This window comes from Streptomyces mayonensis (assembly GCF_018982965.1).
Taxonomy (GTDB): Bacteria; Actinomycetota; Actinomycetes; order Streptomycetales; family Streptomycetaceae; genus Streptomyces; species Streptomyces mayonensis.
In genome coordinates this window covers 1-57,671 of sequence record NZ_JACBYP010000045.1, presented here as the reverse complement: position 1 = coordinate 57,671, position 57,671 = coordinate 1, and the positions used below count along the sequence as shown (strand labels likewise).

General features: G+C 74.2%; 46 protein-coding genes. 19 read left to right on the top strand and 27 right to left on the bottom strand.

Translation table 11 applies throughout. The features are described 5' to 3' along the window. Positions 1-27: 27 nt before the first annotated feature. Both HZS56_RS18890 and HZS56_RS18885 read left to right on the top strand, forming a co-directional pair. Positions 28-294 (top strand): hypothetical protein, encoded by a 267-nt coding sequence (locus HZS56_RS18890; RefSeq protein ID WP_216721881.1) that lies wholly within the window; start codon positions 28-30, stop codon positions 292-294. Positions 295-356: 62 nt separating this feature from the next. Further along, positions 357-1,955, top strand: coding sequence for a molybdopterin-dependent oxidoreductase (locus HZS56_RS18885; RefSeq protein ID WP_216721880.1), 1,599 nt, complete (start codon positions 357-359; stop codon positions 1,953-1,955). 85 nt (positions 1,956-2,040) lie between these two features. Here HZS56_RS18885 and HZS56_RS18880 read toward each other — a convergent pair whose 3' ends face one another. Next, on the bottom strand, positions 2,041-2,796 hold the full coding sequence (locus HZS56_RS18880) for an SDR family oxidoreductase (RefSeq protein ID WP_216721879.1): 756 nt from the start codon (positions 2,794-2,796) through the stop codon (positions 2,041-2,043). 261 nt (positions 2,797-3,057) lie between these two features. Between HZS56_RS18880 and HZS56_RS18875 the strand changes: the two genes are divergently transcribed. Genes HZS56_RS18875 through HZS56_RS18865 form a run of 3 tightly spaced genes read left to right on the top strand, consistent with a single transcriptional unit; the run spans position 3,058 to position 5,668 of the window. Then, positions 3,058-3,603 carry a hypothetical protein gene (locus HZS56_RS18875; protein WP_253914483.1) on the top strand — a complete coding sequence of 182 codons (546 nt, stop codon included), beginning with the start codon at positions 3,058-3,060 and terminating at the stop codon, positions 3,601-3,603. 53 nt (positions 3,604-3,656) lie between these two features. Then, positions 3,657-4,346 carry a response regulator transcription factor gene (locus tag HZS56_RS18870; protein WP_216721878.1) on the top strand — a complete coding sequence of 230 codons (690 nt, stop codon included), beginning with the start codon at positions 3,657-3,659 and terminating at the stop codon, positions 4,344-4,346. Continuing rightward, complete coding sequence (locus HZS56_RS18865; RefSeq protein ID WP_216721877.1) at positions 4,343-5,668, top strand: sensor histidine kinase; 1,326 nt, start codon at positions 4,343-4,345, stop codon at positions 5,666-5,668. Before HZS56_RS18870 ends, HZS56_RS18865 begins: the two co-directional genes overlap by 4 nt. 27 nt (positions 5,669-5,695) lie before the next feature. Here the strand turns inward: HZS56_RS18865 and HZS56_RS18860 are convergent, their stop codons facing one another. Next, positions 5,696-6,589, bottom strand: coding sequence for a CAP domain-containing protein (locus HZS56_RS18860; protein ID WP_216721876.1), 894 nt, complete (start codon positions 6,587-6,589; stop codon positions 5,696-5,698). Between the two features lie 255 nt (positions 6,590-6,844). On the opposite strand from HZS56_RS18860, the gene HZS56_RS18855 reads away from it, so the two are divergent. Further along, positions 6,845-10,219 (top strand): pyruvate carboxylase, encoded by a 3,375-nt coding sequence (locus tag HZS56_RS18855; protein WP_216721875.1) that lies wholly within the window; start codon positions 6,845-6,847, stop codon positions 10,217-10,219. Positions 10,220-10,466: 247 nt separating this feature from the next. Next, on the top strand, positions 10,467-10,868 hold the full coding sequence (locus tag HZS56_RS18850) for a hypothetical protein (protein WP_216721874.1): 402 nt from the start codon (positions 10,467-10,469) through the stop codon (positions 10,866-10,868). Positions 10,869-10,899: 31 nt separating this feature from the next. Here the strand turns inward: HZS56_RS18850 and HZS56_RS18845 are convergent, their stop codons facing one another. From HZS56_RS18845 to HZS56_RS18805, 9 genes are all read right to left on the bottom strand, one after another. Then, entirely contained in the window at positions 10,900-12,423 is a 1,524-nt protein-coding gene (locus HZS56_RS18845) for a CYTH and CHAD domain-containing protein (RefSeq protein WP_216721873.1), read from the bottom strand. 66 nt (positions 12,424-12,489) lie between these two features. Continuing rightward, positions 12,490-13,662 (bottom strand): M23 family metallopeptidase, encoded by a 1,173-nt coding sequence (locus HZS56_RS18840; protein ID WP_216721872.1) that lies wholly within the window; start codon positions 13,660-13,662, stop codon positions 12,490-12,492. Between the two features lie 135 nt (positions 13,663-13,797). Beyond that, positions 13,798-16,458 (bottom strand): SpoIIE family protein phosphatase, encoded by a 2,661-nt coding sequence (locus HZS56_RS18835; RefSeq protein WP_216721871.1) that lies wholly within the window; start codon positions 16,456-16,458, stop codon positions 13,798-13,800. Between the two features lie 229 nt (positions 16,459-16,687). Next, positions 16,688-18,013, bottom strand: coding sequence for an alpha-glucosidase/alpha-galactosidase (locus HZS56_RS18830; RefSeq protein ID WP_216721870.1), 1,326 nt, complete (start codon positions 18,011-18,013; stop codon positions 16,688-16,690). Continuing rightward, on the bottom strand, positions 18,010-18,966 hold the full coding sequence (locus HZS56_RS18825) for a carbohydrate kinase family protein (protein ID WP_216721869.1): 957 nt from the start codon (positions 18,964-18,966) through the stop codon (positions 18,010-18,012). Before HZS56_RS18825 ends, HZS56_RS18830 begins: the two co-directional genes overlap by 4 nt. Positions 18,967-19,013: 47 nt before the next feature. After that, complete coding sequence (locus HZS56_RS18820) at positions 19,014-19,904, bottom strand: carbohydrate ABC transporter permease (protein ID WP_216721868.1); 891 nt, start codon at positions 19,902-19,904, stop codon at positions 19,014-19,016. Beyond that, positions 19,901-20,851, bottom strand: coding sequence for a carbohydrate ABC transporter permease (locus HZS56_RS18815; RefSeq protein ID WP_216721867.1), 951 nt, complete (start codon positions 20,849-20,851; stop codon positions 19,901-19,903). The genes HZS56_RS18820 and HZS56_RS18815 overlap by 4 nt, the downstream gene beginning before the upstream one ends. Before the next feature lie 14 nt (positions 20,852-20,865). After that, positions 20,866-22,194 carry an ABC transporter substrate-binding protein gene (locus HZS56_RS18810; protein ID WP_216721866.1) on the bottom strand — a complete coding sequence of 443 codons (1,329 nt, stop codon included), beginning with the start codon at positions 22,192-22,194 and terminating at the stop codon, positions 20,866-20,868. 34 nt (positions 22,195-22,228) lie between these two features. After that, entirely contained in the window at positions 22,229-23,056 is an 828-nt protein-coding gene (locus tag HZS56_RS18805; RefSeq protein ID WP_216721865.1) for an endo alpha-1,4 polygalactosaminidase, read from the bottom strand. 371 nt (positions 23,057-23,427) lie between these two features. Here HZS56_RS18805 and HZS56_RS18800 point away from each other — a divergent pair, with 371 nt between their 5' ends. Beyond that, positions 23,428-23,649 (top strand): hypothetical protein, encoded by a 222-nt coding sequence (locus tag HZS56_RS18800; protein WP_216721864.1) that lies wholly within the window; start codon positions 23,428-23,430, stop codon positions 23,647-23,649. A gap of 357 nt (positions 23,650-24,006) precedes the next feature. On the opposite strand, the gene HZS56_RS18795 is transcribed toward HZS56_RS18800, so the two are convergent. The 3 genes from HZS56_RS18795 to HZS56_RS18785 form a co-directional block, all read right to left on the bottom strand. Further along, positions 24,007-25,095: a GNAT family N-acetyltransferase gene (locus HZS56_RS18795; RefSeq protein WP_216721863.1), complete on the bottom strand. Its 1,089-nt coding sequence runs from the start codon at positions 25,093-25,095 to the stop codon at positions 24,007-24,009. Positions 25,096-25,421: 326 nt separating this feature from the next. Continuing rightward, complete coding sequence (locus tag HZS56_RS18790) at positions 25,422-25,796, bottom strand: hypothetical protein (protein ID WP_216721862.1); 375 nt, start codon at positions 25,794-25,796, stop codon at positions 25,422-25,424. Between the two features lie 242 nt (positions 25,797-26,038). Next, entirely contained in the window at positions 26,039-26,803 is a 765-nt protein-coding gene (locus HZS56_RS18785; RefSeq protein ID WP_216721861.1) for a L,D-transpeptidase family protein, read from the bottom strand. A gap of 331 nt (positions 26,804-27,134) precedes the next feature. Here HZS56_RS18785 and HZS56_RS18780 point away from each other — a divergent pair, with 331 nt between their 5' ends. Continuing rightward, complete coding sequence (locus HZS56_RS18780) at positions 27,135-27,338, top strand: cold-shock protein (RefSeq protein WP_019330262.1); 204 nt, start codon at positions 27,135-27,137, stop codon at positions 27,336-27,338. Positions 27,339-27,444: 106 nt separating this feature from the next. On the opposite strand, the gene HZS56_RS18775 is transcribed toward HZS56_RS18780, so the two are convergent. From HZS56_RS18775 to HZS56_RS18765, 3 genes are all read right to left on the bottom strand, one after another. After that, entirely contained in the window at positions 27,445-28,278 is an 834-nt protein-coding gene (locus HZS56_RS18775) for an alpha/beta fold hydrolase (protein WP_216721860.1), read from the bottom strand. A 37-nt stretch (positions 28,279-28,315) separates the two neighbouring features. After that, entirely contained in the window at positions 28,316-29,131 is an 816-nt protein-coding gene (locus HZS56_RS18770; RefSeq protein WP_216721859.1) for an SAM-dependent methyltransferase, read from the bottom strand. 117 nt (positions 29,132-29,248) lie between these two features. After that, complete coding sequence (locus HZS56_RS18765; protein WP_308408099.1) at positions 29,249-32,032, bottom strand: helix-turn-helix transcriptional regulator; 2,784 nt, start codon at positions 32,030-32,032, stop codon at positions 29,249-29,251. A 139-nt stretch (positions 32,033-32,171) separates the two neighbouring features. On the opposite strand from HZS56_RS18765, the gene HZS56_RS18760 reads away from it, so the two are divergent. Then, the gene (locus HZS56_RS18760; RefSeq protein WP_216721857.1) at positions 32,172-33,086 is read left to right on the top strand and encodes an MBL fold metallo-hydrolase; all 915 of its coding nucleotides are present in this window, start codon (positions 32,172-32,174) and stop codon (positions 33,084-33,086) included. Between the two features lie 20 nt (positions 33,087-33,106). After that, positions 33,107-34,597: a carboxylesterase/lipase family protein gene (locus HZS56_RS18755; RefSeq protein WP_216721856.1), complete on the top strand. Its 1,491-nt coding sequence runs from the start codon at positions 33,107-33,109 to the stop codon at positions 34,595-34,597. Positions 34,598-34,633: 36 nt separating this feature from the next. Here HZS56_RS18755 and HZS56_RS18750 read toward each other — a convergent pair whose 3' ends face one another. The 5 genes from HZS56_RS18750 to HZS56_RS18730 form a co-directional block, all read right to left on the bottom strand. Further along, positions 34,634-35,212, bottom strand: coding sequence for a TetR/AcrR family transcriptional regulator (locus HZS56_RS18750; RefSeq protein WP_216721855.1), 579 nt, complete (start codon positions 35,210-35,212; stop codon positions 34,634-34,636). A 97-nt stretch (positions 35,213-35,309) separates the two neighbouring features. Further along, positions 35,310-36,071, bottom strand: coding sequence for a respiratory nitrate reductase subunit gamma (gene narI / locus HZS56_RS18745; protein ID WP_216721854.1), 762 nt, complete (start codon positions 36,069-36,071; stop codon positions 35,310-35,312). Further along, positions 36,068-36,871, bottom strand: coding sequence for a nitrate reductase molybdenum cofactor assembly chaperone (narJ, locus tag HZS56_RS18740; protein ID WP_216721853.1), 804 nt, complete (start codon positions 36,869-36,871; stop codon positions 36,068-36,070). The genes narI and narJ overlap by 4 nt, the downstream gene beginning before the upstream one ends. Further along, a complete protein-coding gene (narH, locus tag HZS56_RS18735) occupies positions 36,868-38,418 on the bottom strand; it encodes a nitrate reductase subunit beta (protein WP_216721852.1) in 1,551 nt (516 codons plus the stop codon). The genes narJ and narH overlap by 4 nt, the downstream gene beginning before the upstream one ends. Before the next feature lies 1 nt (position 38,419). Continuing rightward, a complete protein-coding gene (locus tag HZS56_RS18730; protein WP_216721851.1) occupies positions 38,420-42,118 on the bottom strand; it encodes a nitrate reductase subunit alpha in 3,699 nt (1,232 codons plus the stop codon). Between the two features lie 388 nt (positions 42,119-42,506). Between HZS56_RS18730 and HZS56_RS18725 the strand changes: the two genes are divergently transcribed. The 6 genes from HZS56_RS18725 (at position 42,507) to HZS56_RS18700 (ending at position 50,175) form a co-directional block, all read left to right on the top strand. Further along, positions 42,507-43,727: a TIGR04053 family radical SAM/SPASM domain-containing protein gene (locus HZS56_RS18725; RefSeq protein ID WP_216721850.1), complete on the top strand. Its 1,221-nt coding sequence runs from the start codon at positions 42,507-42,509 to the stop codon at positions 43,725-43,727. Position 43,728: 1 nt separating this feature from the next. Next, positions 43,729-46,467: a multicopper oxidase domain-containing protein gene (locus HZS56_RS38915; RefSeq protein ID WP_216721849.1), complete on the top strand. Its 2,739-nt coding sequence runs from the start codon at positions 43,729-43,731 to the stop codon at positions 46,465-46,467. Beyond that, positions 46,467-46,913 (top strand): hypothetical protein, encoded by a 447-nt coding sequence (locus HZS56_RS18715; protein ID WP_216721848.1) that lies wholly within the window; start codon positions 46,467-46,469, stop codon positions 46,911-46,913. The genes HZS56_RS38915 and HZS56_RS18715 overlap by 1 nt, the downstream gene beginning before the upstream one ends. 298 nt (positions 46,914-47,211) lie before the next feature. Beyond that, positions 47,212-48,276 carry an Acg family FMN-binding oxidoreductase gene (locus HZS56_RS18710; RefSeq protein ID WP_216721847.1) on the top strand — a complete coding sequence of 355 codons (1,065 nt, stop codon included), beginning with the start codon at positions 47,212-47,214 and terminating at the stop codon, positions 48,274-48,276. A gap of 87 nt (positions 48,277-48,363) precedes the next feature. Then, positions 48,364-49,614 (top strand): MFS transporter, encoded by a 1,251-nt coding sequence (locus HZS56_RS18705; protein ID WP_253914482.1) that lies wholly within the window; start codon positions 48,364-48,366, stop codon positions 49,612-49,614. A gap of 87 nt (positions 49,615-49,701) precedes the next feature. Then, complete coding sequence (locus HZS56_RS18700; RefSeq protein WP_216721846.1) at positions 49,702-50,175, top strand: hemerythrin domain-containing protein; 474 nt, start codon at positions 49,702-49,704, stop codon at positions 50,173-50,175. A gap of 97 nt (positions 50,176-50,272) precedes the next feature. On the opposite strand, the gene HZS56_RS18695 is transcribed toward HZS56_RS18700, so the two are convergent. Together HZS56_RS18695 and HZS56_RS18690 are read right to left on the bottom strand one after the other, a co-directional pair. Continuing rightward, positions 50,273-51,484 carry a globin domain-containing protein gene (locus HZS56_RS18695; protein ID WP_216721845.1) on the bottom strand — a complete coding sequence of 404 codons (1,212 nt, stop codon included), beginning with the start codon at positions 51,482-51,484 and terminating at the stop codon, positions 50,273-50,275. Between the two features lie 242 nt (positions 51,485-51,726). Continuing rightward, positions 51,727-52,191: a pyridoxamine 5'-phosphate oxidase family protein gene (locus HZS56_RS18690; RefSeq protein WP_216721844.1), complete on the bottom strand. Its 465-nt coding sequence runs from the start codon at positions 52,189-52,191 to the stop codon at positions 51,727-51,729. 264 nt (positions 52,192-52,455) lie between these two features. On the opposite strand from HZS56_RS18690, the gene HZS56_RS18685 reads away from it, so the two are divergent. Continuing rightward, the gene (locus HZS56_RS18685) at positions 52,456-53,154 is read left to right on the top strand and encodes a response regulator (RefSeq protein WP_216721843.1); all 699 of its coding nucleotides are present in this window, start codon (positions 52,456-52,458) and stop codon (positions 53,152-53,154) included. Positions 53,155-53,282: 128 nt separating this feature from the next. Then, the gene (locus HZS56_RS18680) at positions 53,283-55,007 is read left to right on the top strand and encodes a GAF domain-containing sensor histidine kinase (RefSeq protein ID WP_216721842.1); all 1,725 of its coding nucleotides are present in this window, start codon (positions 53,283-53,285) and stop codon (positions 55,005-55,007) included. Between the two features lie 21 nt (positions 55,008-55,028). Here HZS56_RS18680 and HZS56_RS18675 read toward each other — a convergent pair whose 3' ends face one another. The 3 genes from HZS56_RS18675 to HZS56_RS18665 all read right to left on the bottom strand — a co-directional run bounded on the left by HZS56_RS18675 (position 55,029) and on the right by HZS56_RS18665 (position 57,528). Next, on the bottom strand, positions 55,029-55,487 hold the full coding sequence (locus HZS56_RS18675) for a cyclic nucleotide-binding domain-containing protein (protein ID WP_216721841.1): 459 nt from the start codon (positions 55,485-55,487) through the stop codon (positions 55,029-55,031). A 207-nt stretch (positions 55,488-55,694) separates the two neighbouring features. Next, complete coding sequence (locus HZS56_RS18670; RefSeq protein WP_216721840.1) at positions 55,695-56,348, bottom strand: maleylpyruvate isomerase N-terminal domain-containing protein; 654 nt, start codon at positions 56,346-56,348, stop codon at positions 55,695-55,697. Positions 56,349-56,436: 88 nt separating this feature from the next. Next, entirely contained in the window at positions 56,437-57,528 is a 1,092-nt protein-coding gene (locus HZS56_RS18665; protein ID WP_216721839.1) for an AI-2E family transporter, read from the bottom strand. Positions 57,529-57,671 lie beyond the last annotated feature (143 nt).

Here is a 57,671-nt window from a genome sequence, read left to right as displayed (position 1 = left end):
TCAGTGGCGGGTGCGAAGCTGCACGTCATGGATGAGGTGGAGTTCATGCGGGGCAGGGTCTACGGCGCGGACCACGACGACCCGGGACCGCGAGCCGGGCGTGCCTACGCCCAGTTGGTGGGCGGCCCCCTGGACGGACTGCTGCTGGACGTCACGGACCTGGAGGCGCCCGAGCGCGACCGGGGTGTGTCCCTGGCGACGGAGATGGGCCGGTACGGGACGGGGGGCCGCGCCGCCTACGCGCCCAGACCGGGCGACGCCCGCCGCTTCGACTGGCGGGGCGACGTGCCCTGACCCTCGGGGCGTGGGCGGGCGCCGTCACCAATCCGGACGCCGCCCGGCCCCGGATTACCGACGTGAGCGACGAAGAAACGACCCCGCGCAAGACTCCGGCCCCGGCATGGGCGCGCCTCGCCCTGGGTGCGCTGAGCGGTCTCCTGGCGGGTGGCGCGGCGCTCGCCGTGGCGGAGCTCTCCGCCGCGGCGGTGCGTCCGCAGGCCGGCCCGGTCGTCGCGGTGGGCTCGGCCGCCATCGACCGTACGCCGCCCGCCGTGAAGGACTGGGCGATCCGCTCCTTCGGCACCAACGACAAGCTGGTCCTCCAACTCGGCATCCTCGCCGTCCTGACGCTGTTCGCCCTGGCCCTCGGCGTGCTCGCCGTCCGCCACCGGCGCACCGGCGCCGCGGGCGTCCTGGTCTTCGGCGTCGTCGGTGCCGCCGCCGCCCTGAGCAGGCCCGACTCCACGGGCGTCGCCGACGCCGTGCCCTCCGTCCTGGGCGCCGCGGCCGGCGCGGTGCTCCTGCACGTGCTGGCCGGCCTGCTGCCGCCACCGCGCCGGGAACCGGCGCAGGGCCGGGACGGCGGCTGGGACAGGCGCCGTTTCGTGATCGCGGCGACCGCCGCTGCCGCCGCGTCGGCCGGCGCCGGTGCCCTGGGCCGGACCCTGAACGGCGCGGGCGGCCGGGACGCGATCGCCTCCCGCAACGGCATCACCCTTCCGCCGCCCGCCTCGCCCGCCCCCGCGACACCCCGGCGGGCCCAGGTCCGGGTGGACGGAGTCAGCTCCTACACGACGGCCAACAGCGACTTCTACCGCGTCGACACCGCCCTGGTGGTCCCCAAGGTGGACGCCACCGGCTGGCAACTGCGCATCCACGGCCGGGGAGTCACCCGCGAGACGACCCTGACCTTCGACGACCTGCTGCGCCGGGAGCTGATCGAACGCACCATCACCCTCACCTGCGTGTCCAACGAGGTGGGCGGCCCGTACGTCGGCAACGCCCGCTGGATCGGCGTCCGGCTGGCCGACCTGCTGGCCGAGTGCGGCGTCCGGCCGCCCTCCGGGGGCGGCCCGGCCGACCAGCTGGTCGCCCGCTCCGTCGACGGCATGACCATCGGCACCCCCGTGGAGGACGTCATGGACGGACGCGACGCGATGCTCGCCGTCGGCATGAACGGCCGGCCCCTGCCGTTCGACCACGGGTTCCCCGTCCGCATGCTGGTGCCCGGCCTCTACGGCTACGTCTCGGCCTGCAAGTGGATCGAGGACATCGAGCTGACCACCTTCGACGCCTACGACCCGTACTGGGTCGAGCGGGACTGGGCCCGCGAGGCCCCGATCAAGACGCAGTCACGCATCGACACGCCGAAGCCGTTCGCCCGGCCGAAGGCGGGCACGGTGATGGTGGCCGGTGTCGCCTGGGCCCAGCACCGCGGCATCGACAAGGTCGAGGTCCGCGTCGACGACGGCCCCTGGGAGGAGGCCGTCCTCGCCGCCGAGGACACGCGCGACACCTGGCGCCAGTGGTCCTACGCCTGGCGGGCCGGAAAGGGCGGCCACACCCTCACCGTGCGCGCGACCGACCGCACCGGCGAGGTGCAGACCGAGAAGCGCACCCGCACCGTCCCGGACGGAGCGAGCGGATGGCACTCCGTCGTGGTGACGGTGGAGTGAGGCACCGTCAGGACGGACGCGGTGCGGCGGGGCACGGCCGGCCCGCACCGCGGACGCGGGAACCGTCACCACGCCGGTCCGCGGCTCACCCGCCCTGTCGCTGCCGTGCGGCCCAGTCGCCGAACCGGTTCGCGGCGAGGTGCGCGTCCGGTCCGGGCAGCAGGGTGGCGTCCTGGAGTTCGGCGCCGAAGTACCGGGCGTGCGGGTCCGCCACGACCGTGCGGCGGTCGTGGCGGGCGGCGAGCGCGTCACCGACCATTTCGTCGAGGCGGAACGCCTCGGGACCCGCCACCTCCACCACACCGCCGACGGGTGCGCCGGCGGCCGTGCGGCCCACGGCCGCCGCCACGTCGTCGGAGAGGACGGGCCGGATGCGGACGGGCGCCAGGCGCACGGTGCCGTCCTCGGTCGCCGCGTCCGCGATGCCGTCCACGAACTCGAAGAACTGCGTCGCGTGGACGACCGAGAACGGGATCCCCGAGTCCTCGACCAGATCCTCCTGCGCCTGCTTGGCACGGAAGTAGCCGCTCTCCTGCAGCCGTTCGGTGCCGACCACGGACAGGACCACGTGGTGGGCCGCCCCGGCCTGCGCCTCCGCCTTGAGGAGGTTGGCGGTCGAGGTGCGGAAGAACTCCATCACGGCGTCGTCCGCGAACGACGGGGAGTTCGAGACGTCGACCACGACCGAGACACCGTCGAGGACGTCGGCCAGCCCCTCGCCGGTCAGCGTGTCGACGCCGGTGCTCGGCGCCGCGGGCACGGCCTCGTGCCCGTGCTCCACGAGGTGGGCGACCAGCTTCGAGCCGATCAGGCCCGTCCCGCCGATGACTACGACCTTCATGATGCGGATCCTCTCCGAGTGGTTCCACGGCGGTGCCGCGGTCCTTGCCGCGGTCCGTGCCGCCGTCGACGTGTGTCTTCACCGGGAAGGACCGGACGATCACCGCGTCTGTGACACGGGCACCCGAATGACGGCCGGAAAACACCCCTCCGTCCGCCGACGGCGACCCGCCCGCCCCAAGGACACGGGCGCCGACGGACGGCAGGGCTACGGCCCGTCCGCCGGACCCGGACGGCGGGCGGGCGTCACCACGACACCTCCTTGACGTTGGCCCCGCTGTGCGGCCGGCTCGTCGCCGTGATCTCCGAGCGGTGGCGGCTCGCCGAGAACGTCACCGTCAGCGTCTGCGGTTCCCCCTGCTCGGTGCTCACGGTGAAACCCTGGTCCGGCACCGCGGAGACCAGGCACACCCCGTCGTCCCCGAAGCGCACGGTCGCCTTGCCGCCCTCCGACGGCACCGTGTACACACCGGCCCCGCCCTCCTCGCAGGCCGCGGGGTCGACCCCGTCCGACGACGGCTTCGGAGAAGCGGTGCGGGCGGTGGGCGTCGGGGTCGGGCTCGGCTCCGGCGGCTGCGCGCTGCTCCGGGACGGTGCCGGGCTCGGACCGGGCGCCCGGCTGCTCGGCGACGGGCTGCCGGGGGAGGGGCTCCCGGTACCGGACGGTGCCGGTGCGGGCGACGAGGGCAGCTCCGGCGCCGACTGCGCGACCGGGGCCGTCGGCCGGGTCGAACCCACCACGAAGTGGATCGTGAGGATGACGGCCGTGACACTGGCCGCCGTGCAGGAGAGCCAGATGATCAGATAGCGCAGGAGGCGGGACACGACACCATAGTGACGGACCGGCTAACGTGCCTCCCCATGGCCTCCGTACTGGTCGTCGAGGACGACCCCGTGATCCGGGCCGCGCTGATCGAGGTCCTCAGCGGGCACGGCTACGCGGTGCAGACCGCACACCAGGGTTTTGAGGCGCTGCGCGCCGTCACCCAGAGCCCGCCGGACATCGTCGTGCTCGACCTCGGACTGCCCGACCTCGACGGACTCGACGTGCTGCGGATGATCCGGGGCATCTCCCGGGTTCCGGTCCTGGTCGCCACGGCACGCGACGAGGAGACCGAGATCATCCGGCTGCTCAACGCCGGCGCCGACGACTACCTGGTCAAGCCGTTCTCCGGCGGCCAGCTCGCGGCCCGGCTGGGCGCGGTGCTCCGCCGTTCCGAGCCCGCCGACGTGCAGGCCGCACGGCGTCCCGTCCTCCAGGTCGCCGACCTGCGCATCGACACCACCGCCCGCACCGCGCACCTGGCGGGCCGCGAACTCCCCCTCACCCGGCGCGAATTCGACCTGCTCGCCTACCTGGCCGCCAACGCCGACCAGGTACTGTCCCGGCAGCGCATCCTCTCCGAGGTGTGGCAGCAGCCGTACGTCGAGGACCAGACGGTGGACGTCCACCTGTCCGCCCTGCGCCGCAAGATGGGCGAGAAGGCGCGCAGGCCCCGCTATCTGCACACGGTGCGCGGCATAGGCATCAAACTGGTCAGCTCGCCGTGAGGCGCGCCCTCGCCGGGATCGCCCTGGCCGTCACCTCGATGGTGGCGCTGTCGTTCCTCGTCCCGCTCGCCCTCCTCGTACGCGAACAGGCCCGGGACCGGGTCACCACCGCCGCCGAACAGCGCGCCGCGGCCCTGTCCCCGGTGCTCGCGCTCACCACCCGGCGCGCCGACGTGCAGCAGGCCGTCACCGAGCTCGGCTCCTCGGAGCAGCTCGCGGTGCACCTGCCCGACGGCGGATTCGTCGGAACCCCGCACGCGCCCGAGGCCACGCTCGACCGGGCCGTACGCGGCCGCGAGACGCTCGCCGTGGACACCGACGACGGCTGGGTCTACCTCCAGCCCGTCGTCCTGCGGGGCGAGCGGGTCGCCGTCGTCGAGGCGCATGTGCCCGCCGCCGACCTCACCCGGGGCGTGGCCGCGTCGTGGGGCGTCATGGCCCTGCTCGCCGTCGGCCTGGTCGGCGGGTCGGTGCTCGTCGCCGACCGGCTCGGCGCCCGCGTGGTCCGTTCCTCGCGCGGCCTCAAACGTGCCTCCCTCGCCCTCGGCTCCGGCGACCTCGACGTACGGGTGCGGCCGGACGGGCCGCCCGAGCTGCAGGAGGCCGGGGTGGCGTTCAACACCATGGCTGACCGGGTCGTCGACCTGCTGGCCGTCGAACGGGAACTGGTCGCCGACCTCTCGCACCGCCTGCGCACGCCGCTGACCGCCCTCTACCTGGAGGCCGACCGGATGGGCGCGACCCCGAGCGCCCGGCGGGTCACCGAGGCGGCCGGCCAGCTGGAGAACGAACTCGACTCGATCATCGCGGCGGCACGCACGCCCCTTGCCGCCGCCCACCTCGGCGGCGCGGGGGCGGGCGCCGCGAAGCCGTGCGACGTCGCCGAGGTCGTCGCCGTGCGCCTGGACTTCTGGTCGGTCCTCGCCACCCAGCAGGAGCGCCTGTGCGAGCGTTCCTTCACGCCGCGCCCGACGCCCGTCGCCTTCCCCGAGGACGACCTCGCGGCCGTCGTCGACGCCCTGATCGGCAACGTCTTCCGGCACACCCCGCACGGCACCCGCTTCGTCGTACGGGTGGAACGGCAGGAGCGGCACGTGTTCCTCACCGTCGACGACGCCGGGCCTGGCGTGGCGGACCCCGACGCGGCGCTCACCCGGGGCGTCAGCGTCGGCGGCTCCACGGGGCTCGGCCTGGACATCGTGGCCCGGGCGGCCCGCGCGGCCGACGGAGAACTGACGATCACCCGTGCGCCGCTGGGCGGCGCACGGGTGCGGGTGTCCTTCGTGCTGGCCGACGCCGCCCAGGAGCTTCCGCGGCGGTGACCGGGGCGGCCGCGGTGCCCGGAGGCGTCAGCGGCCCGCGCCGAAGTCCTGCGTCCACCAGGGGCCGCCGTCGCCGAAGTGGACGCCGACGCCCACTTCCTTGAAGGAGCAGTTCAGTATGTTCGCGCGGTGGCCCTCGCTGTTCATCCAGGAGTTCATCACCGAGGCGGCGTCCGCCTGGCCGCGGGCTATGTTCTCCCCGAGCGTCGACCACTTGTAACCGGCGGCGTCGACCCGGCTCGACATGGTCGAGCCGTCGGGACCGGTGTGGGACATCACGCCGCTGCTCGCCATGACGTCGCTGTAGTCGTCGGCGGCACGGGTCAGCTTCTCGTTCGCGGTGACGGGCGCGCAGCCCGCCCCGGCCCGCTCCTTGTTCACCAGCGCGAGGACCTGCGCCTCGGGCCCGCCCGATCCGGCGGAACCGGACCCCGACGCGGAGCCCGAGCCGGATCCCGACCCCGACCCGGAGCCGGACCCCGAGCCGGACTCCGAGCTCTTGTCCTCGCTCCCGCCGCCGTCCGACGAACCGTCGCCGCCGCTCTTGGGAGCCGTCTTCACGGGAGCGCCGGACGTGTGCCCCCCGGGCTCACCGGTCGGGCTCGCCGGCCTCTCCCGCGTCTTCTCCGGCTCCGGGCTCCTGCTCGGCGAGGCGCTCGCCGACGTGCTCGCACTCGCAGACGGGGACGTCAGGGGCGAGGCGCCGCCCGCCGGGTCCCCGGCGTTCGGCGTCTGCTCGGCGGCCCCCGCGGCCACCTGCTCCGAGGCACCGTCGTCGTCGCCGTCCACGACCGCCAGGGTGAGCCCGACACCCGCCGTCACGGTGACGGCGCCCAGCGCCAGCGCTGTGCCGCGGCCCCTGAGCCCGCCGCGGGGACGGGCGTGGGAACGGGAGCGGTGAGCGGCTCGTCGGGAAGCCATACGCAGGACACCTCTGTCTGTCGGCTGACGGAACCCCGTACCCGGTGGACGCTCCTGCGCCCACCGGGACTGTGGGGGGTGTTCGAGAGCCTAGAACGCCTCCGGCGTTGAAACGGCCGTTCGAAGGCGGACTTCAGAAAGCCTTAAGAGAGCCGCCAAAGTCCGCTGAGGCGCGGAGTGGCCCGGCTCACATGGCGTACCGCAGGCGGCGCCGACACCATGGTCAGGTCACCCGGCAGGCTGAAAGGATCAAGAATGTTCCGCAAGGTGCTGGTCGCCAACCGCGGTGAGATCGCGATCCGTGCGTTTCGGGCGGGCTACGAGCTCGGCGCGCGCACCGTCGCCGTCTTCCCGCACGAGGACCGCAACTCGCTGCACCGGCTCAAGGCCGACGAGGCCTACGAGATCGGGGAGCCGGGCCATCCGGTGCGCGCGTACCTCTCCGTGGAGGAGGTCGTCCGTGCGGCCCGGCGGGCGGGGGCCGACGCCGTCTACCCGGGCTACGGGTTCCTGTCCGAGAACCCCGAACTCGCCCGTGCCTGCGAGGAGGCCGGGATCACCTTCGTCGGCCCCAGCGCCAGGATCCTCGAACTGACCGGCAACAAGGCCCGCGCCGTGGCCGCCGCCCGCGAGGCCGGCGTACCGGTCCTCGGCTCCTCCGCGCCCTCCACCGACGTGGACGAGCTGGTCCGCGCCGCCGACGACGTCGGCTTCCCGGTGTTCGTCAAGGCGGTCGCCGGCGGCGGCGGCCGCGGCATGCGCCGCGTCGAGGACCCCGCCCGGCTGCGCGAGGCCGTCGAGGCGGCGTCCCGCGAGGCGGCCTCCGCCTTCGGCGACCCCACCGTCTTCCTGGAGAAGGCGGTCGTCGAACCCCGTCACATCGAGGTGCAGATCCTCGCCGACTCGGACGGCGGCGTCGTGCACCTCTTCGAGCGGGACTGCTCGGTGCAGCGCCGCCACCAGAAGGTGATCGAGCTGGCGCCCGCGCCCAACCTCGACCCCGCCCTGCGCGAGCGGATCTGCGTCGACGCCGTGAACTTCGCCCGGCAGATCGGCTACCGCAACGCCGGCACCGTCGAGTTCCTCGTCGACCGCGACGGCAACCACGTCTTCATCGAGATGAACCCGCGCATCCAGGTCGAGCACACCGTGACCGAGGAGGTCACCGACGTCGACCTCGTCCAGTCCCAGCTGCGCATCGCCGACGGCGAGACGCTGGCCGACCTCGGGCTCGCGCAGGAGAACATCACCCTGCGCGGCGCCGCGCTCCAGTGCCGCATCACCACCGAGGACCCGGCCAACGGCTTCCGGCCCGACACCGGCCGGATCAGCGCCTACCGCTCGCCCGGCGGCTCCGGCATCCGCCTGGACGGCGGAACCACCCACGCCGGTACGGAGATCAGCGCGCACTTCGACTCGATGCTGGTCAAACTCTCCTGCCGGGGACGCGACTTCACCACCGCCGTGAACCGGGCCCGGCGCGCCGTGGCCGAGTTCCGCATCCGCGGCGTCGCCACCAACATCCCCTTCCTCCAGGCGGTCCTCGACGACACGGACTTCCAGGGCGGCCGGGTCACCACGTCCTTCATCGAGCAGCGCCCGCACCTGCTCACCGCACGCCACTCCGCCGACCGCGGCACCAAGCTGCTGACCTACCTCGCCGACGTGACCGTCAACAAGCCGCACGGCGAGCGCCCCGAGCTGATCGATCCGCTCACCAAGCTGCCGACCGCGCCCGCGGACGAACCTCCGGCCGGGTCCCGGCAGTTGCTCGCCGAGCTGGGCCCCGAGGGCTTCGCCCGCCGACTGCGCGAGTCGGCCACCGTCGGCGTCACCGACACCACCTTCCGCGACGCCCACCAGTCGCTGCTCGCCACCCGCGTACGCACCAGGGACATGCTCGCCGTCGCCCCGGTGGTCGCCCGCACCCTGCCCCAGCTGCTGTCCCTGGAGTGCTGGGGCGGCGCCACCTACGACGTGGCGCTGCGCTTCCTCGCCGAGGACCCGTGGGACCGGCTGGCCGCGCTGCGCGAGGCCGCCCCCAACATCTGCCTCCAGATGCTGCTGCGCGGACGCAACACCGTCGGCTACACGCCGTACCCCACCGAGGTCACCGACGCCTTCGTGCAGGAGGCCGCCGCCACCGGCATCGACATCTTCCGCATCTTCGACGCCCTCAACGACGTCGAGCAGATGCGGCCCGCCATCGAGGCCGTACGGCAGACGGGCACCTCCGTCGCCGAGGTCGCGCTCTGTTGCACCGCCGACCTCTCCGACCCCGCCGAGCGCCTCTACACCCTCGACTACTACCTGCGTCTCGCCGAGCAGATCGTCGACGCGGGCGCCCATGTGCTGGCCGTCAAGGACATGGCGGGGCTGCTGCGGGCCCCCGCCGCCGCGAAGCTGGTGACCGCGCTGCGCCGCGAGTTCGACCTGCCGGTGCACCTGCACACCCACGACACCACCGGCGGCCAGCTCGCCACCTACCTGGCCGCGATCCAGGCCGGCGCCGACGCGGTCGACGGGGCGGTGGCGTCCATGGCCGGCACCACCTCGCAGCCGTCCCTGTCGGCGATCGTGGCCGCCACCGACCACACCGACCGGCCCACCGGGCTCGACCTCCAGGCCGTCGGCGACCTGGAGCCGTACTGGGAGAGCGTCCGCAAGGTCTACGCACCCTTCGAGGCGGGCCTCGCCTCCCCGACCGGCCGCGTCTACCACCACGAGATCCCCGGCGGCCAGCTCTCCAACCTGCGCACCCAGGCCATCGCGCTCGGGCTCGGCGACCGTTTCGAGGACATCGAGGCCATGTACGCCGCCGCCGACCGCATGCTCGGCCGCCTGGTCAAGGTCACCCCGTCGTCCAAGGTGGTCGGCGACCTCGCCCTGCACCTGGTGGGCGCCGGTGTCTCCCCGGCCGACTTCGAGGCGGAACCGGACCGGTTCGACATCCCCGACTCCGTCGTCGGCTTCCTGCGCGGCGAGCTGGGCACCCCGCCCGGCGGCTGGCCCGAGCCGTTCCGCAGCAAGGCGCTGCGCGGACGGGGCGAGGCGAAGCCTGTCGCGGAACTGTCCGCCGACGACCGCACCGGGCTCGGCAAGGAGCGCCGGGCCACCCTCAACCGGCTGCTGTTCCCGGGCCCCGCGCGGGAGTTCGACACCCACCGTGCCTCGTACGGCGACACCAGCGTCCTGGACAGCAAGGACTTCTTCTACGGGCTGCGTCCCGACAAGGAGCACACCGTCGACCTGGAGCCGGGCGTCCGGCTGCTCATCGAGCTGCAGGCGGTCGGCGACGCCGACGAACGCGGCATGCGCACCGTGATGTCCACGCTCAACGGCCAACTCCGGCCGATCCAGGTCCGCGACCGGTCGGCGGCCTCCGACGTCCCGGTCACCGAGAAGGCGGACCGGACCGACCCGGGCCATGTCGCGGCGCCGTTCGCCGGCGTGGTGACCCTCGCCGTCACCGAGGGGGACACGGTGGAGGCCGGGGCGACCGTGGCCACCATCGAGGCGATGAAGATGGAGGCCACCATCACCGCGCAGAAGTCCGGCACGGTGACCCGGCTCGCCATCAACCGCATCCAGCAGGTCGAGGGCGGCGACCTCCTCGTCCAACTCACCTGACGCCTGGGACCGTCGGGTTCTCCCGCTCGCCCACCGCCCGTTCGCCGGGCGCGCGGGCCGGAGAACCGGGCCGTCCCGGCGCGGCGGTACGGTCCGCGCCCGCCGGGAAGATCATTTCAGTGCCGCAGATTCGGTAAATACGGCGAGAGTTGTCGGTGCCGTCAGGAAGAATGAGGCGGGACAGAGATCAACACCGGCCCGACCGGGTAGGAGATCTTGACGTACTGACCCGGAAAGGCCGCCACCGATGCTCCACACCGCCGCCGCACGCCCGCTGACCGCCGTCCCGCGCGGATCCCGCCGCTCACGCCCCGCCGAGCCCGGAGCCGCCGAGACCGAAGTCCTCCGCGTCGTCGCCGACGCGCGCACGCCGGTCTTCGTCACGGTGCGCCAGGACGGGCGGCGCAGATACAGCTACTGGCGGCCGCTGGACTCCGTCACCGGCCGGGGCGGCTGCTACGCCGCGCTGCCGACCGCCGTGTGCGACGCGCTGCACGCCGCGGGCAGGATCACGCTCGGTGAGCCGATAGCCGACCCCGACCGGACCACCTACCGGGTCGGTGTGGTCCGCACCCCGCCGACGCCGGTCTCCGAACTGCCGCGGCAGCTGCGCGCCCGGCGTGAGCAGGGCACACCCCGGGCGGCGTGACCGGGACGCCCCGCGGGATGCGCGCCGCCGGTCAGCGGCCGAGCGGCGCCCGCAGCGCCGGTTGTGACATCGCCCGCCACACACCGGGCAGCTCCGCCAGCCGCGCATCGGCCACCGCCCGCTCAAGGCCGTGCAACAGCCCCCAGGTGAAAGCCGATTCGCCCGCCTCGTGGGCCGCCACGGCCACCTGGCGCAGGGCGTCCTGGGCGACGACGGCGTCCTGGTGCTCGCCCAGCAGCGTCTGCAGGGACTTGGCGCGGCTGCCCAGCCGGGCCGCCGGCCTGCCGAGAGCCCCACGTGCCACCTCGGCGGCGTAGCGGAGCTTCTTGGCCGCCTTGCGCGCCTCGTGCAGCTCCGTGTCCCGTACCCGGCCGGGCGGTTGGGCCAGTGCGTGCTCCATGCGTCCGGCGAGACGGCCGTACTCCTTGAGCACCGCCCGTGCCATGGTGCTCTCCCGCCCGCTCGCGGCCCCGGCACGCAGCGGCGGTTGCCGGACCAGCGCGTCCAGCGCGTCGAGGAGACGCAGATAGCGCGGCGTGGACAGGGCCTCGTACGCCCGGGCCCGCGCGTCTGCGCCCCGGGAGACCTCCCACACGCGGAGCCGGGCCGCCACGGGACCGAGCACGAGTTCGCCGGGCAGGTCCGCCAGCGCGCCGCCGATCCGTTCGCCCAGCACCTCCTGATCGCGCGCCACTCCCAACTCACCGGCCAGCCACCGCAGCTCGGTGCGCACGGGATCCGTGACCCGCCGGTCGAGCACCGACCGGTACGAGCGCAGACAGGCGCGCAGCCGCCGGCACGTCACGCGCATCCGGTGGACGGCGTCGGGGAGGTCACGACGGACCGCCGGATCCAGCGCCACCAGGATGCCGGCCTGCTCACGCAGGTACGCCGGCACGTACCAGCCGGGCGACCCGGCGACCGCACCGAGGGGCCCCGCCGGCTCCACCGCAGCGCCCGTGTCCCGCAGTGCCCGTACCAGCTTGGAAGGGCTGTCCGCCCGCACGACGCCCTTCTTGCGGAGCCTCTTCTCGACCTTGTCCAGCAACGACACGGAGACGCCGTCGGCGAGTTCGACCTCCAGCTCGCTCCACTCGGCACGTCCACCGCCGGACAGGAGGCAGTCCGCGCGCACCTCGTCCAGGCTCACCTCCGCGAGCACCCCGCCGCCGGTGTCGCGCAGATGCCGCACGGCCCGCGCGGACCGGATCCGGACGACCGGGACCAGCTCCGCGCCCCGGGTGCGCGAGAGCACCAACTCGCGCAGTTCCCCGGGCACGTCGTCCGACAACGGGGCCCGCAGCTCCTCCCGGGTGTCCCCGCCGAGCGGCAGCTTCAGGTGCCATCCGGCGTCGGGGCCACCGGTCCGGCGGCGCAGGGTGACCGACGCCGCGGCCAGTCGCAGGTCCGCCGTGTCGTGGTAGACAGCGTCGAGCTCGGCGCACCCCGCCGGGACGACCGAGGCGACCGGACCGACGCCGGTGAGGTCCGGCACGCCGTCGGCGCCGGAGGAGGGCTCGTACTTCCGTTCCGTCTCGCGCTTCGACTCGCTCATGCTGAGTCCTTCGACGGAATCCCCCGGACCAAACCCCTCCGCGCACGGCCGCCCGCCGCGCCGTACCTACCCCTGCGCGACCACCCACGGGCGCGGATCGGTGTAGTAGCCGTCGAGGATGACCTCGAAGTGCAGGTGGGGGCCGGTGGACAGCCCGGTGGAGCCGACCCGTCCGATCGGCGCACCGGCCTCCACGTCCTGGCCCACGGCCACCTCCAGGGCCGACAGGTGACTGTACGTCGTCTCCACCCGCTTGCCCTGGATGGTCCCGTGGTCGATCACGATGCGGTTGCCGTACGCGCTGGTGGAGGCGGCGAACACGACACGGCCCTTCCGCGCCGCGACGACCGGTGCGCCCTGGGGTGCCGCGAAGTCCACGCCGGTGTGCAGCTTGGTCACACCCGTCAGCGGGTGCTCGCGCGAGCCGTAGGGCGAGGTGATGGTCAGGGGGCTCACCGGGGCGGTCAGCAGGGCCCCGGCCGCGCCGCCGGAACCGCCGCCCGCGTCCTCGCGGTCGAGCACCTCGTACCGGGGGATCAGGGCGCTGACCTCCTCCAGGTAGGTCCTGGCCCCGGCAGGGACGCGCCCCGCCCCGGTCACGGCGTCCGGTCCGGTGGCGTACGCGGCGAGCATCAGGTCCACCAGGTCGCCGTTGACCCTGCCCTCGGTCCGCAGCCCGGTCACCTTCTCGGCCAGGGAGCAGTCCCGCCGGCCGAGCGCCATGATGGCGTCCGCCGGATCGTGGGGCGAGGACGTGCCGTTGCCGTCGTCGTCCTTGCCCCAGGTCCGCCACTCGCCGTCGGTGAAGGCGGCGATGCCCTTCTGGCCCGAGAGGTCGTCGGTGTCGTCGCTCCAGCCGGAGAGCTGGTCGATCTGAGCGGCGAGCACGGACGGTTCGAGGACGGTGCACGCCGAGGCCGCCTTGCGCAGCCACGGCACGTAGGAGGGGTCGATGCCGGCCGTCGCCGGTCCCTTGGCGTCCGAGTCGTCCTGCCACGGGGCGGGCAGGCCGCCCAGCGCGAGGAACGCGGCCACGCCGGTGACGGTCAGCAGGCCCGGAAGCAGCAGCAGGGTGAAGGGGCCCGGGCCCCGGCGTTTGCGTTTGGGCCGCTTCCCGGGCTGCTCGGGTGCTTCCGCCTGCGCCGGTTGCTCCGCCTGCTCCTGCGTCTCCGGCCGCTCGGGCGGCGGGTCGTCCGTGCCGTCGGCGGGCCGCGCCGCGGTCAGTCGCTCTTCGTTCACCTGGCCGCTCGCCGGGACGTGATGCTCACGAGTGGGAGGCTAACGGCGTTCTGCCGGACCGTCAGGAGACCGGAAGGCACAAGGGACTGCCCGAACGGGCAGAACCGGCAGCGCCCGGCAGGCGCCCCGGCAGCGCTATGCCCTGTCGTCGCGGACGGAGGGCGGAGAGGGGCGGACCGCCAGGAGGGCGATGTCGTCCGCGTTGTCGGCGCCGAGGCCGATCAGCAGCTCGTCGCAGAACGTGTCGAGGGGCTCGCGCGCCAGGTCGGCGGTGTGCCGCCGCAGCCGCTCCAGCGCGTCGTCGAGGGATTCGTCGCGGCGCTCGACCAGACCGTCGGTGTAGAACAGCAGCGTCGAATGGGCCGGAAGCGCCTGCCGGGCACTGGCCCGCGGCAGCGTGGGGTCCATGCCGAGCAGCAGCCCGGCGCCGTCCTCCAGGTAGCGGGTCTCCCCCTCCCGGGTCGTGAGCAGCGGCGGCGGATGGCCGGCACAGGCGTACGTCAGCTCCCAGGGGCCGTGCGCGGGGCCCTTGACGAGGCCGTAGGCGCAGGTGGCGGTGGCCTCCTGGCGCAGGCTGTGGTTGGCCAGGTCCAGGCGGCGCAGCACCTCGGCGGGCGGTTCCCGGCGGTCCAGGGCGATGCCGCGGAGCATGCTGCGCAGCTGGCTCATCGCGATGGCCGCGTCCAGGTCGTGGCCGGTGACGTCCCCGATGACCACGGCGGTGTTCCCGTCGGGCAGGACGAAGCTGTCGTACCAGTCGCCGCCGACCTGCGCGGTGGTCGAGGAGGCGGCGTACCGCGCGGCCAGCCCGAGGTGGTCGAGCCGCGGCAGGCCGGGCAGCAGGGAGCGCTGCAGCCGTTCGGCGATGGACCGTGACGCCTCGTACAGGCGGGCGTCGTCCACGCCCAGCGCCAGGCTGTGCACCAGGTCGTCGACGAGTGCCAGGTCCGTCTCCGAGAACGGGGGCGCGCCGGGTGCCCGGGCGAGGGTCAGGGCGCCGAAGATCCGACGGCGGGCCCGCAGCGGAGCGACGACGGCGCTGCCCGCCCCGAGCGCCCGGAACAGCTCGGAGTGGCTGCGGTCCAGGGCGGCGGCCGCCCGCTGAGGCGGGGGGACGTCGGTGAGCAGCAGTGGTCCCGCCCCGCGCAGCGCCCGGGCCAGCGGGCCGCGTGCGTCCTCGGAAATCTCGGGGAGCCCGCCCTCGTACGCGTCCGGTCGCAGGCCCCGGGGGTCCCGGTGGACGACGCAGACCCGGTCCAGCCGGGAGTCCTCGGTGAACAGGTCCACCGCGCACCAGTCGGCCAGTCGACGCGTCAGCAGCCGTCCGGCGGTCCGCAGTCCCTCCGCCAGGTCCGGGGTGTCGTTGAAGTGCGCCGCCAGATCCGCCAGCAGCGAGAGCCGCTCCAGGGTGGACATGCCGCCCTCCGTGTCCTCCCCACGGGAGCCCCGGGCGCCCCGCTCCCGGGCGGCGGGCGCCGGCCGGCCGCCGGGCTCGTCCCCGGCCGGTTCCCGTCCGGCGCCGGGCACGTTGGGTACGTCGGGGGACCTGGTGGCCCGCGGGCTGAGCTGGGCGACGAACACGGTGCGGCCGTCGGCCGTCTCCTGCGTCTGGATGAACAGCCGGACCGGCACGACCGAGCCGTCGCGGTGCAGCGCGGGCAGCGGCACGGAGCGGCCCACGATGCGGGTGCGGCCGGTCAGCAGCATCGACGCGAAGGCGGCCGAGTGCCGGTCGCGCAGATGCCCGGGAATGAGCACGGTCAGCCTGCGGCCGACGAGCTCGTCCGGCTCCCAGCCCAGGAGGTCCGCGGCCGGGCCGTTCGCCGCGATGATGCGGTTGCCCTCGTCGGCCGCGACGGTCGGCGTTCTGTTGGTCCGCGCCTGCCCCGCGTGCCACGGCGCCACCTCGAGGGCGCCGATCTCCGGCTCGCGGGGCACCACCGTCCACGCGGTGGGGCGGGCGCCGGTCAGCTGACCCACGATCTGTCCGAGGAACCAGTCCTGGAAGGCACGGACGCGCGGCAGGGCCGGCAGCACCAGGAGCCGTTCCTCGCGTGCCGCGGCCTCGGCCCGTTCCAGGACGCGGCGCAGGGTGCGTACCGCGTCGGCCGCGTCGGACGGCAGGGCCGCGAACAGGGTGCGCAGGCCCGACTCCGGCAGCGGTCCCGCCCGCGCGGGGCCCACACAGGCGCTGATCACGTTGCTGATGTCGTTGGCCGTCGCCAGGTCGTCCGGCGGCACTCCGCACAGGTCTCCGTGCGACGCTGCGAAGGTCAGCTCGCGCAGCACCGCGTGCCGGTGCTGCCGGCAGGCCGAGTCCAGGGCCCCGGGCACGTCGACCAGCGTCACGGACCGTTCGGAGTCGCATGGCGGCCCGGCCGCCTCCCACCCCGGAGACGGGGGCGGCGGACCGTCGGACCACAGTTCGAACCAGGCCGTCTTGCGCTCGCCGTCGGCGTCGGCGCCGTAGCGCGAGGCCAGCTGCTCCACCAGCGCCAGCCCCTGGCCCGTACCGGCGTACGCCGGGCAGGAGGGCGATACGAGACCGCGACCAGGCCGGCGGTCACCGACCAGGACGCGCACCCGGCCGTCGGATCGCGAGACCGTCACCTCGATCTCGGTGCGCGCGTGCAGCACCGCGTTGGTGACCAGCTCGCTGACCAGGAGCTGAGCCGTGTCCACCAGGTGCGACGCGGTGTCCCGCAGTGCGCGGTGCACGAAGTTCCGGGCCGCGGCGGCGCTCACCGGCTCCGCGGGGAAGCGCCGCGAGGCGGCCGTCGGACCGAGGGAAGCCATGTCCCCAGTGTGTGCCCGGCAGGGCCCGTCCCGCAGCGCGCCGACCGCGCCCCGCCCGGTACGGACCGGTCCGGCCGTCCCCCGGGCGGGTGACGCTGCGGACGGGCCGCGGGACGACCGGGTCGCGCACGGGTCTGGCCGGGCGCCGCACACTCCGATAGCTTGCTGGTGCGGCCCCGCGTTCTCCCCCGTACGCGGGGCCGCACCAGTCCCGCCGCCGCGGACGGGCTCAGAGGGGGAGCGCCGCCCGCAGTCCCGGCTGCAGCAGGTCCCCGTGGGCGCGGACCATGTCGTCGCACAGCTGCCAGATCTGCTCCACCCGCAGGCTCGCCGCCGTCGCCGGGTCGGCCATCGCGGCGTGCCTGATGTGCCGCGGGTCGTTCTCCGTCGCGGCCCGCACCACCAGGTCGGTGGTGCTCAGGTAGGCGCGGTTGAGGGCCGCCAGCTGCGGGGGCAGCGCGCCGGCCCGGGTGGGCTGGATGCCCGCGGAGTCGACCAGGCACGGCACCTCGACGGTGCCGCGGGCGGGCAGGTTGTCGATCAGACCGTGGTTCGGCACGTTGCCGTAGACCGTGCGCGGGGTGCCGGTCACGATGCTGTGGATGATCTGGGGCGCGTACTCCATGGTGCCCTCGACGGTGAGCGGCGCACCGCCCGCCAGCGCGTCCCGGGTCCGCTCGTACTCGGCCATGTTCTCGTCGACGATGTCCAGGTAGGCCCCGACGGGCAGCCGCAGACGGTCGATCTCGGCGTCGTGGTGCAGGTACCAGGGGACGTACTCCGAGGAGTGCTCGCTCGTCTCCGTCGGGTAGGCGCCCAGGCGCCGGTACATGTCGATGCGGACCCGGCGGCGCAGCTGCTCGTCCTCGGCGATCAGGGCGTCCAGACGCGGGTACAGGTCCTCGCCCCCGTGCTCCAGACGCAGTACCCACGCCTGGTGGTTGACGCCCGCGGCCCGGTAGGTGACCTCGTCGTAGGGGACCTTCAGGAGGTCGCACAGGCCCTGGACCGTCCAGTACACCGAGTGGCACAGCCCCACCACGCGCGTCAGTCCGGTCGCCTCGGCGAGGTACTGGACGTTCATCGCCATCGGGTTGGTGTAGTTGAGCAGCCAGGCGTCCGGGCAGACCTCGGCGATGTCCTCGCCGAGCGCCCTGAGCAGCGGGAAGGTGCGCAGCGCGCGGAAGATGCCGCCGACGCCGAGGGTGTCGCCGATGGTCTGGCGCAGCCCGTGACGGGCCGGCACCTCGAAGTCGGTGCGGGTCGCCTCCCGCATGCCGACCTGGACGATGTTGATGACGAAGTCCGCGCCGGCCAGGGCCTCGCGGCGGTCGGCGTGCGCGGTGACGCGCGGCTTGGCGCCGCGCTCGGCGGCGATGTACTCGGCCGCCGCCCGCGCGGTCGCCAGCCGCTCCGGGTCGATGTCGTGCAGCGCGATGTGCGCGGACTTCAGCTCGTCGAACGCGAAGAGGTCGGCGAGCAGGCCCTGGGTGAAGACGACGCTGCCGGCTCCGACGAAGGTGATCTTGGGTGCGGTCGGGTGGGCGGTGCTCATGCGGGGTTCTTTCCGTTGCGGGTGACCTGGGCGAACGCTTCGTCCCAGGTGGGCTGGGCAGTGGTGCCGCCGTGCGCGCGGGTGGACAGCGCGCCGCAGACGGCGGCGAGTTCGAGGGCCTCGGGCAGCGCGAGCCCGGCGAGCAGCGCGGCGACGAAACCGGCGTCGAAGCTGTCGCCGGCGCCGACCGTGTCCACCGGCCGGGCCGGGATGCCGGGCGTGGTCAGGAGGATGTCCCTGTCGTGGCACAGGGCGCCCTCGGCCCCGTTCTTGACGACGACGGTCGGTCCCCGGCCGGCGAGCGCCGCCGCGGACTTCGGGAGGTCGTCGGTGTCGAGCCCGGCCAGCTGCCGGGCCTCGGCCGCGTTGGGCAGCAGGTAGTCGGTGTGCGCGAGTACGGCGTCCAGGCCGGGCGGGTCCCAGCGGCCCGACGGGTCGTCGTTGGTGTCGAGGGACGTCGTCGCACCGTGGGAGCGGGCGGTGCGCAGCAGTTCGGGCAGCGAGGCGGCCAGCTGCGGCAGCAGGAAGTACGACGCGGCGTGCACGTGCCGTACCGAGGCGAGCAGTCCGGCCGGGACGTCCGCCGCCGTGGTGGCGGGCAGCGTGCCGGGCGCCGTGACGATGGCCCGGTCGTCCCCCTGGGTCAGGACCACGGTCAGCGGCGTGGGCAGCCGCGGATCGGTGTGCAGGGCGCCGGTGTCCACGCCGTGGGAGTCGAGCGTGGCGCGGATGTAGCGCCCGGCGTCGTCGTCGCCGACCCGGCCGGCGAAGGCGACGCGCAGTCCGAGGCGGGCCGCGCCGCACGCCATGATCGCGGCGGAGCCGCCGAGGGTGAGGGCACCGTCCGGGACGAGTTGTTCGCGCTGGCCGAAGGCGAGCGGCGCGTCCAGCGGGCCGAGGACGACGTCGGGATTGGCGTCTCCGACGACGAGCAGGTCGAAGCTGTGGGGCATGGGTCTTCCCTGGAGTGACGGCGGTGAACGGGAGGGCGGTGCGGCTCTCAGCCCTTGAGCCCGCTGGAGGTGATCGACTGGATGAAGGTCTTCTGCGCGCCGAGGAAGGCGAGCAGCACTGGGAGCACGGTGATGACGTTGCCGGCCATCACGGCGGCCCAGTTGGTGTGGTGCTGCCCCTGGAACGTGGTCAGGCCCAGCTGCAGCGTGTACTGCGTGTCGTGGTTGATGGCGATCAGCGGCCAGGTGAGGTCGTTCCAGGTCGTCAGGAAGGTCAGGACGGCCACCGTGCTCAGCGCCGGGCGCGACAGCGGCAGCACGATCCGCCACAGCACCCGCAGCCGCGAACAGCCGTCGATCCAGGCCGCCTCCTCCAGTTCCCTGGGCAGCGAGAGGAAGAACTGCCGCAGCAGGAACACCGCGAACGGCGTCACGAGCGACGGCACGATCAGCGCGCCCAGGGTGTCGATGAGGCCGAGCTTCTTCATCACCAGGAACGTCGGGATCATCGTCAGCTGGAACGGCACCGCCATGGTGGCCAGCATCAGCCCCATCAGCACCCGCGAGCCCGCGAAACGCATCCGGGCGAAGGCGTACCCGGCGAGCGAGCCGAAGACGAGGTTCGCGGCGACCGCGACCGCGGAGACGATCACCGAGTTGGCGAACCAGCGGGGGAACAACGCGTTGTTCAGCACGTACCGGTAGCCGCCGAGGTCGATCCCGGACGGCCACAGGGCCGGCGGGAACCGGTTGATCTCCGCGTTGGTCATCACCGAGCTGAGCAGCAGCCAGACCAGCGGTATGGCGAAGAGCAGGGCCAGCGGTGCGAGCAGCAGGTGCCAGGGGCTGAACGGGAGCCGCGGGCGGCGCCGTTCGGTGGCCCCGGGCTCCGCCGCGAGGACGGGGGCGGTGTCGGGCCGGGTGGAGGTCGCCGTCATGATCGGGCCCCTTCGAGACGGTGGCGTCCCCGACGCCGGACGATGCGGACGGCCCCGGCGACCAGACCGAGGGCGACGGCCAGCACGTACGCGGCCGAGGCCCCGTATCCGGCGGTCGCGTTCTTGAAGGCCTGCTCCCAGATGAAGTAGACGATCACGGTGGTCGAGCCCAGCGGACCGCCCTTGGTGGTGACGTACACGAGGTCGAAGACCTGGAGGGACTGGATGGCCTGCCACAGCACCAGGAAGACGGTGACGGGAGTGAGGGTGGGCAGCGTGACGTGGCGCAGCAGGTGCCGGCGGCCGGCGCCGTCGAGGCGGGCCGCCTCGATCAGCGACTGCGGCACGTCCTGGAGGGCGGCGAGGTAGACGACGACACAGAACCCGGTGCCGCTCCACAGGGTGATCGCCACCAGCACCAGGAGCGCCTGGGACGGGTCGGAGAGGAAGCCCTGCGACGAGATGCCGAGCCGGTGCAGCACCGAGTTGGCCGCGCCGAACTCCGGGTCCAGGATGAAGGAGAACAGCACGCCCTGTGCGGTCGCCGACAGCACGAACGGCACGAAGATCAGGGTGCGGTAGAGGCCGACGAAGCGGATGCGCCGGTTCAGCACCAGCGCGAGGACCAGGCCGAACAACAGGCTGAGCGGCACGTACAGCACCGTGTAGAGCAGCGTGTTGCGGACCGCCTGGCTGAAGTTCGGATCCTGGGCGAGGGCGCGGTAGTTGTCGACGCCCACCCAGCGGCTGGGCGTCACCAGGTCACTGGCCTGGAAGGACAGCAGCAGCGACCAGACCACCGGGACGATGCTCAGACCGAGGACGATCAGGACTGCCGGGGAGACGAAGGCCCAGGCGGCGGTGGTCTCGCGGCGGCGCTTGCGGCGCAGCGGCCGCGGGTCCGGCGGCGGACCCGCGACGGTGATGGGACGGGGGAGGCGCGGCATGGCGGTGTGGCTCCTCAACGCGGGATGAGCAGGGCGGCGTTGGCGTCGTCGGCGCAGGCGCGCAGTGCCTTCTCGGGAGAGCTGCGCCCCAGGAGCACGGCGACGACCGCCTGCCCCAGCGCCTGCGAGACCTCCGGGTACGCCGGGTGGACGGGGCGTACGCGCGCCGTCTCCAGTGCCTTGGTGAACACTTCCAGGCCCTCGGTGCCGGAGACCTTGTCCTGCCACTCGGGCAGGTCCTCGGTGCGGCGGCTGAGCGGGAGACTGCCGGCCTCGATGTCCCAGCGCACGTCCTGTTCGGGCCGTGCCAGCCACTGGAGGAAGGTACGGGCGGCCTCCGACCGGGCCTCGCCGTTGTCGAACACCGTCCAGGTGTCGGGCCCCGAGATGGTGACCGGACGTCCGCTGAAGGAGGGCAGGGGAACGACCGCGTAGTCGATCCCGGCGTTCTCGATGTCGGGCAGCTGCCACGGCCCGGTGACCACCATGCCCATGCGGTTGGACAGGAACACCTGGTACATCTGCTCGCTGCCGGGCTTCGGGTCGACGTACACGCTCTTGTCCCGGGCCAGGTCGGCCACCACCTCGAGCGCGCGGGCGCCGGTGCCGGCGAAGCCGATGCTCTTGCCGTCGTCGTCGACGACGTCGCCGCCCAGGTCCCAGATCAGCGGCCACATGCGCCACACGGTGTCCTCGTCGCCCGTGCCCGGCCAGCCCGTGCCGAACCGGCCCTGGCCGGACTGGGTGAGCTTGCGCGCCGTGGAGACGAAGTCCTGCCAGGTCCAGCCCGCCTTCGGCAGCGGCAGTCCGGCCTCGCGGAACAGCTTCTTGTTGCAGACGACGGCGAGCGAGTCCAGCACCGCGGGGGCGGCCCTGACCCTGCCGTTGAGCGTGACGGCGTCCCGGGAGGCCGCCCAGTAGTTCTTCCACGGCACGGGCCCCGACTCCACCATGTCGGTGAGGTCGACGACCTGCGGGCTGCGGGCCACCCGGGCCAGGTCCGACCCGAAGATGTACGCGATGTCGGGGAAGGAGCCGGCCGCGACGGCCGCCGTCACCTTCTGAAGCATCACGTCCGCCAGCACTCCGCCGCCCAGGTCCACCCTGATCTTCGGGTGCTGCCGCTCGAAGTCGGCGACGAGCCCCTCCAGGACCTTCTTCGCCGTGTCCGCCTGGCCGTGCCACATCTCGATGGTGACCGTGCCGTCGGCCGCGACGCCGTCGTCCGTGCCGGCGCCGCAGCCGGTCACCGCCGTGCCCGCGGCCGCCGCGAGCACAGCGCCCCCGCCGGCCCGCAGCACCCGCCTGCGCGAGTAACGCGCGGTACCTCGGACCGCGTTCATCTGTACCTCCAAGGAGTGGAACGGCCGACGGGCGTCAGCAGGTCTCACGGACGTAGCCGCTGCTGCCCTTCGGGGACACGTTCAGGTCGCGCCGCACGATGCTCAGCGTGTCGCCGAACTCCGAGCACGCCTTGGACAGGCCCTTGGCGGTGTACTCGACGACGATCACGCGGTCGCCGAACTCGGCCGTGTAGTCACCGCACTCGTCCCACTCCCCGCACTCCTCCGCGACGGCGAAGTCCAGGCCGTTCGCCTCGCGGTTGCCGGCCAGCTCGACGGTGTTCTTCTGGCCGATGGCCAGTCCGCCGGCGTGGGCGCGCTCGGCCAGCAGCTTGATCAGACCCTGCGCGTCGGCGGCGTCCAGCAGGTCGCCCGCGCGGGTGTAGCTGTCGTAGTTGTCCGGCTCGACGGCCTGGAAGCCCTTGTCCGCGCACGTGTCGATCCACCCGCCGATCTTCTCGGCGATGCGCTCGCGCTTGTCGGCGGTGCGGATGTCGAGGAAGGCCTCGCCCCAGTCGGTGTCGTAGACGACGTCGCCGTTCGCGTCGCGCAGCAGCAGGTCGTCGTCCCACTCGTCCTCGGCGTCCGGCTGCGCCTGGAAGGCGTTGACGTAGCAGATGTTGTACAGCCCCGCCGCGGGGGAGGCCGTGTGGTCGCGGCTGACCACCTCCACCCCGGCCGGCGGGGTGTAGGCGCCGCCGATCTGGTAGTCGAAGTCCGCGTGCGCGGGGGGCGGGGCGAAGGTGGCCGCCTCGGCCTCCGAGCCGCCCGGGACGAGCGCGGCGGCGGTGACGAGGAGGGCGGTGGCACAGACGCCGGCCAGCACCGGCTTCCTGGAGGTGTGCGCGTGCAAACGGCTCATGCTCGAGCTCCGGAGGATGGTGGGCACGTCCCCGCCTCGGAGGGCGCGTGGCCCGTCCTGGCGACTCAGTCCGGGCTCCTGGCGCGAAGCCAGCTACCGGCTGGGCGTACCTCTGCCGCCGATCCACGACATCGGCGTTGATCGGGAGTAAATCGACCGGATCCAGGCCTGTCAAGAGCTCAAAACCAGGAAGCTGATGCGTGAAGCTGATCGAAGAGTGCTTGTTCGACGCACAATCAATCATGATGCGTCGGTCTGCGGACTTCCGGGCACGAGGGAACCGAGCCGGCCGGGAGCCGTGATCACCGGGCGGCCGCGGGGCTGGTAGCGTCGCGTGGTCGCGGCGGGCGGCGCGAGAGAGGTGTCGGTGCGTGGGAGAGCGGCAGGACCGCGAGTGGGTGGCGATGACACCGGGGGACTTCGACCTGGACGCCCCCCTGGTCCTCAACGTGGGCACCGGCCCCGCCACCGTCCCGGCCGAGCCGGACGAGTACGGCACCGCCCCCCTGTTCGGAGAGACGGCACCGGCACCCGGCACCCGGCCGCGCACCCGGCGGGGACGGCACGCCCCCGGCCAGCAGACGCTCTTCTGACCGTCCCCGTCCCCGCCGCAGCCGGCCACGCCGGGGTCCGGAGCCGGGCGCCCGTTCACGACCGCCGCACCGGGGCCGCCCCGCCCGTCCTGCCGCAATTCTCCCCGGGGCTGCTCCTCACCACGCGCCCGACCACCGGTACGGCGCGGCCCGCCGCGTACGTGCGCCCCCGCTGCCGCGGTGGCGGCCGCCCCCGTCGCCCTCCGGCTCACCCGGGGCCCGCGCGGCCCGGCCCCGGTGCCGGGCGGGGCCACCGGGGCGCCCCGCGGCGCGCGTAAGCCGGTGGGAACCCGGAAAGCCGGAGCAGCCCGGCGCGGGCGCGGACGCCGCCCCGACGCCCGCCGGCCGGGAGGCGGGTCAGCGGGTGCGCAGCCGGCCCAGTTCCTCCAGCGCCCGCGCACCGGTGCGGGCCAGCCCCGGCCGCTCGCGCACGAACCGGCGCGCTGCCCGCACCGGTTCCCGCCCCAGCCGGTGCACGGCGCCCCCGAACCCGGCGCGCACCACGGCGCCTTCGTACACCCGGAGGTCCCGCGTCCTGAACGTCTCCTTGTAGCGCGCCGGACCGCTGCCCAGGTCCACCAGCCCGATCCCGTCGCCGGCCGCCGCCTCCAGCATCCGCAGCAACAGCAGCAGCCCGGGGGAGTACCTGCCGTACGCGCGGTCGTACGCCGGGAACCACCAGGACAGGACGGTGGGCGAGCGCAGCCCGAAGTGGGCCGCGACGGGCCGCCCGCCGGCCCACAGTACGGACAGCACGCCACGGCACTCCGGGTCGCCGTCGGCGCGGGCGAACCCCTCGACCAGGCGGGCGATCCACGGCTGCGCGAACCGGTCGCGCCGTCCCGTGCGCCGGTACTGGGCGGACTTCCAGCGCATGAGCGTACGCAGCGCCCCGGGGTCGGTCTCGTCGTACACGAACCGCACCTCACCGGCCTGCCGGGCGAGTCTGCGCTCCTTGGCGAGCGTCTGCTTCAGGAAACCCGGGGAGCGGGTCCCCAGGGCGCGGACATACCCCTCGAAACCGTCGGCGAGGTCGACGACCGGCGAGGCCAGCGCCTCGGTGGTGTGGGGCAGGAACACGTCCTGGCCCGCCTCCAGGCTGTCGAACTCCCAGGACGACAGGGCGCACGCCCGCAGCAGCGTCCGGGCGTCGAGGCGGACGCCCGCACGCAGCACGGCGCCCTGGCTGTCCGACACGCCGAGCCCGACGGCCCGTCCCTGCCCCGCGAACCCGCGTTCGTACGGGAAGTACCCCACCGGGAAGCCGTCCTCCCGCAGGACCGCCACCTCGGCCCGCGGCCGCAGCCGTCCGACGGCCGCCGTGAACGCGGGGTCGAGGAACGGATTCGCCGGGGCCCCGGAGGCCGCCCTGATCTCCCGCCAGATCTTGCGGTCGTCGGCGTCGAGCCGCCCGGGCCCGACCACCTCGATGCGCCGTGTGGACATGTGCCTGCCTTCCGCGTCGTCACGAACGGTGGACTCGTCAAGGCCTGCCGGAGCGCCGCGTGCCGGCGTGCGGTACCCGGGCCGCGCGGCGCAGGCCTGGGGTCGTGTGGATCTCGCCGGGGTCGCGGGGGCCGGCACGCATGTCCGCGGCGCCGGTTGCCCGGGCTCCGCCCTGTCGCGCTCCTCCGCCTTGCAGTTGCACGCCTCCCGCTCGGCTTCGCTCGCGCGGGAGGGACCTCCATCGCCCCCGCTCGGGTCGGCAACAAGGCACCGCAGCTTGGAGCCGGCCTGATCCGAACGACGCGCCCTGGTCGAGACCGCCCGGCTCAGCAGCGGAACGTCTGCAGCTCGGTCACTTCCCGGGAGCCCCGGCCCGCCCCCGGCCCCTCCGCCGCTCCACCCGGCGGGCGCGGGCCCCCGACGGCCCGCCACGCGGCCCGGTCCCGCGCCGGGGCGCTCCCGGTGCCGCGGCCGGTGTCCGGTCCTCCCGCGGCCCTCGGCGCACGGACGGCGGCGTGGTGGCACGAGGGGTCCCCGTCGTACGGGACCGGTTCGCCGGCGGTCTCGGCCGGCACGGTCACGGCCGCCGCGACCCGGTGTTCCCCGGGCGGTCCGGCGGGTCCCGCCGTCTCCGGGGCGAGGAGGCCGAGCAGCGCCCACGCCAGCAGCAGCACCGTCGCCGCTGCCCGCCCACCCCGCACTGTCGGACTCCTGACTGCGTTCCGGCCGGGGCCGGCGGACGGACCGGCACCCGGGCGGCCGCACACGCCCAGTCGTGCCTCCAGTAGGCCGACCGGGCCCGGCCGCGTCAACCCCGTACGCCCCGGACCCGTCCGCCCGGCCCGGCGCGGGGACGCCGTGCGCCGTTGCCGTGCCGCACGGCGCGTCCACCGGCCCGTGGACGGGGGAGGGACGCCGCCGTGCGCGTCCAGGTGGAGGCGGGCTACCGCGCCAGTACGGCCTCCGGGCCCATGACGACGACCGGCTGCCTGCCCGGGTCCAGGGCGGTCAGCAGCGCCCGCATGTGCTCCGTGCTCAGGGACACGCAGGCGTTGGTCGGCCCGTCGTGGTCCACGTGGATCCAGACCCCGCCGCCCTTGTCCTCGCCCAGGGGACGGGTTCTGTCCAGTGGAGTGGTGCCGGGCACCCGGTTGTAGTCGATGGCGACCACGTAGTCGAACGACCCCTCCAGGGGCTCGCCCAGATACCCGGTGCCCGACACGGAGAAGTCCGGATCCTCGTCGTAGGGGAGCAGGGTCCCCGGATCGGGCAGGCGGCCCCCCGCGTCACTGAGCCCGAAGACACCGATGGGCGTGTGCAGGTCGCCCGCCTCGTGGTCGTCCGTCCAGCCGCGCAGCCCGTTGTGCGCGGGCCACGGGCCGGCGACCGCACGCCAGCCCTGGGCCGGGTCCTGCTCGTAGAGCACCACCCGCGCCCGCGAGGAGTCCTCCCCCTCGCCGGTGACCACGAGGGCCTGCCGGGTACCGGCCGGGAGCAGGGCGCGCATGACCGGCCCGACACCGGGCAGCGGGCGGGGGAAGTGCCGCGGGGGAGCGGGATGGGGGGACGCCGGCCGCGCCGCGGACGTGCCGGGTGCGTGCGAGTCCTGCGAGGAGGCGTCCGGGTCCGGCCGGGCGCAGCCGGTTGCCAGCACGCCGGTGCACATGGCGGCACCGATCACCAGGGCCAGCGCTTTCCTGACGGTCATATCGATCTCCGACTCCGTGTGTGGACTACTCATAGCTAGACCACTCGGACAACCGGGGTGTGCGGCGGCCTCGTCCTCTCCCCCGGATGGCCCAGTCGGGGGCCCGTGCGGCCGCCGGCAGGGGTGCGGATCGGCAACATCGTTGCCGCTCACACCCCTTACTCACTGGTGGGGCCCGGACATGCCGTGTAGCGTCAGCAGCAGATGTCGTGGTTCGCCCAGACCGCCCGCGCCGGAGTGCGGGCGGTTTGCTGTGCAGTGCCGGAGGACCAGGACGACCACCTCCGGGTTCGCGCGGTGCGGATCCGATAACGGCTGAAAGGCAAAAGGCATGGCCAGCGGAACCGTCAAGTGGTTCAACTCGGAAAAGGGCTTCGGCTTCATCGCGCAGGACGGCGGCGGCCCCGACGTCTTCGCGCACTACTCCAACATCAACGCGACGGGCTACCGCGAGCTCCAGGAAGGCCAGGCCGTCACCTTCGACATCACCCAGGGCCAGAAGGGCCCGCAGGCGGAGAACATCACCCCCGCCTGACCGGACGCGTGCCGAACGGGGCGGGGTGCCCGGGGAACGAGCGTTTCCCGGGCACCCCGCCCCTCGGCGTTCCGCCGACGCGTCTCCCGAGCCCCGTGCGGGCCGTTCAGGGCAGGCGGGTGAAGAAGTCCAGCAGCGCCGCCGTCAGCTCGGCGGGCGCGTCCTCCTGGACCAGATGACCCGCGTGGGCGATCGGCTCCCACCGGGCCCCGGGCACGAGACCGGCCAGTTCGCGCCCCCTGGCCACCGGAATCCAGGCGTCGTCCTCGCCCCAGCAGACCAGCGTCGGCACCTCGATACCGGCGTAACGGTCCTGCATCTCGTCGGTGTACCGCTGGTCCGCCTGGGCGATCTGCCGGTAGAAGGCCGGCCGGCCCGACTCGCCCAGCCACGGATCCACCAGCCGGTCCAGGACCCGCGGATTCAGGCCCGGCCCGCCGGTGGAACCGACGTACTCGCGCACCAGGGCCCGGTGCAGTGGCGGGGGCAGCTGCTCGAAGACCCCGGCGTGGTCGCGGACCAGCCGGAAGAACGGCGACCCCCAGGGCGCCAGCGCGACCGGGTCGACCAGGGCGAGCGCCCGGTAACGGACGCCGTGCAGCAGGTGCGCCCGCAGTGCGACGGCGCCCCCGAAGTCGTGGGCGGCCACGAGGGGGTTCTCGATCCCCCAGTGGTCCAGCAGCCGGGCGAAGACCCGGCCCTGCGCGGCCAGTGACACGTCCTGCCCCGCGTACTTCTCCGACTGCCCGTAACCGGGCATGTCCCAGACGAACACCTGGTGGTCGCGCGCCAGCGAGCGGGCCACCGCGCGCCAGACGTACGAGGAGAAGGGCGTGCCGTGCAGCAGGACCAGCGGGCGTCCGCCGCGGGCGCCCAGCCGGTTCCAGCGGACGGTGCCGCAGGCGTCGGCGAACGACTCGGGCAACGGCCAGTCGGACATGGTGCGGGATCCTCTCGGTCGGGCGCCGTCCGGGACGTCAGGGCTTGCGGGCGAGGCCGCCGTGTTCGCCGATGAGCGCCGGGGCGGGAGCACCGGCCTCCGGACGCCACAGCGGCACCGGCACCACTCCGGGCTCCACCAGCTCCAGGCCGTCGAAGAACGACGTGATCCGGTCGACGGTGCGCAGCACGTACGGCGCGGCACCGCTCTCGTTGTAGGCGTCCTGGGCCCGCTCGAACTCCGGGTCGATGCCCCGCGAACCGTCGTTGACGGAGAGGTAGCTGCCGGACGGCAGGGCGTCCACCAGACGGGCGACGACGGAACGCGCCCGGTCGTAGTCCGCGATGTGCCCCAGGATGTTGCTGAGGATCAGGGCGACGGGCCGGTCGAAGTCCAGCGTCTCGGCCGCGGTAGCGAGGACGGCGTCGGGGTCGAGCACGTCGGCGTCGATGTAGGCGGTCGCGCCCTCGGGGGTGGAGTAGAGCAGCGCGCGGGCGTGGGCGAGGACCATCGGGTCGTTGTCGACGTAGACGATGCGGCTCTCGGGGGCGATGCGCTGGGCGACCTCGTGGGTGTTGTCGGCGGTGGGCAGACCGGTCCCGATGTCGAGGAACTGCCGCACGCCCGCCTCCGCCACCAGGTAGGTGATGTTGCGGCGCAGGAAGGCACGGCTGCTGCGGGCGACGGTGACGATGCCGGGGAAGACGGCCGTGTACGCGTCGCCGGCCTGCTCGTCGACGGGGTAGTTGTCCTTCCCGCCCAGCCAGTAGTTCCAGATCCGGGCCGAGTGCGGCACGGAGGTGTCCATCTTCTGCTGCGCGGCGTGGCCGGGAGTCGTCGAGGGGTCGCTCATGGGTGCGGTCCGTCTTTCAGCCGAGGCGTGGGTGCTTGACCCCAACCTACGCGGCAACGTCCGGCGTCCGTACACCGGTTCACCGGCAGGACCCCGTGCCGCTCGGCGGTCCGGCCTTCACGGGTGCCCGACGAGGTCGCGCAGCTGGGAGCGGGTGGTGACGCCCAGCTTGGGGAAGCTGCGGTACAGGTGCGAGCCGACCGTGCGCGGGGAGAGGAAGAGCCGCTCGCCGATCTCCCGGTTGGTCAGCCCGCGGGCGGCGAGCCCGATGATCTGCCGCTGCTGCGGGGAGAGCGAGGCGAGCGCGTCGGGTGCCGCCTCGGCGACGTCGAGTCCGGCGGCCCGTGACTCGGCCAGCGTCCGTTCGGTCCACGGGCGCGCGCCCAGCCGCCGGAAGGTCTCCAGGGCCTCGGCGAGCGGCGCGCGGGCCTCGGCGATCCTGCGCCGGCGCCGCAGCCACTCGGCGAGGTCCAGCAGCGTCTGCGCACGCTCGAACGGCCAGTGTGCAAGGGCCGGATCCGCGAGGGCAGTCCGGAAGTGCGGTTCGGCGTCCGCCGCGTCCGCGAGCAGACCCCGGGCCCGGTCGATCAGCGCGCGCAGCCTGGGGGAGGCGTCACCGGCCAGTTCGTGCGCGGAACGCGCCACGATCGCGGCCGCCTCCTCGCGCCGGCCCGCGCGCACGGCGGCAGCGGCCAGGTCCGCGAGCGCCGGGTAGGAGGCGTGGTAGTGCACCGGCGAGCCGTCCGCCGTGAACACCGCCCGCAGCCGGTCGTACGCCGTCTCGTACGCCCCCTCGGCGGTGGCCGCGGCGCCCAGCGCACGGTGCACGAAGACCGAGACCGAGCGGCTCTCCAGCGGATCGACCAGGCCGAGCGCGTCCGCCGCCCGGTCGCGCGCCGCCGCCGTGTCCCCCTGGAGGGCCAGCAGCATGGCCTCCGTCGACATCGCGCACGCCACGGCATGGTCGATGCCGAGCGCCGAACCGACCGCGGTGACACGGGCGCAGGATTCCCGGGCACGGTCCCACCGCCCCTGTTCCAGATAGGCCCGGGCCGCGGCGCCGCCCAAACCCTGGGGCAGCGCACCCCGCGCCTGCCAGCGGTCGAAGGCCTCGTCGAAGGCGCGGACGGCGCGCGGTGTCTCGTCCAGCAGCCAGGCCATGACGCCCAGGGCGGTGAGGTGTTCGGGCCGGCCCGCGGACTCGGCGGCCGCGCGGGACAGCAGCCGGACGAGTCCGGTCCGGCCGCCGAAGGGGTTCGAGACGACCTTCGTCCAGGTACGCGCCCACGACGCGCCCGGCACCTCCTCCGGCAGGATCCTCAACAGATCCTCGATCCGCCGCAGTTGGGACTCCCGGCCGGAGTAGAAGCGGACCACGGCGGCGTCCGACAGCAGACCGAGGGCGGCGGCGGGCCGCGAACGGGCCGCTTCCTCGGCGGTGTCGGTCAGCCGGGAGAAGAGCGCGGAGTGCCGCGCCGTCAGGACCGCGAGCCGGCCTGCCTGGACGGCGGCGTCGGCCAGCAGGCCCGGGTCGTCGGTGCGCGCGCGGGCCGCGGCGACCAGTTCCTCGACCCAGGCGAGGTCTCCGGTGAGTACGGCCGCCGCGGCCGCCTCCACCAGCAGCCGGGCGCCGTCCGCACGGCGCGGGGCCAGTTCCGCCGCGCGTTGCAGCGCCTTGGCCGCCGCCGCGTGGCCTCCCCGGCGGCGTGCCCGCTCCGCGGTCCGCGTCAGGTCCGCCGACACCGCCGCGTCCGCGCGTACGGTGGCGGCGGCCCGGTGCCAGGCCCGGCGGTCCGGCTCGTCGTGCAGCAGCCCGGCCAGTTCCAGATGGGCCTGGCCGCGCTGGTCCGGGGACGCGGCGTGGTACACGGCGGACCGCACCAGCGGATGACGGAAGCGGACGCCCGGATACCCCGGCAGGACCAGCCCGGCCAGCTCGGCCGGCCGCCACGTCCCGTCCCCGGGGCCCGGCAGCCCGGCCCGCACGGCGAGCGCGGAGTCGACCGTGTCCATGGCGGCCAGGAGCAGCAGTGCGCGGGCGGTCTGGGCGGGGAGGGTGGCCACCCGGGCGGCGAAGAGCCGTTCCAGGTGGTCGGCGAGCGGCAGCGGGCCGGCCGGCGGCAGCTCCGTCCCCGTCTCCCGGGCCCAGCCGGCGGAGCGCGCCAGCTCCACCAGCGCGAGTGGGTTGCCGCCCGCCTGGTCGAGGATCCGGGCCCTGGTCCGGCCGGCGGTGCGGTGCGGCTGGATGTCCAGGAGACGGTTGGCCGACACGTCGTCCAGCGGTCCGAGCTCGACGACGGGCACCCGCCGGTGCGGACCCGGCAGGCGGTCGTCCGGACGGGCGCCCATCAGCACGGCCACCGGTTCGCCCGCCAGCCGTCCGGCGACGAAGGACAGGATGTCGAGCGAGGCGTGGTCGAGCCACTGCGCGTCGTCCAGGACCAGGAGCACGGGCCCGTCCTCGCCCAGCGCGGAGAGCAGGTTCAGGACAGCGGCACCGAGGAGGACGGTGCCGGGCGGGCCGGGCGGAGGCGCCGCCGGCCCGGCACCGAGGGCGTCGCGCAGCGCCGCGCGCTGCCCGTCCGGCAGCGCCTGCGCCCGGGCACGCACCGGCCGCAGCAGCTGGTGCAGCGCGGAGAACGCGAGGTCCGACTCCGACTCGCTCCCGGCGGCACGCAGCACGCGCGTGCCGCCGGCCGCCACCCGGCGTGCCACGGAGTCGAGGAGCGTGCTCTTGCCCGTGCCCGCCTCGCCGACGAGCAGCAGAACCGGATCGGCCGGTCCGGGCCCGGCCGGATCGCGGCCGGCCGTCCGCAGAAGACGTGCCGACTCCGCCGTCCGGCCCACGATCGGCTCCCGGTCCTCCGGCTCCGCGTTCTCCCCTGCCGTGCGCTCGTCCACGCCACCCAGGCTACAAGCGGTGGCAGGCATCCGGGGCGGCCCGGAGCGGGTGCAGTCATGTGACGGATACCGCGCGCCCCGCGCCGTCCATAGCGTCGTGTCCGAGCACCGGAAGAACTCCGCAGCCGCAAGGAGCGACATGGAACGGATCGAACTCGGGAACGTCACCGTCACCCGTGTGTGGGAATACTTCGGGTCGGTGGACATGGCACCCCGGACGTTCTTCCCGGACGTACCGGAAAAGGTGTGGGAGGAGGGCCGGCCCTGGCTCGAGCCGCATTTCCTCGACTCCCGGGCCGACGTCGTCCACGGCGCCATCCAGACCTGGCTGTTGCACAGCGAGGGCAGGAACATCCTGGTCGACACCGGTGTCGGCAATCACAAGGAACGACCGTACTCGCCGGTCTGGAACCACCTCGACACCGATTTCCTGGGGAACCTGTCCCGGGCCGGAGTCGCACCCGAGGACGTGGACCTCGTGATCAACACCCATCTGCACGTCGACCACGTCGGCTGGAACACCCGCCTGGACGGCCGGGACTGGGTGCCCACCTTCCCGAACGCCACTTACCTGATGCCGAAGGACGACTTCGACTTCTGGAACCCCGAGAACGGCCACGTGCCGCTCCTCGGCCGGGGCAACCAGAACGTGTTCGAGGACAGCGTGGCGCCGGTGCACCGAGCCGGACGCACCGAACTCTGGCAGGGCGGCCTCCGGATCGACGCCAATCTGCGCCTGGACGCGGCGCCCGGACACACCCCCGGTTCCAGCGTGCTGACCCTGGACAGCGGAACCGACCGCGCGCTGTTCGTCGGAGACCTGCTGCACTCGCCGGTCCAGATCCTCGAACCCGACCACAACAGCTGCTTCTGCGAGGACCCCGCAGCCGCCCGCGCCACCCGCCGCAGGCTCCTGGGCCGCGCCGCCGACGAGAACGCCCTCCTGTTCCCCGCCCACCTGGGCGGCCACGGAGCGGCGGAAGTGGTCCGCGACGCCGACAAGTTCGCCATCAAGGGCTGGGCGCCCTTCACCCCGCACCCCGCCCGGCACTGACCACCGGAAAGGCACCCGAAGTGAATCAGCACGACCCCGTCGTCACCACGGACCGGGGCAGCGTACGAGGCCTGTGCCGGGCCGACGGCACCGCGGTCTTCCTGAACATCCCCTACGCCGCCCCTCCGCGAGGCGCAGGCCGGTTCGCACCGCCCCGGCCGCACGCCCCCTGGCACGGGACACGGGACGCCACCCGGCCCGGCCCCAACGCCCCGCAGCCCGAGCGCCGGTTCGGCGGCGTCGACATGTCCCCCTACTTCGGCCCCGGCTGGGTACGCGGCGACGACTTCCTCACCGCCAACGTCTGGACGCCCGGGACCACTCGGGGCGGCCTGCCCGTCATGGTCTTCGTCCACGGCGGGGCGTTCGCCTCCGGCTCGACGCGCTCCCCGATGTACGACGGTTCCGCCTTCGCCCGCGACGGCGTGGTCCTCGTCACCGTGAACTACCGGCTGGGCATCGCCGGGTTCCTCGACCTTCCGGGAGCACCCGCCAACCGCGGACTGCTCGACGTCGCCGCCGCGCTGCGCTGGGTGCGGGAGAACATCGCTGCCTTCGGGGGAGACCCGGACCGCGTCACGCTCTTCGGCCAGTCGGCCGGCGCGACGCTCGTGGGCGGCCTGCTCGCCACCCCCGACACCGCCGGGCTGTTCTCCCGGGCGATCGTCCAGAGCGGCAGCGGGCTGGGCGCGTTCACCCCCGAACAGGCCGCCCGCGTCACGGAGTCGGCGTGTGCGGCGCTGGGTGTCCCGCCGCGTGCCGACGCGCTCGCCGGTGTCCCGGACGAGCGCCTGGTCGCGACGGCAGCCGAACTGGTGGGCATCGACCTCGCGACCGCGTCCCACCGCGACCCGCTGCTCGGCCTCAGCCCCTTCAGCCTCGTCCTCGGCACCCAGCCCGCCGGCTCCGTCGCCCAGGGCACCGGTGCCGGCGTCGACCTGCTGATCGGCACCAACAGCGAGGAGGGCAACCTCTATCTGGCTCCGGCCGGCCGGTACGCCGGTTCGGAGGCGGCCGACGTCGAGGCCGTCGCCGGGCGGTCGCACCCGGACCCGGCCCGGCTGATCGAGACGTACCGCACCGCCCGCCCGGAGGCGTCCCACGGAGAACTGCGCTCCGCCGTCATGGGAGACGCGCTCTTCGGCGCCGGCAGCAGAGCCCTGGCCGACGCGCACGCCGCGCACCCCGGATCGGCCACGTACGCCTACGAGTTCGCCTGGCGCTCGACCGCCCTGGACGGGCAGCTCGGCGCCACCCACACGATGGAACTGCCCTTCGTCTTCGACCGCACCGGTCTGCCGGCACTGCGCGGGCCGGGCGGCCTGCTCGGCCGTGACGCACCGCCCCCCGGCCTCGCCGCACGGACGCACGCCGCCTGGATCCGGTTCGCGAGCACCGGAGACCCCGGCTGGGACCGCTACGACACCCGGCGCCGCGCCACGATGCGCATCGCCGAGGAGTGGACGCCGGTCGACGACCCCCACGGGGCGGAACTGCGGGCCTGGAGCTGACCGGCGCGCCGCCGAGCGGTGGCCCTGCCTCCCCTGTCAGGGCGCCACCGCGCCCCGGGCCGACTCGGTGCGCAGTACGGCGAAGCACTCGGCGAGGAGCTGCCGCAGCCGCGGCTCCCGGCCCCCGTCGACCCAGCGCCGGAAGGCGACCTTGAGCACGGCGACCGCGGCCTCGGCGGTCAGTCCCGCCGACAGTTCGTCCACGCCGCGGTCGCACAGCGCAGCGGCGAGCGCGTCGGAGAGGGACGCGAGCTTGATCAGTTCCCGTTCGCGCAGCTCGGCGTTGGCGTCGATGACGCCCTGGCGCCGCAGCACCAGGTCACCGCGCTCCTCGAAGACGCCCGCCGCGGCGTCGAGGGCGGCGGCGGCCGCCTCCATCGGCGTCGCGGACCCGGGCGCCCCCGCGACGGCGTGTACGCAGATCTCCTCCAGCCTGCCGGAGCCGGCGAACAGGACCTCCCGCTTGTCGGCGAAGTGCCGGAAGAACGTCCGCTCCGTCAGCCCCGCGACCCCGGTGATCTCTGCGACCGTGGTCTGCTCGTAGCCGCGCTCCGCGTACAGCTCCAGCGCCGCCTGCTCCAGGCGTCCGCGCGCGTTCGGCTCCCATCGACCCATGCCGCGAATCCTACGCGAGGACAGCCACTGTCATGCGCAGACGGCGGGGCTGCCCCCTCTGCGGCTGCGTACCGGTCGCATCGAGCGAACCGGACGACTAGCTCCTGCTCCTGCTCCGCGTGCGGCACGGCGCGGCCGGTGCCGGGGTGCGGCGGCGGTAGACCAGGTACGGACGGACCAGGTAGCCGACCGGTGCGCTCCAGACGTGCACCAGCCGCGTGAACGGCCAGGCGGCGAAGAGCAGGCAGGCGCTCAGCGCGTGCAGCCGGAACAGCAGCGGCGCGTCGGCGATCGCCTCGGGACGCGGGCTGAGGGCGAACAGACCGCGGAACCAGACCGACACCGTCTCCCGGTAGTCGTAGCCGCCGCCGAGGACGTTGTGGGCGGCGGTGGCCCAGATGCCCAGCAGCACGGTGAGCGACAGCAGCGGGAACAGCACCTTGTCGCTGCGGTCGGTGCCCAGCCGGATCCGCCTCGTCAGCAGCCGCCGGGCGCACAGCATGCCGAGCCCCGCGACCATGGCGGCGCCCGCCGCCGAACCGGCCCACACGGCGGCCGCGTGGTACAGGTGCTCGTCGACGCCCACGGCCCGGGTCCACGAGGCGGGCACGGCCAGCCCCACCACGTGCCCGGCGATCACCATGAACGTGCCCAGGTGGAACAGGGGGCTGCCCCAGCGCAGCCACCGGTGTTCCAGCAGCTGGCTGGTGCGCGACGTCCAGCCGAACTGGTCCTGCCGGTAGCGCCACACGTGCCCGGCCACGAAGACGGCCAGGCAGGCGTAGGGGACTGCCACCCACAGGAGGAGACCGGCGCCGCCCACGGAGGCCGGTGCCAGGGACGAGGTGCCGGTGTTCATCGGCGGCCTTCCTGGTGCGGGGTGACCGTGGCGGGCGCGACCCGGGTCGGTGGGGCGGGCAGCGGCGGCACGAAGGCGCCGGGCGGGGCGAAGGTGCCGGGCGGGGCGAACCCGCCTTCCCCGTAGGGGTCCAGACCGACCTCCTCGCCGGGCGGCCCCTCGGCGGCCAGTTTCGCGACGGCCGCCCGGTCCGCCCCGGACGCCGGCGGGAGCAGACTCAGCAGCGCCGACAGGACGTGCCGGTAGGGCGAGCGGGCCTCCGCCAGCGCGTGGTGGATGAGTTCCAGACCGCGCCGGTGCAGCCGCAGCGGTGCCTCACCCGTGCCGGGACCGGCGAGCGCGGCGAACTCGAGCACGACCGGCAGGTGGTCGGGCAGCTCCGCGCCGTCGGCGTCCCAGCCGGCGGCCCGGTAGCGCCGGGCCAGGGTCAGCAGGGCCATGCCCCGGCGCCGGGTGTCGCCGTGCAGGTAGTAGGTGAGGTAGAGGCTGCTCCTGCGGCGCAGGTCGAACGTCTCGACGTAGTGGCGGGCCGCCGCGTCTGAGTCCTGGGCGGTGAACCAGTCCATGAACGCGCCCAGTTCCGACGCGGCGCGCGACGGGGGCAGGCCGGCGACGGCGGACGCCAGCCGTGGCCGCTCCGCCGTCAGTTCCGCGTCCGGGTACTGCATGAGCAGCGACAGCAGCCGCAGCAGCAGCGCGCGGTGCTCCGCCTCCCGGGGCGACGGCAGCGCGCGGCGCCGGACGGCCGCGCGGACGCGGGTGCGGATGATCGCGGGGACGGTGGCGGGCAACGGGCTCATGCGTGTCCTTCCGGCGACGTGCGGCGCAGCGTGGGCATACCGAGCGAGACCCGGCCTCCGGCGGACGGACCGGCCCCGGACAGGCCGCCCGCGGACTCCACGGGGCAGCCGCTCTCCACGGCGGTCAGCGCGGCCGCGTCCTCCTTGTGCGCGGCCGGTACCACGTAGCGGTCGGTGTACTTCGCCACGGCGAGCAGCCGGTGCAGGTCCCGGGCCTCGGCGTCGTCCAGCCCGACCGCGCGCAGGGCCGTCCCGTCGGCTTCGTCGGCCGCGTCGCCGAGCGAGACGGCGCGCATGTACGAGCGCAGCGCCGTGAGTTTCATCAGGACCCCGCCCACGACGTCCGTGTCGCCGGCCGTGAACAGGCTCGCCAGGTACTCCAGCGGGATGCGCAGCCGGGTGACCGCCGCGAACACGTGGTCCGGGTCGTCCTGGTCGCCGCCGGCCGCGCCGACGGCGTCCAGGACGGGGGACAGCGGTGGCACGTACCAGACCATCGGGAGGGTGCGGTACTCCGGATGCAGGGGCAGCGCCACCCTGTACCGCGCGACCAGGTCGTACACGGGCGAGCGGCGGGCCGCCTCCAGCCAGTCCCCGGGGATGCCCGACTCCCGTGCCACCGCGATCACGTCGGGGTCGCGCGGGTCCAGGAAGACGCCGCGCTGGGCGTCCAGCAGGTCCTGTTCGTCCGGCGTCGCCGCCGCCTCGCCCACCCGGTCGGCGTCGTACAGCAGCAGGCCCAGGTAGCGCAGCCGGCCCACGCACGTCTCCGAGCAGACCGTCGGCTGCCCCGCCTCGATGCGGGGGAAGCAGAACGTGCACTTCTCGGCCTTGCCGGTGGCGTGGTTGACGTACACCTTCTTGTACGGGCACGCCGTCACGCACATCCGCCAGCCGCGGCAGCGGTCCTGGTCGACCAGGACGATGCCGTCCTCGGCCCGCTTGTACATCGCGCCGGACGGACAGGCCGACACGCACGCCGGGTTGAGGCAGTGCTCGCAGAGCCGGGGGAGGTGGAAGAGGAAGGTCTGCTCGAACTCGAAGCGGACCTTCTCGGCCCACTCGCCGCTCAGGTTCGGGTCGCCGCCCGCGTGCTCGGGCGCACCGCCGAGACCGTCCTCCCAGTTGGCGCCCCAGGTGATGGCGGTGGGCCGGCCGGTCAGCACCGAACGCGGCCGGGCGACCGGCAGGTCCGGCCCCGCGGGGGCGCTCAGCAGGTTGTCGTAGTCGTAGGTGACGGGCTCGTAGTAGTCCTCCAGGGCCGGCAGGTGCGGGTTGGAGAACAGCGACAGCAGCCGCCTGACCCGGCCGCCGGACCGCAGCATCAGCCGTCCCCTGCGGTCCAGCGTCCAGCCGCCCCTCCACCGCTCCTGGTCCTCGTAGCGGCGGGGAAAGCCGATGCCCGGCTTGGTCTCCACGTTGTTGAACCAGGCGTACTCGACGCCGGTCCGGTTGGTCCAGGTCTGCTTGCAGGTCACCGAACAGGTGTGGCACCCGATGCACTTGTCGAGGTTCATCACCATCGCGATCTGCGCGAGGACGCGCATGTCAGTACTCCACTCGCTGGCCGCGGCGGCGCAGGACGGTGACCTCGTCGCGCTGGTTGCCGGTCGGCCCGTAGTAGTTGAAGGCGTAGGTGAGCTGGGCGTGACCGCCCGCCAGGTGGGTGGGCTTGACCAGCAGCCGGGTCAGCGAGTTGTGCATGCCGCCGCGCCTGCCGGTGACCTCGGTCCTCGGCACGTTCACCGTCCGGTCCTGGGCGTGGTACATGTACACCGTGCCCTCGGGCATCCGGTGGGTGACCACCGCGCGGGCCGCCACGACGCCGTTGCGGTTGTAGGCCTCGACCCACTCGTTGTCCCGGACGCCGATCCTGCCGGCGTCCGCCGTGGACATCCAGATCGCCGGGCCGCCCCGGGACAGGTCGAGCATGTACTTGTTGTCCTGGTAGTTGGAGTGGATGGACCACTTGGAGTGCGGGGTCAGATAGCGCACGGTGACCTCCGCCCGGCCGTCCTCGTGCAGGTGCTCGTCGCCGTAGTGCCTCAGCGCGTTCAACGGCGGCCGGTAGACCGGGAGCTGCTCGCCCAGCTCGGCCATCCAGTCGTGCTGGACGAAGAAGTGCTGGCGGCCGGTGAGGGTGTGCCAGGGCTTCCGGTGCTCGACGTTGATGACGAACGGCGAGTAGCGGCGCCCGCCCGTCTCCGACCCCGACCACTCGTACGACGTGATCACCGGCCGGGGCTGGGTGCGGGTGTCGGCGAAGCTGATGCGCTCCGCCTCGCGTTCGGCGGCCAGTTCCGCCAGGCCCTCCCTGCCGGTCTGCCGCTCCAGCTCCCGGAACCCCTCCGTGGCCAGCCGCCCGTTGGTGGTGCCGGACAGCGCCAGGATCGCCTCGCACATGTGGGTCGCCGTGGCCAGGGAGGGACGTCCGGCACCGACGCCCTCGCGCACGGTGCCGCAGCGGTGCCGCAACTCCTCGATCTCCGGGCCCGGGTGGACGGTGACGCCCTTGGTGGTCGTGCCGAGGGTGTCCAGGAGCGGGCCGACGGCGCGCATCTTCTGCGCCACGGCCGCGTAGTCCCGCTCGACGACCGCGAGCCGGGGCATGGTGCGGCCCGGCACCGGTTCGCACTCGCCGGACCTCCAGTCCCGCACCACCCCGCCCGGCTGGGCGAGTTCGTCCGGCGTGTCGTGCTGCAGCGGCACGGCGAGCACGTCGGTACGGGTGCCGAGGTGCTCCGCGGCCAGCTCGCTGAACCGGTCGGCGATGCCCAGGAACGTGTCGTAGTCGGTGCGCGACTGCCAGGGCGGGGCGATGGCCGGGGTGAAGGCGTGCACGAAGGGGTGCATGTCCGTACTGGACAGGTCGTCCTTCTCGTACCAGGTCGCCGCGGGCAGCACCACGTCGGCCAGCAGCCCGGTGGAGGTCATCCGGAAGTCCATCGTGACCAGCAGGTCGAGCTTGCCCTCCGGCGCCTCGTCGCGCCACACCACCTCCTCGGGCCGCTGCTGCGGCGGCGTCTCGGCCGAGCGGACGGCGGCGTCGGTACCCAGGAGGTGACGCAGGAAGTACTCGTTGCCCTTGCCGGAGGAACCCAGCAGGTTCGCCCGCCACACGGTGAGTACCCGGGGGAAGCTGGCCGGGTCGTCCGGGTCCTCGACCGCGAAGCGCAGCCGTCCGGCTTTCAGTTCGTCCACGACGTGATCGGCGACCGGACGGCCCGCCGCGGCCGCCTCGTCGGCCAGGTCCAGCGGATTGCGGTCGAATCCGGGGTGCCCCGGCGTCCAGCCCAGCCGCACGGCCTGCGCCAGGCAGTCGGCGAACGCCTTGCCCCGGAACCGGTCCTCGCCCAGCGGGGACGCCAACTCCTCGGGCCCGAAGGCCTCGTAGCGCCACTGGTCGGTGTTGAGGTACCAGTACGACGTGCCCGCCATGTGCCGCGTGGGCCGCTGCCAGTCGAAGGCGAAGGCCAGGTGCTGGAAGCCGGTCAGCGGGCGGACCTTCTCCTGGCCGACGTAGTGCGCCCAGCCGCCGCCGTTCACGCCCTGGCAGCCGGTCATGGTCGTCAGGGCCAGGAAGGCGCGGTAGATGGTGTCGGAGTGGAACCAGTGATTGGTCCCCGCTCCCATCGCGATCATCGAACGGCCCCCGGTCCGCTCGGCGTTGCGCGCGAACTCACGGGCGATCCGGGCCGCCTGCGCGGCCGGCACGGAGGTGATCGTCTCCTGCCAGGCCGGCGTGTACGGCCGGTCCGCGTCCTCGTACGAGGCGGGCCAGTCGCCCGGGAGGCCGGGCCGGGCCACCCCGTACTGGGCCAGCATCAGGTCGAAGACGGTGGTGACCGTCCGGCCGCCGACACGCCGCACCGGCACCCCGCGCACCATGACGGAACCACCCTCGCCGGCCCCCTCGTCGAACCGGGGCAGGGCCACCTCCACCGTCTTCTCCGCCGTCTCCAGCAGGCTCAACTCGGGCTCCACGCCTTCGAGATCGAGGTTCCAACGGCCCCGCCCGGCCTCCTCCCACCGGAAGCCGAGCGAGCCGGCGGGGACCACCGCCTCACCGGTCGCCCGGTCCAGGAGCACCGTCTTGGCATCCGCGTGCTCCTCGTCGCTGCCGAGGTCGGCCGCGGTGAGGAAGCCGTCCGGGACGAGCCCGTGGCCGCCCTCGCGCAGGGTCACCAGGAACGGGGCGTCCGTGTAGGTGCGCAGGTAGTCCCGGAAGTACGGCACCTCGCGCTCGACGAGGAACTCGCGCAGGATCACGTGCCCCATCGCCATCGCCAGCGCCCCGTCGGTGCCCGGGTGCGGGGCCAGCCACTCGTCGGCGAACTTCACGTTGTCCGCGTAGTCGGGCGAGACCGCGACGACCTTGGTGCCGTTGTAGCGGGTCTCGGTGAGGAAGTGGGCGTCCGGTGTGCGGGTCACCGGAATGTTGGAACCCCACATCACCAGGTAGCCCGCGTTCCACCAGTCGGCCGCCTCCGGCACGTCCGTCTGGTCGCCGAAGACCTGCGGCGAGGCCACCGGAAGGTCCGCGTACCAGTCGTAGAACGACAGCAGCGTGCCGCCGATCAGCGACATGAAGCGCGAACCCGCCGCGAAGGACGCCATCGACATCGCCGGGATCGGGGAGAAGCCCGCCACCCGGTCGGGGCCGTACGCCTTCACGGTGTGCACGTGCGCGGCGGCGACCAGCTCGTTCACCTCGTCCCAGTCCGCCCGCACCAGACCGCCCTTGCCGCGGGCCCGCTTGTACGCCCGGGCCTTCGCCGGATCGCCGGTGATCTCCGCCCAGGCCGCCACCGGGTCGCCCAGCCGCCTGCGTGCCTCGCGCCACAGCTTCAGCAACTCGCCCCGGACATACGGGTACCGGACCCGGCCGGGGGAGTAGGTGTACCAGGAGAACGACGCCCCGCGCGGGCAGCCGCGGGGCTCGTACTCGGGGCAGTCCGCGCCGATGGAGGGATAGTCCGTGGCCTGGTGCTCCCAGGTGATGATGCCGTCCTTGACGTACACCATCCACGAGCAGGACCCGGTGCAGTTGACGCCGTGGGTGGAGCGCACCACCCTGTCGTGCGCCCAGCGGTCGCGGTAGAAGCCCTCCCAGCGCCCGTCGCCCTCGCCGAACACCGCCCGCCCGTCGGCCGACACCTCCCGGCGCGTCAGCAGCCTGCGGGCCGCCAGCGGCCACTTCTCCACGACGCCCGACTGGCGGGGCCGCCCCTTGCGATCGTTCTCCATGGCTCGGAACGCTAGACGGCGCGGGCGGTGCGCACCCGGGGCCCGGCGGGTCCCCGCCGGGCGGCGTCCGGCCCCGTTCCGGCGGCCCGCACAGGGACCAACGGCCCTGCGAACGGGGCCGGTCGGCGCGGGCTCCAGGCCGGGCCGAGGGTGCAGGCTGACTGCGATCGAACGAGCGGCGCCCATCGGTCCGGTGCCCCCGCGGCATGCCGGCCGCTGAAAATCCCCCGTCCCCGGCCGTGCTGCCCGGGAAGCGCCGGGGCGTACGCCCGATCGGTCACGCGTCCGGCCGTCCACCACGGCCGGACGCGATCACATGACGCGTCCGACCACATGACGCACCCGATGCACCCGATGCACCCGACGCACACGAACAGGAAGGCCCGCGATGAGCACCGCCCGTGCGATCCGCCGCCAACGGCACGACGCGGCACAACGGCCGTTCATCGTCATCTGGGAGTCCACCCGGGCCTGCCCGCTGGCCTGCCGGCACTGCCGGGCCGAGGCCCTTCCCGACCGCGACCCGAGGGAGCTCGACACGTCGGCCGCGCGCCGGCTGCTTCGCCAGGTGGCCGAGTTCGGGCACCCCGCACCGCTGTTCGTGATCACCGGCGGGGACCCGTTCCAGCGGCCCGACCTCACGGACCTCATCGCCCACGGCAAGGAGATCGGGGTCAGGGTCGCCGTCTCCCCCTCCGGCACCCCCACCCTCACCGGGGAACGGCTGCGGGCCGTGCGCGCCGCGGGCGCGGTGGGCCTCTCGCTCAGCCTGGACGGTTCCACCCCCGCGCTCCACGACTCCTTCAGGGGTGTGCCGGGCGTGTACGACTGGACCCTCGACGCCTGGGACACCGCACGGGCCCTCGGCATGAAGGTCCAGATCAACACCACCGTCACCCGGCACAACCTGCGCGACCTGCCCGACATCGTCCGGCTGGTCGCCGACCACGGAGCGATGCTGTGGAGCGCCTTCTTCCTCGTCCCCACCGGACGCGGGCGCCGACTGGACCCGCTCACCGCCGCCGAGGTCGAGGACGTCCTCAACTTCGTGTACGACATGGGCCGCACCGTGCCCGCCAAGACCACGGAGGCCCACCACTTCCGCCGGGTCGCCCTGCAACGGCAGATCCTCGCGCGCACCGGCGACGACCCCGTGGCCACGCTCGGACTCGGGCCGCTGTACCGGGAGTTGACCGAGCGTGCCGACACCCTGGGACTGCGGGAGGGCGAACGGCGGGTGCGCCGACCCCCGCTGGACGTCAACGCCGGGCGCGGCTTCGTCTTCGTCTCCCACACCGGCACCGTGCACCCCAGCGGATTCCTTCCGCTGGACGCCGGGAACGTCCGCCGCACGCCCCTGCCCGAGATCTACCGCGGCTCGCGGCTCTTCACCGGGCTGCGCGACACCGACCGGCTGGGCGGGCGGTGCGGGCGGTGCGAGTTCCGGCGGGTCTGCGGCGGTTCGCGCTCGCGCGCCTACGGGGCGACCGGCGATCCGTACGCCGAGGAGCCCTGGTGCGGCTACGTACCCGGCTCCTTTCCCCGCCAGAGTGAACTGGCCGCGCTGCTGGCCGGCCGAAGCAGCGCCGCCACGAGCGGCGGGGAGTGACGTGGCGAAGAACCCCGAGGAAGAAGCGACCGACCGTGCCGACCGTACCGACCCAATGGACCGCACCGACCGCGCCGACCGCACCGTCCTGGCCGGCCGTCCGGCGTCCGGCAGTGCCGTCTCCGAGCGGCCGCGTGCCCGGCACCTGACCGCGCACCTCCTCGTCGTGGCCTGGCTGCTGCCGGCGATCGTGGCGGCCGCCGGGCGCGACGAACTGCCCGTGGCCCGCTGGCTGGCCGTCCACCTCTTCCTCCTGGGCGCCGCCACCACCGCGGTCCTCGTGTGGAGCGAGCACTTCGCCGTCGCCCTGCTGCACGCCCGCGCGCCCGCCCGGTGGGGCAGCGACGCCCGCATCGCGGGGGTCAACGCCGCCGCCGCCGGGATCCTGGCCGGGGTGTGGGCGGACCGGCCCGTCCTGACCGGCGCGGCGTGCCTGCTGCTGGTCACCGCGGTCGGCGCCCACCTGGTGACACTGGTCCGGCTGGGCAGGGGCGCGCTGGGCGGACGGCTCGCCCCGGTCGTCGGCTTCTACCGCGCGGCCGCCGGGGCCCTGATCGCGGGCGCGGTGCTGGGCTGGCTGCTGGCCACCGGCGTGGCCGGGCCGCGCTGGTACGCCGGACTGCGGTCGGCCCACGTGCACGTGACCCTGCTCGGCTGGATCGGTCTGCCCGTGCTGGGCACCCTGTTCATGCTCTGGCCCACCGTGCTGGGCGTGCGGATGTCCGGCCCCACCACCCGGGTGGCGCGCCGCGTGCTCGCGCTCACCGTCACCGGTCTGCTGGTCGCGGTCACGGCGCTGGTGGCGGGATGGCGTCCGGGTGCCGTCGCCGGGATCGCGGGATACGCGGCCGGGGTGGGCCTCGCGGCCGTGCTCTTCGCCCGGACGGTGCGCGTCCGGCGCCCGGTCTCGTCGGCCGCCGCGGGGATGCTGGCCGCCGCCACGGGCTGGCTGTGCGTCGCCGTCGTGGTGGACCTGGTCCTCCTCTGCGTGCGTCCGCCGGACGAGGTGCGGGACGACGCGGGATCGCTGGGGGCGGTGCTGCTCGTCGGGTTCGTGGCCCAGGTCCTGGCCGGCGCCCTGACCTATCTGCTGCCGGTCGTGCTGGCCCACGGCCCGGGGGAGCGCGGCGCGCTGCGGGCCGTTCTGGAGTGGGGCTGGCCCTGGCGGCTGGCGCTCCTGAACGCCGGAGTCGCCGCCGCGGTCCTGCCACTGCCCGCTCCCCTCGGCGCGGTCGGCACCGTGGCGGCCCTCGCCGCGGGCGCCGGGTTCGTCGTCCTGGCGGTGCCGGTGCTCGTCCGCGCGAGCCGGGCGCGGCTGCGGGAGGGCGGCGCGCGGGAGCCCGGCTCCCGGGCACGCCGGGCCGCCCGGCGGCCAGTGCTGTGGGGCACCGCCGCGGGCACGGCGCTGGTGCTGCTCGGCATCCTTCTGGCCAACAGCGGCGCACGGCCGGACCCACCGCCCGCCGCCGCGGGAGCCGGCGGGACGGGCACCGGTGCCACCCGCACCGTCGCCGTGACCCTGGAGGAGCTGCGGGTCCGCCCGAGCCGGATCGAGATCGTTGCCGGTACGGCCCTGCGGCTGAGGGTCACCAACGGCGACAGCCGACGCCACGACCTCAGGGTGGCCGGCGGCGGCCCGGCCACGCCCATGCTCGCCACCGGCGAGAGCCACACCCTCGACCTCGGGCGGGTCACCGGCGACCGCACGGCGCACTGCACCCTGCCGGGACACCGGGCCGCCGGAATGACCCTGGACATCGACGTGAGCGCGACGACCGGTTCGAAGCGGGACGGCACGGAGCAGGACGGCACGGAGCAGGACGAGGACGCCACGGTGGAAGTGACCGGGCACGACGGCCACACGGCCGACGGCCCCGACGCGGGCGCCGAGTTCTCCGCGGACTGGCGGCCCCGCTCCGCCGGCCTCGCCCCGGCCCCCGGCGGCACGGTCCACCGGGTCGAACTGCGCGCCGGCCGCACCCGGGCCGAGGTGGCCCCCTCCGTCACCCAGGAGATGTGGACCTTCGGAGGCACCGCCCCCGGCCCCACCCTGCGCGGCCGGGTCGGAGACGTCTTCGACATCACCCTCGTCAACGACGACACCATGGGCCACGGCATCGACTTCCACGCCGGCTCCCTCGCGCCCGACCGTGCCATGCGCACCCTCGAACCCGGCGAACGCCTCCGGTACCGCTTCCGCGCCGAGCGGGCCGGGGCGTGGCTCTACCACTGCAGCACCGCGCCGATGCTCCAGCACATGGCCAACGGCATGTACGGCGCGGTCGTCGTCGACCCGCCCGGCCTGACGCAGGTCGACCACGAGTACGTCCTGGTCTCCTCCGAGCTGTACCTCGGTACGCCCGGCAGCGCGGCGCAGGTGGCGAAGATGCGCCGGCACGCGCCGGACGCCTGGGCCTTCAACGGCGTCGCCGGCCAGTACACCGAGCGGCCGCTGCGCGTCCGGGCCGGCGACCGGGTCAGGTTCTGGGTGGTGGCCGCGGGGCCCGTCGACCCGGTTGCCTTCCACGTCGTCGGCGCCGTCTTCGACACGGTGTACAAGGAGGGCGTCCCCCTGCTGAGACCGGACGACCCGGGCGGCTCACAGGTCCTCGACCTGGCCCCGGCGCAGGGCGGTTACGTCGAGACCGTGTTCCCCGAGGCGGGGCACTACTCCTTCGTCGACCACGACATGCGCCGTGCCGGGGCCGGGGCGCGCGGCACGGTGGAGGTGAGCGAGTAGTGGACGCCGTCGGGTGGTGGTCGGTCGTGCGGTTCGTGCACGTGGCCGGAGCCGCCCTGTGGGTCGGCGGCCAACTGGCCCTCACACTCGTGGTCCTGCCGCTCGCCCGCCACCTGCTCGCCCCCGGGGCGAAGGACCTCCTCACGGCACAGGTCGGCCGCCGCTTCGGGCTGCTCACCGGTGTGCTGTTCCTGCCCGCCCAGGTGGGCACCGGCTGGGCCCTCGGCTGGCACAAGGGCGTCACGTGGGCGTCCCTCGCCGAACCGGGGTACGGCCGCACACTGGCGGCCAAACTGGGCCTGTTCGCCCTGGTGATGCTGGCCGCGGCCGGTCACGGCGCCGCCCACGCCAAGGGCCGCCCGGCACTGGCCCGCGCCCTGGCCGTGGTGTCGCTCGTGGCCTCGCTCGGCGTCGTCCTGCTCGCCACCGCACTGCCCGCGACCTGACATTCCTTGGTGGCAGGGCAGGGCAGGGCAGGGCAGAGCAGGGTAGGCGGACGCGGGGCGAACGCGGGGCGGACGCGGGGCGGACGCGGGGCGGAGCCGCTGGTCCAGGTCGTCGCGCCGCCGGACCGGGCCCGCCGGGACCCGCCGCACCCGTGCTCCCCCTCCGGTGGCCGCACGAGCCGGGTGGTCCAGGCGGCAGGGCCACCCGGGCCACCGCCGGGGACCGTTCACCCCTCCGCGAGGGCCGCACCGGGACGCAGGGTGGGCACCACGGCAGACCGTTCGCGAAGGAGCCGCCATGCAGACCCGGGAAGTCGACGCCACAGCCGTTCAGACCCTGCTCGCCGCGGCCGTGGCGGCGCCCTCCGTACACAACACCCAACCGTGGCGGTTCGGCGTGGACACGGACAGCCGGACCCTCCAGGTACGGGCCGACCGCGAGCGGTGGCTCACGGCCACCGACCCCGAACGGCGCGCCCAGCACCTGTCGGTGGGCGCCGCCGTCCTCAACCTCCGCGTGGCCGCCGCCCACCTGGGCTGGACCCCGGCCGTCACACTGCTCCCGCCGGGGGACGACCCGGGCCTGCTGGCCACCGTACGGCTGTCCGAGCCACAGCAGTCGCAGCAGCCGACAGCCGGTGAACGGCAGTGGCTGGGCCGCCTGTACGAAGCCGTCGAGCGCCGGCACACCAGCCGCATGCCCTTCACCGGGCGGCCGGTGCCCGACCACGTGGTGGCCGAGCTGACCGACGCCGCCCGGGCCGAGGGCGCGCACCTGGACGTCCCCGGCATCGTGGCCACCCGTGCGCTGCTGCGGCTGACCGGGGCCGCCGAGGCCCGCAACGCCGCCAGCGCCGAACGCACCGCGGAGTCCCGGGCCTGGGTCACCGCACCGGGAGCCGGTGCCGAGTACGGCGTCCCCGTGACCGCCCTGGGGCCCCAGGATCTCTCGGAGCGCCTGCCGATGCGGGACTTCGCCGCGCCCCTGCCCGCACTCGGGCGGCCGGCCGTGCGGTTCGAACGGCACGTCCAGGTCGCCCTGTTGTGGACCTCGCACGACCGGCGTCAGGACTGGCTGCGGGCCGGACAGGCCCTTCAACGCGTGCTGCTCACCGCCACCGCGCACGGCGTGCGCACCTCGATGCTGCACCAGGCGATGGAGTGGCCGGACCTCAGGGCGGCGATGAGCGGATCACGCCGGCGCCACCACCCGCAGCTGCTGATCCGGTTCGGCTACGGACCGGAGGGCGGCCGTACTCCGCGCGCCGCCCCCGGGACCCCCGGCCCTCCGCCCGGGGACCCTCCGGCCGCGGAACGGGACTCCCGGCCCATGCCGCCGGGACGCCGGACGACGCGACAGTGATCACGAGAATCCGGCGCACGGCCGATCAGGCCCCCCGGCGGACCGGGCCGGGGCGCGCCGACCACCGTGAGGGAAGAGGACGAACGCATGGTCCAGCGACTGAGCGAGCAGCAGGACACTTCGCCGCCGGGGCACACGGGCGCGTCCGTGCCCGGCCGGGCCTGGGCGATGCTGGGCCTGGCCACGGCCGGCTTCGCCGTGAACTTCTGGGCGTGGGCCCTGCTCAGCCCGCTCGGCCCCCGTTTCAAGGAGAGCCTCGGCCTGACGTCGTTCGAGCAGTCGCTGCTGGTGGCGGTGCCCGTCGTGGTCGGCTCACTCGGCCGGATCCCGGTGGGCGCGCTGACGGACCGGTTCGGCGGGCGGATCATGTTCCCGCTCGTGTCGGCCGTCACCATCGTGCCGGTACTCCAGCTGGGCCTGGTCGGCCACTCCTCGCTGGCGGCGCTGCTGGCCGGCGGGTTCCTCCTGGGCGTCGGCGGCACCTCCTTCGCCGTCGGCGTGCCCTTCGTCAACGCGTGGTTCCCGCCCGAGCGCCGCGGTCTGGCCATCGGTGTCTTCGGCACCGGCATGGGCGGTACGGCGATCAGCGCCCTGACCACCGTGAAGCTCGTGGACGCGCACGGCACGGCCACCCCGTTCCTGATCACCGCGGCGGCGCTCGCGGTCTACGCGGTCGTGGCGGCGGTACTGCTCAGGGACGCCCCCGTCCGCGCCGTGCCGTCCGCGCCGCTCGCCCACCGGCTGGCCGCGACCGTGCGGCTGGGCACGACCTGGCAGGCGTCGGCGCTGTACGCGGTGGCCTTCGGAGGCTATGTGGCCTTCTCCGTCTACCTGCCCACCTACCTGAAGACCGGCTACGGCCTCGCCCAGGCCGACGCGGCGAACCGCATGGCGGGGTTCGTGCTGCTCGCGGTGGTGATGCGGCCGGTCGGCGGCTGGCTGTCCGACCGCGTCGGGCCGGTCCGGGTGGTGACCGGCACCCTCGTGGTGGTGCTGGCGGCGGCCCTCGCCCAGTCCTCGACGCCGCCGCTGACGCCCGTAGGCACCATCGCGTTCCTGTCGCTGGCCGTCTCGCTGGGCGCCGGCAGCGGCGCCGTGTTCGCCCTGGTGGCGCTGCTCGCACCGGCGAACAAGGTCGGCTCGGTCACCGGCGTGGTCGGCGCCGCGGGCGGTCTCGGGGGCTTCGTGCCCCCGCTGGTGATGGGGTCCCTCTACGGGACCTACGGCTCCTACGCGCTGGGGCTCGTGCTCCTCGGGGCCGTCGCGGCGGCGGCGCTGGCCTACACCGCCACCAGCCTGCGCCGGACCGTCCCGGGCGGCGCCGCACCCGCCGAATAGGACCGCCCGGCCCGGCCCGGCCCGCCGTTCACTGCTCACCGTTCACCGTTCACCGTTCACAGGTTCCATCCGCCGCCCGGAGGCCCCATGTGCGAGTACTGCGGCTGCCAGTCGCTGACCTCGATCGACGAACTCACCCGCGAGCACGAGGCGGTGGTGGCTCTCATCAGCCGCGTGCGCGCGGCTCTGAAGGCGGGCGACGGCGCCGCCACGGCCGCACTGGCCCGGGACATCGCCGCCGTCCTGGCGCCGCACACCCAGGTGGAGGAGCGCGGTCTGTTCCCGGCGATGGCCGTCGAGTTCCCGGACCGGATCGCCGCTCTGGAGGCGGAACACCGCCGGATCGAGGCCGTACTCGCCGAGGCGGCCGACCGCGTTCCGGCCGACCCGGCCTGGCCCGGCCGGCTGCTGGACACCCTCGCCCAGCTGCGTGAGCACATCCTCAAGGAACAGGACGGGGTGTTTCCGGCCGCACTGGCCACCCTGACCACCGAACAGTGGGAGGCCGTCGAGACCGTACGCGCCCGGGTGGGCAGCGCCCTGCCGGGACCGGGCAGGTGACAGGGAGGCGCCATGCCCGCCTCCGCCCGCCACCCGGGTCCTCGCTCCTGCCCTCCGGGCCGGTCCCCGAAGGGCAGGAGCGGAGGAGGGCCCGGTGTCAGCCCGTGGCGTCCGCCAGCCAGAGATCGGGGCCGAACACCTCGTACCGGATGCGGCGGGCCGGGACGCCCGCGGCGAGCAACTGGGTGCGTACGCCGCGCATGAACGGCAGCGCCCCGCACAGGAACACCGCGGCACCGGCGGGCAGTTCCAGGCCGGTGAGGTCCATCAGGCCGCTGCGCGCCGCCGGTTCCTCCGGGCCGGGCCGCTCGTACCAGAACACCGCCCGGGCGTCCGGCAGCCGCTCGACCAGTTCGCGGGTCTCGGCGCGCAGGGCGTGCTCGGCGGGGGACCGGTCGGCGTGCAGGACCAGGACCGGCCGGGCGGACTCCTCGGCCGCCAGGTGGGCCAGCATCCCGGTCAGGGGTGTGCAGCCGATGCCCGCGGAGACCAGCACGAGTGGCGCGGCCCCGTCGGTGTCGTCGAGGACGACGTCGCCCGCGGGGGACGACAGGGTCAGTTCGTCGCCCCGGCAGACGTCGTCGAAGAGCAGGTTGGACACCTCGCCGTCCGGCGCCCCGTCCGTGCCGGCGACACGTTTGACGGTGATCCGGCGGAGTTCGCCGCCGGGGGCCGAGGAAAGGCTGTACTGACGCACCTGGTGCATCCCGTCGGCCATCAGCAGCCGCACACCGACGTACTGGCCGGCCCGTGCGCGCGGGGCCGGCGCGCCGTCGGCGGGGCGGATCACGAAGGACACCACGTCCGGCGTCTCCGTGCGGCGCTCGACCACCTTCCACTGCCGCCAGATCACGCCCGGACGCAGCCCCGCCTCGTGGTAGAGGCGTGCCTCCTGGCCGATCAGCGCGCCGGCCATCAGCCAGTACACCTCGTCCCAGGCGGCCGCCACCTCCGCGGTGACCGCGTCGCCCAGGACGTCGGCGATCGCGGCGAAGAGGTACTTGTGCACGATCGTGTACTGGTCGTCGGTGACCCCGACGGAGACGTGCTTGTGCGCGATGCGCTCCAGCAGGGCGTCCGGACGGGTGTCCGGGTGGTCGAGCAGCGCGCCCGCGAACGCGGCGATCGAACCGGCCAGCGCCCTTCGCTGGGCACCGCTCGCCTGGTTGCCCCGGTTGAACAGCCCGTCGAGCAGTTCCGGCCGGTCGTGGAACATCGTCCCGTAGAAGCGCGAGGTGATCTCGTCGAGCGCTCCGGCCACGGCGGGCAGCGTGGCCCGCACCACGGACGCGGACTCTGCGGACAGCATGGAACCTCCCGTAGGGGATGGGGGAGTTGAAGGACCGCGGCACTTGATGCGGCGGTGCGTCCTTGTGTAGCAGCACGCGGCCCGCGTTCCGGCTCCGATGTGCCGTTCGCGGCCGACGGGGGACCAACGGAGGGCGGAACAGGGCCGTTGGTCCCCGGCCCGGCCGCCCCCGCCGGGGCTCAAGGTCCCGGAGGGAGGCCTCCACCCGGCCCTGTGCCGCGGCCCGGGAGGGTTCCGGAGAGTCATGTCCCGGCGGGCGGCGGTGCCTGGGTGAGCCTGATGCCGGTGATCAGGTCCGGGACGATGCGGATCGCGTAGTCCATCCTGCGGTCGACCCAGGGGCGCAACAGGGCCTGGTAGCGCGTGAGTTCCGCCGGGTCGGTGACCGGCCGCGCGTAGCCGGTCACCACGACGCTCCACCCGAGGTGCGTGTCCGGGTCGATCGCGTCGGCCTCGTAGGCGACCACGACACCGGGATCACCGGCCCGCTGCGTGCGGGAGGTCAGGGCCGCGCCCTCGTGGGTGCGGATGACGATGTGGCCGCGGTCCATCACGTGGTTGACCGGACGGATCGTCGGCAGTGCGTGCCGGGTGAAGACGACCCGTCCCAGGGAGACGCTCCCCAGAAGGGCGAGCGCCTCATCGCCGCCCAGCTCGGTGCTGCGGCGCGGTGCCACCGGAGTCGAGGAGACGGTCTCGCGGGTCATGGCAGGCTTTCGTCGGGGGCGCGGAATGGCGGGGGCCTGTTCGGCGGGGGTGCTGCCGGTTCATTGGAGCGCCGCCGGCGAGCCGTGTGCTAGGGCCGTTCGGCCCCCGGAACACCGCCGCCCGGCTGCCGCGGGCCGCTCGCGCGCGAGAGCGGGGGAAACCGGGCCGACCGGCCCTGGTCCTTCGGCCCCGGGCGCAGGAGGATCTTCGTGGGGGAGCCGCCGGGGAGCGGCTCGCCGCACGAGCGCGGACAGGAGTATGCGATGGCGGACACCGAGCGGCCCGGCCCCGGGAGCCCGATACGGGTCTTCCTGCTGGACGACCACGAGGTCGTACGGCGCGGCGTGCGCGACCTGCTCGACGGCGAGCCCGGCATCGCCGTCGTGGGCGAGGCGGGCACCGCCGAGCAGGCCCTCGTCAGGGTGCCCGCCCTGCGTCCCCACGTGGCGGTGCTCGACGTACGCCTGCCCGACGGCGACGGGGTGGGCGTCTGCCGGGAGCTGCGTTCCCGGATGCCGGAGCTGGCCTGTCTCATGCTGACCTCGTTCGACGACGAGGAGGCCCTGCTGGACTCCGTCATGGCGGGTGCGGCCGGGTACGTGCTCAAGCAGATCCAGGGCTCCGACCTCGTCAACGCCGTGCGGACGGTCGCTGCCGGACAGTCCCTGCTCGACCCGAGCGCGGCGACCCGGCTGATGGCCAGACTGCGCGGCGAACAGGCCGGACAGCAGGAGGAGGCGTCGGACCCCCTGCCGGGCCTGACCGACCGTGAACGGGAGATCCTCGCCCTGATCGGTGAGGGCCTGACCAATCGCCAGATCGGACAGCGGCTCTATCTCGCCGAGAAGACGGTCAAGAACCACATCTCCCGGCTGCTGGCCAAACTGGGCGTCGAACGCCGCATCCAGGCCGCGGTGATCGCGACCCAGGCACAGGACCGGCTCCGCCGCGAAGGACGCTGAAGCGGAGGGCGGGGGCGCCCGGACGCCGGGCGGTGCCCCTCGGGCGCACGGCGCGGACGGGGCCCGCTACCGTGTATGTGACCGGGGCGCCGGCCGCCGGCGCGCCGGCGGGACCTGGAGGAGCATCCGTGGACAGCCCCGACGAGGCGGAAGCCCGGGTACGCCTGCCGCAGCTGCGGCTGGACGAGCTGCTGGAGGAACTCCAGGCCCGGCTGGACGCCGCCCGGGGCACCCGCGACCGGGTGCACAGCCTCCTCGAGGCGGTGCTCTCGGTGGGCCGGGAGCTGGACCTGGAGCACGTGCTGCACAGCATCGTGGAGGCGGCCGCAGCCCTCGTCGACGCCCGGTACGCGGCCCTCGGCGTGATCGGCCCCGACGGGAAACGGCTGTCGGCCTTCCACACGGTCGGTGTCGGCGAGGAACAGATCGCGCGCATCGGGCCCCTCCCCGAGGGCCACGGCATCCTCGGCGAACTCATCCGCCACCCCGAGCCCCTGCGGCTGCCCAGGCTCTCCGAGCACGTCTCCTCGTACGGCTTCCCGCCGCACCACCCGCCGATGAACACCTTCCTCGGGGTTCCCATCCGGGTCCGGGACCAGGTCTTCGGCAACCTCTACCTGACCGAGAAGCGCGGCGGGGCCCACTTCGACGAGGAGGACGAGTCGGTCCTGTCGACCCTGGCCGTGGCGGCGGGCGTCGCCATCGACAACGCCCGCCTGTACGAGCAGTCGCGGCTGCGGGAGCGCTGGCTGCGGGCGAACGCCGAGATCACCCGCAGCCTGATGTCCGGCAGTGAGCGGGGCGAGGCGCTCGGCCTGATCGCGGAGCGCGCCAGGGAGATCACCGGCGCGGCCCTCGCCGTACTCACGATGCCCATGCGCGACACGGACTCGCTGGTGGTGGAACTGGCCACCGGACAGGGCGCGGAGGAGCACCAGGGTCTGGTCCTGGCCGTCGACAAGAGCCTCACCGGCCTCGCCTTCGCCACCGCCGCACCCGTGCGCAGCGCGGACATCACCCGGGACACGCGAGTGTCGGCCGACGCACCCCGGTTCACCGGGCTCGGACCCGCGGTGGCCGTTCCCTTCGGCGCGGCCGGCGAAGGCGTGCGGGGCGTGGTGCTGCTGGTGCGCCGGGCGGGAGGAGCGGTGTTCACGCAGAAGGAGACGGAGTCGCTGCAGGGGTTCGCCGCGCAGGCCGCGCTCGCCATGGAACTCGCGGAACGGCGCCGGGACGCCGAGCAGATCGCCGTGCTCCAGGACCGCGACCGGATCGCGCGGGACCTGCACGACCTGGCGATCCAGCGGCTGTTCGCGACCGGGATGACCCTGCAGAGCGCCGGCCGCCTGATCGAGCAGGGCCCGGCGGCGGAGCGGGTGCTCCGGGCGGTGGACGACCTGGACGAGACCATAAAGATCATCAGGTCGACGATCTTCGGACTCCGGGAGCGGGACGCCGCCGGTGCCGGACTGCGCAGCCGCACCGTGCGGGTCGTCGGCGAGGCGGCCCCGGTCCTGGGCTTCGCGCCCAGCCTCAGGATGGAGGGCCTGCTGGACACCGAGGTGCCGGGCCGGATCGCCGAGCACGTGATCGCGGTGCTGTCCGAGGCGCTGACCAACGCGGCCCGGCACGCGCGGGCCGACCGGGTGGCCGTGGCCCTGGAGACGGACGGCCGCGAGGTGCGGCTGACCGTCACCGACAACGGCGTCGGCGTTCCCTCCGGCGGGCGCCGCAGCGGCCTGCGCAACCTGGCGGAGCGCGCCGGTCAGCTGGGCGGCGAACTGCGGCTCACCAGCCCGGCGGACGGCGGCACCTCCCTGGTCTGGTGCGTCCCGGTACCGGACGAGGGGTGAGCCCGGAGCTTCGGGCCGGGGTCAGAGCAGGCGGCCGCTGCCGTGCGGCGCGTAGAGGTCGAGCAGCCGGATGCGGGCCGCGTGCAGCCGGTGGGCGACCACCCCGCCGACCCAGACGGCGACCGCCCGGCCGAACTCCGGGTCGCGGGCGCACGTCCGACGCACGGATTCCGCGTCGAACTCCCAGGCCCGCACCGGAGTCGTGGTCTCGGCGCCCAACTGCCACCGGTACGGCGGGAAGTGCCAGGAGCAGCCGACCGGCTCGCCGTGGCCCAGCGTCTCGATGACGGCGGCCCGGCGGCCCGGCACGCGCAGGTCGAGGCTGACCGTGCCCGTCCGCACGATCCAGAACCGCTCCGCGCGCCGGCCCTCCTCGAAGAGCCGGACGCCCTCCGCGAAGGAGACTTCCCGGGCGAGCCGCACGAGTCGCTCGCGATGGTCGCCCGGGAGGGCAGCGGACAGGGTGGTGATGGAAGTCATCGTCCCGGCTCCTTCGTATGCCGCGAGGCTGTCGGTGCGAGCGTCCCGCCGCGCGGGCCCGCGGTGTCAGGGGCCGTTCGGACCCGGCAGCGGGCCGTTCGGACCCGGCAGGACCCGAACGGACCCGGCAGCGGTTCGTGCCCCGGTAAGGCGGCGCGCACCGGTAAGGGGTTCACTCCGCCCGTTCCGGTGCGCACCGCACCGGGGTCAGCCGACCGGGAACGGCAGTCGCGCGGCCAAGTCGCCCAGCGTCGCCCGCTCCGCGTCGGCCGGCGGGCGCCGGCCGGTGCCGACCAGGAGGACGTCCTCGTCCGGGAACGACCGGGGGAACTCCGCCCCGACGACCCCCTCGAACAGCTCGCGTGCCGCCGCCAGCCCCTCGGCCGGGGGCCGTGCCGCCCCTGGGACGCACGCGACCAGATCGAGGTGGTGCAGTGTCCACTCCAGGACGTACGCGCCGAGGTAGTCGCCCACCGTGAGCACCTGGTCCTGCGTGCTCACCCGGCCCGTGGGGTCCGCGAGCGCGGCGGCACGGCCGGCGGCGGAGCCGACGTCGTCGAGGTGGAACCTCAGCAGCCACGGCTGCTCGTACGCGGCCGCCAGGCGGACGGTCAGTGCGTCGAGCGGGTCGTCGCCCGTCGGGGGTTCGACCACCCGCCAGTAGGTCACCGCGTCCCGGGTCGGCGCGGCGACGGCCGGTGTGGCCAGGGTGATCAGGACGTCCTGGGCATCGACCACCAGGTGGCACACCAGATCCCGCACGAGCCAGCCGGCGCAGCCGGAGGGCCGTGCGAAATGCTCGTCACCGAGGCCGGCGACCGTGGCGCGCAACGCCGACCAGGAGCGGGAGAAGAGGTCCACGCCCGCCAGCCAACACCAGCGGCCGCCCTGCCGCGACCGGATTTCGCGAGGGCGGGACCGAAGCACCCGTGCGGGGGCGGGCCCGCGCTCAGCCGCCGGCGGGCGCGGACTTCTCCGGAGGGTCGACCAGCTGCTCGCGCACGTAGTTCCAGACCACGGCGATCAGCGCGGCGACCGGTACGGCGAGCAGGCTGCCCACGATCCCGGCCAGGCTGCCGCCCAGCGTCACCGCCAGCAGGATCACCGCGGCGTGCAGGCCGAGGCCGCGGCTCTGGACGATGGGCTGGAAGACGTTCCCCTCCAGCTGCTGCACCACCACGATGATCGCGAGCACGATCAGCGCGTCCGTCAGACCGTTGGACACCAGGGCGATGAGCACCGCCACGAAGCCGGCGAACAGGGCGCCCACGATCGGCACGAACGCGGACACGAACGTCAGCACCGCCAGGGGCAGTACGAGGGGCACGCCCAGGATCCACAGCCCCAGACCGATGAACACGGCGTCGATCATGCCGACGAGAGCCTGCGACCGGACGAAGGCGCCCAGGGTCTCCCAGCCGCGCAGGGCGACGACCGGGACGTCGGTGGCCAGCCGGCCGGGCAACTGGCGGGCGAGCCACGGCAGGAACCGGGGTCCGTCCTTGAGGAAGAAGAACATCAGGAAGACGCCCAGCACGGCGGTGACCAGCCCGTTGACCACCGAGCCCACCCCCGACGCCACGGCGGTGGTGATGGTGCCGACACTGTCCTGGACGCGTGCCACCGCCGAGTCGACCGCACCGCTGATCTGGTCGTCGCCGATGTTCAGCGGCGGCCCCGCCGCCCACTCGCGCAACCGCTGGATGCCCTCGACCACACCGTGCGTCAACTCGTCGGTCTCGGAGGACATCGGCACCGCGATCAGGGCCACGATGCCCAGGACGACCAGGAGGAACGTTAGCGTCACCACCGCGGCGGCCAGTGCCGGGGGCCAGCCGTGCCGGCGCAGGAAGCGGGCCGGGGGCCAGGTCAGCGTGGTCAGGAGCAGGCCGACCACGAGCGGCCACACGACCGGCCACATACGGCCCAGAACCCAGAGGGTCACCGCGAGCATGACGAGTATCAGCAGCAGCTCGCCCGAAAGACGCGCGGTGGCGCGCAGCGCGGTCCGGGTCTTCGCGGCACTCAATCCGGCAGACATGGAGATCACCCTACGGGGACGTGCGGGGGGGGGGGGGGCCGCCGGGGGGCCCCCCCCGCCCGCGGGCCGCGCCGGCCGGGGGGGGGCGCGGGCGGCGGCGCGGGGGCCGGGGGCCGGCCCGGGGGGGGGGGGGCGCGGCCGCG

Excerpts from the sequence above, each read along its gene's own strand:
- HZS56_RS18890 (WP_216721881.1), top strand. The coding sequence starts at position 28 with ATGGATGAGGTGGAGTTCATGCGGGGCAGGGTCTACGGCGCGGACCAC.
- HZS56_RS18880 (WP_216721879.1), bottom strand. The coding sequence starts at position 2,796 with ATGAAGGTCGTAGTCATCGGCGGGACGGGCCTGATCGGCTCGAAGCTG.
- HZS56_RS18870 (WP_216721878.1), top strand. The coding sequence starts at position 3,657 with ATGGCCTCCGTACTGGTCGTCGAGGACGACCCCGTGATCCGGGCCGCG.
- HZS56_RS18860 (WP_216721876.1), bottom strand. The coding sequence starts at position 6,589 with ATGGCTTCCCGACGAGCCGCTCACCGCTCCCGTTCCCACGCCCGTCCC.
- HZS56_RS18855 (WP_216721875.1), top strand. The coding sequence starts at position 6,845 with ATGTTCCGCAAGGTGCTGGTCGCCAACCGCGGTGAGATCGCGATCCGT.
- HZS56_RS18850 (WP_216721874.1), top strand. The coding sequence starts at position 10,467 with ATGCTCCACACCGCCGCCGCACGCCCGCTGACCGCCGTCCCGCGCGGA.
- HZS56_RS18845 (WP_216721873.1), bottom strand. The coding sequence starts at position 12,423 with ATGAGCGAGTCGAAGCGCGAGACGGAACGGAAGTACGAGCCCTCCTCC.
- HZS56_RS18835 (WP_216721871.1), bottom strand. The coding sequence starts at position 16,458 with ATGGCTTCCCTCGGTCCGACGGCCGCCTCGCGGCGCTTCCCCGCGGAG.
- HZS56_RS18830 (WP_216721870.1), bottom strand. The coding sequence starts at position 18,013 with ATGAGCACCGCCCACCCGACCGCACCCAAGATCACCTTCGTCGGAGCC.
- HZS56_RS18825 (WP_216721869.1), bottom strand. The coding sequence starts at position 18,966 with ATGCCCCACAGCTTCGACCTGCTCGTCGTCGGAGACGCCAATCCCGAC.
- HZS56_RS18820 (WP_216721868.1), bottom strand. The coding sequence starts at position 19,904 with ATGACGGCGACCTCCACCCGGCCCGACACCGCCCCCGTCCTCGCGGCG.
- HZS56_RS18815 (WP_216721867.1), bottom strand. The coding sequence starts at position 20,851 with ATGCCGCGCCTCCCCCGTCCCATCACCGTCGCGGGTCCGCCGCCGGAC.
- HZS56_RS18810 (WP_216721866.1), bottom strand. The coding sequence starts at position 22,194 with ATGAACGCGGTCCGAGGTACCGCGCGTTACTCGCGCAGGCGGGTGCTG.
- HZS56_RS18805 (WP_216721865.1), bottom strand. The coding sequence starts at position 23,056 with ATGAGCCGTTTGCACGCGCACACCTCCAGGAAGCCGGTGCTGGCCGGC.
- HZS56_RS18795 (WP_216721863.1), bottom strand. The coding sequence starts at position 25,095 with ATGTCCACACGGCGCATCGAGGTGGTCGGGCCCGGGCGGCTCGACGCC.
- HZS56_RS18785 (WP_216721861.1), bottom strand. The coding sequence starts at position 26,803 with ATGACCGTCAGGAAAGCGCTGGCCCTGGTGATCGGTGCCGCCATGTGC.
- HZS56_RS18780 (WP_019330262.1), top strand. The coding sequence starts at position 27,135 with ATGGCCAGCGGAACCGTCAAGTGGTTCAACTCGGAAAAGGGCTTCGGC.
- HZS56_RS18775 (WP_216721860.1), bottom strand. The coding sequence starts at position 28,278 with ATGTCCGACTGGCCGTTGCCCGAGTCGTTCGCCGACGCCTGCGGCACC.
- HZS56_RS18770 (WP_216721859.1), bottom strand. The coding sequence starts at position 29,131 with ATGAGCGACCCCTCGACGACTCCCGGCCACGCCGCGCAGCAGAAGATG.
- HZS56_RS18760 (WP_216721857.1), top strand. The coding sequence starts at position 32,172 with ATGGAACGGATCGAACTCGGGAACGTCACCGTCACCCGTGTGTGGGAA.
- HZS56_RS18750 (WP_216721855.1), bottom strand. The coding sequence starts at position 35,212 with ATGGGTCGATGGGAGCCGAACGCGCGCGGACGCCTGGAGCAGGCGGCG.
- narI (WP_216721854.1), bottom strand. The coding sequence starts at position 36,071 with ATGAACACCGGCACCTCGTCCCTGGCACCGGCCTCCGTGGGCGGCGCC.
- narJ (WP_216721853.1), bottom strand. The coding sequence starts at position 36,871 with ATGAGCCCGTTGCCCGCCACCGTCCCCGCGATCATCCGCACCCGCGTC.
- narH (WP_216721852.1), bottom strand. The coding sequence starts at position 38,418 with ATGCGCGTCCTCGCGCAGATCGCGATGGTGATGAACCTCGACAAGTGC.
- HZS56_RS18730 (WP_216721851.1), bottom strand. The coding sequence starts at position 42,118 with ATGGAGAACGATCGCAAGGGGCGGCCCCGCCAGTCGGGCGTCGTGGAG.
- HZS56_RS18725 (WP_216721850.1), top strand. The coding sequence starts at position 42,507 with ATGAGCACCGCCCGTGCGATCCGCCGCCAACGGCACGACGCGGCACAA.
- HZS56_RS18710 (WP_216721847.1), top strand. The coding sequence starts at position 47,212 with ATGCAGACCCGGGAAGTCGACGCCACAGCCGTTCAGACCCTGCTCGCC.
- HZS56_RS18705 (WP_253914482.1), top strand. The coding sequence starts at position 48,364 with ATGGTCCAGCGACTGAGCGAGCAGCAGGACACTTCGCCGCCGGGGCAC.
- HZS56_RS18700 (WP_216721846.1), top strand. The coding sequence starts at position 49,702 with ATGTGCGAGTACTGCGGCTGCCAGTCGCTGACCTCGATCGACGAACTC.
- HZS56_RS18695 (WP_216721845.1), bottom strand. The coding sequence starts at position 51,484 with ATGCTGTCCGCAGAGTCCGCGTCCGTGGTGCGGGCCACGCTGCCCGCC.
- HZS56_RS18690 (WP_216721844.1), bottom strand. The coding sequence starts at position 52,191 with ATGACCCGCGAGACCGTCTCCTCGACTCCGGTGGCACCGCGCCGCAGC.
- HZS56_RS18685 (WP_216721843.1), top strand. The coding sequence starts at position 52,456 with ATGGCGGACACCGAGCGGCCCGGCCCCGGGAGCCCGATACGGGTCTTC.
- HZS56_RS18675 (WP_216721841.1), bottom strand. The coding sequence starts at position 55,487 with ATGACTTCCATCACCACCCTGTCCGCTGCCCTCCCGGGCGACCATCGC.
- HZS56_RS18665 (WP_216721839.1), bottom strand. The coding sequence starts at position 57,528 with ATGTCTGCCGGATTGAGTGCCGCGAAGACCCGGACCGCGCTGCGCGCC.